Here is a 53,551-nt window from a genome sequence, read left to right on the forward strand (position 1 = left end):
TCTGCTTACAGCGTTTTGCCTTTCGAAGGGCGAATAGTCAAGGAGCATACTGTCCCAGGCAGCCAGGCTGGTTTCAATGACAGTTCGTATTTTAGCGACGCAGGCAAGGGCTATGTTCCCGGCTCGTTGCATGTGTATAACCCGTTTGGAACGCTCAATGAAGATCGTGATCCACCAGACCTGGCGGGTGAAATGCCGGGCTCCTACTTTTCAAAGAAAACCAATGCGCTTGCTCAGGCAGCGGGGCGTTTCGCCGGGCAGGTTTATGAGGACCTCAAGCTCAAGGCCGCAGGGGTGACAGAGGTTGAGAAAGGACGTGCGATTGATGAAAACCTCAAGGGTTTCTTCCTGAGCCTCGTGCCTTTTTATGATGGTGTTCAAGATGCGATCAAGGGGGATGTCAAAGGGGCAGTGTTTAATATCGGCTTCGATATTCTTGGTTTTGCCCTTCCTGCGGCCAATGCCGGTCGCAAAGCCTCCAAGGCAGGTAAAGGCATGCTGACTATTCTTAAACGCGGAGTATTTGCCGGCGTCGGCGCATCGGTGGGGTATACCGACACCGTAGATATTGCCAAAAACCTGAATAAGGGGGCACAGGCCGGATATCGGGATATCAAATACCTCGCAGGTAAAGGCGATGAGGTGCTGTCAAGACTGAGGGGCCATTATAAAAGTTATGATGTCTCCAAAGTCTATAAGGAGGGCGATATCGTAAAAGGGTTTTTCAAATCGGCGGACGACAACTTGTGGCGACCCACGGTGGCGATCCTGAAGAATGGGGCTTGGTACGCTTATAATGTGATCACCAAGACGCCATTTGGTGTTCAGGCTGCACAATTCGGTGTTATCAGCGCTCTGGAAAGTTAGTGCTTAGTTGGCGTAGGTGGTATGTATTTCTCGCGTTGCCAGTCGTTATGCTTCTGTATTTTAACAAGGGTGGAGTGGAACTTTTAGGCGTGGTTTGTCACTTATCAAGTGAAGGTAATGGATGGCTTTCTAATAATTATTAATCATCAGGTAACTCATTATGATACTTTCAAATTCAACACACACCCACCAGCGTATAAAGTGTTCAAGAATAGGCGGAATTCTAGAGAGCCTAACGGGTGGATCGCGAGTCGACATTCCAAATCGTACGTTAGAAGCCCCAAAAGCCGGCGACGTGCCTGCCAGCAGCTGGGCGGGGGCCACCGATGGAAAATTTGATCAAGCGTTCGTTGATTCCAAGGTCAGCGACTTCGCCGGGCCAGGGCCTGCGAGCGGTGCCCGGCTACCGGGAGAGGCGAGTCGGGGAGATGTTCATCAATCGCCCGGGGTGGATGAATACAAAGCCAAGCATCAAAAAGAATGGCAAGCCCGCAAAGATGCTGAAGCCCGCGACAAGTTGTTTGCACAGCCCACGGCAGGACGAGTCGATGGGCAGGAGGTAGAACCTTTTTCTTCGTCCAAGCTTGAGAAGAATGCCGATGAACTGGTGAAAGCCAAAGAGACAGCGCTTCCGCCCACGACCAAGACGCTCCTCAAGACCGCAGCCATCACCACAGCAATCAGCGCGCCCTTTAGTACGATGGGGTTGCTTATTGCCGGAAGCGTTAATGAAGCGCTCAAACCAATCATCAATCCGCAACCCGTCAATGCCACTGTACAAAGTGTGGAAGAAGGACGGATCGTCGATCATATTCAAAGCAGCGTATTTAAGATCGTCAATACCTTGGGCGAACTGCGTAATGAGGAGCCTGTGTCCATATCGCTGAAATGGCTGATGCTGGATAACGATACGCGTCTGGATGCGCTCGAAGCCATGCTTGATTTTGCCGAGGGCGAGTTCGCTAAAGAAGCACGCAAGCATAATATTTCGTTTCAGCCCGCTGTCACGGATGCTGACGAAGATGATATCAAGCCCCGCGCAATCGCCATGGAGGCACGGATGGCTACCCTTTCTGCATTGATGGGCTCGCTGAAATCGAAAATTGAAGCTAACCCCGGCTAAGGTCTGTCATGCCAGCAAAGCCCATCGAATCTATCGGTGGGCTTTTTTGTGTGCGCTAGGCAAGGGGGTCGCAGGTGACTGCGAATCTGAAGGAAGCCTGGGGCCATAAGATGGCTAACGTCATTGAGTGGATAAATCCCATGCTGCTGTGTCGGGAAGTTACTTCAGGCTAGAGCAAGCGAACTCTTGAGGAACTGGACGGCCGGGTGCGGCACAACTTCATACGGAACCCTGCCTCCGGTGGCTTGAGAGGACAGCGGGGACAATCCGCCTCCTACTCGATACTCAGTTAAAAAATGTGGTCAATAGCCGGCCAGCTGGGTAAAGCAGAATTGCGTAAGGAACTATTTCTTATTTGGAAACCACGTAGGGAAAAGAAGCCTTAGGGCGTCGTGATGAAAATTATATCTGTTATTTGTGAGGTGAATAATATGGCAATTACTCCTAAACCCCCCGTTATACATCCTGTTACGGTACACCATGGCTCTGGGGGGGCGAATGGCACCTCCGGTGCGGCGAAGTTACCTCATTATGCGCCGGCGGGAAGTTATTATAATAGTCAAAATAAGCTAGTGAACCAACATGGGCAGCTTATCAACACTCAAGGGCATGCGGTCAATAACAAAGGTCAATTGATAAATGCTCAAAATCACCCCATTAATCATCTGGGACAAAAAATAAATACCAAAGGCCAAGCAGTAAATGATAAAGGGCAGTTGATCAATACCCATGGCAAGCCGATTAATGACAAAGGACACCTTATCGATTCCGAGAACCGCCTCGTGAATCCTCAGGGTCGCTTGGTCAACGCTGAAGGGCATTTGATCGATAGGGACGGCAAAAGGGTCGATAAAGAAGGCTTTCTAGTTGATAAGATCGGAAGGCCTCTCGATAAAAACGGCAAGGTTGCAAGGGATAAAGCCAGTGCCGCGAAAGGTAACAATGAAGCTCATAAGGACGTGCATACGCCGACAGCCAACCCGCACGTAAGCAATTGGCTAAACAAGGCTCCGACTCCCCCCAGCCAACCAAAAATGACCGTTGCGGATGCGGTAATCCGTTTGCAAGACGCGACAAGTCTGGTAAAGAATGGGGTCATTTCTTCTTCGCCGTCTGCGGCCGCTACGGCGCGCGAAGCTGCGATCAGCGCCGGGATCACAGGGCTGGTTTCCGCACCTATTAATATCGCTTCGTATGCGGGTTCCACTGCGGCCGGTGAACAGATCAAGGCTTCCTATTTACCTCAGCCGATGGTGCCACCCACTCCCATTGCGAAGTCATCGGTAGACCGGCCTTCGGGTTCAACAGAGCCTGATCTGGGGAACCTTTACCCTAGAATGAACGACATTCAGGTTACTGGATTCGCGGTGGCCAATGGCGCGGCAGGGCTCCGATATGGGGATATCGAGATGGGCCTTCTTCCTAATGAGGAATGGCCGAAAGACCCGCTTGAGCGCATGAATCGACTTGAGCATTTATTGGATTATGCCGAAGAGCACACTGCGCCCGTTGCTGAACAATGGAAGGTCTTTTTTAAACCCCATCTCGCGGATAAACCGGCTGCTTCAGGAATGGAAGGATTGAAACAACGCATAGAAACGGCCGAGGCGAGAATAGCAGAGTTGGATCGGGCACAAAAAGAGGTAATGGATAAAATGAATAAAGCCGCGCCCAAGGCTGAAGCTGAACCATCGGAATAAGCGTACTCGTTATTGAGAACCCGAACTGCTGGGTGTATTGCTTATAGCGTTGCTGTACTTGTAAATTTTGCCAAAGGTGTTTTGTTGTCGTTTATCAGTGCCGGCCCTGACATGCACTGGATTGGCCATGGAAGGGCCATACTTATTTCACCGCGCCTGTCTCGCACAGGATTTTGGAACGTGAATATATGATTTCAAGCTTCAGCTCATTGGGGCTGGCGTCAAGCCGGATGGAGCTCTTTCAGCGAGACCAGATAGCAAAAAATAATGCTGCGGATGATACTGCCACGACAGACATATCAAATGCTCATGCGCCTTCGCGATCCCGACGTAGCACCGCATCCTCCTCCCCCTCTACTGCCACAGTTGATTATGGCGGGCTATTAACTAAAGACGCTCCGCTTACTGCTGACGCTCAAGATGAGTTACGAAAGGTCATTGCCACGTGGAAAGCGCGTCAGCAGCAGTCGGCTTCTGGCTCTGGCCACGATGCACCGAGTCTTATTGAACTTCTGCTTCGCACGATTCCTGAGGCGCAACGATCTGCCAAGGATGAGCCTGCCAAAATGCTCGATGCAATTCTCAACTCCCCAGAAGGTCAAGCCTTGGGCAAGTTGCTTCAGGACAGTATCGATGCGTTTGCGGGCGCAACCAGTGTCAGGGACGTTCTGCTGAGCGCTTTAGCACTGGATGTGGATCCTGCTGGAGGTCTTAATCGCAACGAGCTTGCTGGGTATCCGTTGCGTCAACAAGGTAACTGGGGCTACCACCCTGCTGAAATCGTGAAGCGGTTCGAAGCTTATTTGGCTACCCGGTTCGGCGAGGCATACGCCAAGGTCATAGCCTTTCAGTTGCTGTCGATTTCGGCCCCCGAGTTTTTGGTCAAGGGAATACCTTCGACGATGGTATATGGCAGCCATCAATGGGCAGCGTTCAGTGCCGCTGTAGCTCGGATAGAGGCAAAGCAGCCCGGTAGCACGGCAGGCATGACGTATCAGGAGATCATGACGCTCGATGAGACTACCCCCGTCTCCGAGGTAGAAAAGCGCGAGCAGCAATTCGCGCAGTTGGCAGCCATTATCGACTGGGCGATTGCCAATGGCGTCATTGTTCAAAAGAACGACGATGCATACTCTCCCGAAGAGATAGAGCTCGCCGTAAATGCTATGAAGGCACAACAGAAGGCTCTGGCGGATTCCGTGGAGGCATTGACTAAGCCGATGCCTACCCGGCGAGAGCTGGCGCTCACCCATTTGCGGCGAGTGTATGGTGCCGAGAACGAAAAATTTTTTGAACAGCCGCTGCTTGCGCAGGAAGCTCCAGGTTCTCCCGACCGTAAGCCTTACTCATTGCTGGATATATATATGTCAGGCGATTTGGATAAGCAGCCTTGGATATCCAGTGACCCGGTCTTCACAACAGCTATCGTTAGTCAGGGAGTACCTAAGCTGCCGAAGATAAAAGAACTATTTGATGATAAGTTTGATGCCTATGCCCAAGGCCTGAAAGACGCAGCCACACAGCAATTCAAATATCAGCTTTCGTTGTTGCCGCTCGAAGATCGTAAAATGATCGAGTACGGCAAGGTCACAACCTTCAACTTGACGACACCCGAAGCCAATCAAGGGCAGGTAAGCCCCGATCATAAAATTCACCCGTATATAAACAGCGGCGCAATCCTCATCCGCGCCGAACTGAATGGGAAGACTGTCCATTATCTTTACTCCCCGTCCCAAGGACGCATCATTAAGGATGCCGATCCCACAAGGCCAGGCCTGCAGTTCCCAGGCTCACGTTTGTACTTCTCCATGCCCCGGCCTGACTCGCCAGAAGGCAAAGAGCCAGCAGTGACGATTTTGTGGCAGACAGTGGGCAGTTCATCGCCGAAACAGGACCCTGTGGATTTTTTGGCTTTTTCTATTTATCCCAATAAATCGCTGGAAAAAGAGAAGCGGGGCGAGCATCCCGATATACCTGCGACCTTTTCATCAGCGAGAACCGAAGAGCTGGCGGGCTCTGTCAGTGCTTATTACACGCGGGGTATGGATGAGGCAAAAACTGAGGCCAATGGCAACACGCAGCAAGAACAGGAGGAACAACGTACAAAGTCGATCCACGCGTTTTTTTTGAGTTTGATCCCTTTCTATAACGCGGCAGAGAGCTTTGTTAATGGCAAGCCTGTCGAGGGAATGTTTCATCTGGCTCTGGATCTGTTTGGGTTTTTTATTCCCGCTTTAAAAGGCGGTATTCAAGGTGTCAAGTTTGGAGTCAAAACCGGGATGGGGGCGGCTTTAGACTTCATTAAGGGAGGGGGGACTGCGGCATTGAAGGCGGTTAATCCTCTTCAGGCTGTTTATGATGCGGGTCGTGGTGTGTTTAAACTTGGTAAAGCAGGGTTCAAGAAACTACGCGGTTTGGGCAGGCGCAGCGGCCATTTCGAACTTCCTCTTGCGGGGGGCAAAGACGATATCGCCAACGGCATCTACCGGCCACTCGGCGCCAATAGTGATGCAGTTCCTGTCAGCGCTGTAGAGCGCAACGGAAAGTGGTACGCATTTGATAGCGCCACTGGGACACCTTATGGCGCCCCGCTGCGAGGCTTTGTCCGTAGCCCTAGTTCCGCCGTTATTGACGTTACCACAAACATTGTTACTGACGTTCTGACTACCATCATTACCGACTTGGTGCAGATAAAGCTTAATGCGCATTTTGAACGCCCCGATGTCCGCGTGCCAGGCTGGAATTCTGGCGACGCGCAGGATCCGACGCAAGAGCCTGTCGAACCCGCTTTACGAGCTCAGCTTGAGACTTCCATGAAGGATGCGAAGAAGGTTTCGCAATCGTTGCGGGAATTGTGGCCGGACCTGGAAATAGATGATGTTACATGGTCCGACCAACCTCAGGGAATGATAGGCCAGCTGGAAGACGAGTTGCTTATCCTGGAAAATCACACCAGCGAACTCGCTGACAGTTTCGGCGTTTTCTACAAAATATGGAACCCGGAAGAAGAACCTGACCAGCCTAACAAAGGGCTTGCGGAACGAGCAGCCTTGGTTAAAAAAAGGATAGCTGCCATGAACGACGCGTTGGCGCAGATGCAGGCGAAGCTGGGGCGCGCGGGGGTATAGAGGTAAGGCAGTCACCTAAAGAGTGCGATTTCGCCGTCCCTGCGCTAACCTGCCGCGATGTTTACGAGGTCAACTATGCACATTCATATTCTCGGTATTTGCGGCACTTTCATGGGTTCGATGGCGGTCCTGGCCAAAGAACTGGGCCATCACGTAACCGGCTCTGATTCCAATGTCTACCCGCCCATGAGCACGCAACTTGAAGCGCAGGGTATCGCGTTGACCCAAGGTTATGACCCGGCGCAGTTCGACCCCGTCCCGGACCTGGTGGTGATCGGCAACGCCATGTCCCGCGGCAACCCGGCGGTCGAGTATGTACTGAACAAGGGCTTGCCTTATGTCTCGGGGCCTCAGTGGCTGGCCGACCATGTGTTGCAGGGCCGTTGGGTACTTGCAGTGGCCGGCACCCATGGCAAGACCACCACCAGCAGCATGCTGGCCTGGGTGTTGGAACATGCGGGCATGAGCCCAGGTTTCCTGATCGGCGGTGTGCCGCAGAATTTTTCGGTCTCGGCGCGGCTGGGCGATACGCCGTTTTTCGTGATCGAAGCTGATGAATACGACAGCGCCTTTTTTGATAAGCGCTCCAAGTTCGTGCATTACCGCCCGCGCACAGCGATCCTGAATAACCTCGAGTTCGATCACGCCGATATCTTTCCCGACCTGCCGGCCATTGAGCGGCAGTTCCATCACTTGGTGCGTACCATCCCGAGTGAAGGCCTGGTTATCCATCCGACTACCGAGCCGGCCTTGCAGCGTGTGATCGACATGGGCTGCTGGACCCCGGTACAGACCACCGGTACAGGCGGGCAGTGGCAGGCCAGGTTGCTCAGCGAAGATGGTTCGCGGTTTGAAGTGCTGTTCGAAGGCGAAGCTCAAGGCATCGTCGATTGGGGCATGACCGGCCAGCATAATGTGGCCAACGCCTTGGTGACCCTGGCCGCAGCTCGGCATGTAGGCGTGGTGCCAGCCATGGGCATTGCGGCATTGAGCGCATTCAAAAGCGTGAAACGCCGCATGGAGAAAGTGGCGGACGTGAATGGGATTACCATCTACGACGACTTTGCCCATCACCCAACCGCGATTGCCACCACCCTGGATGGCCTGCGCAAGCGCGTCGGCGACGCCCAGATCATTGCGATCGTTGAGCCCCGTTCCAACTCAATGAAGCTCGGCGCGCACCGCGATGGCCTGCCGGAAAGCGTCAACGATGCCGACCAGGTGGTGTGGTACGCACCGGCCAACCTGGGCTGGGACCTGCCGGCAATTGCCGCACTGTGCACCGTGCCGTCGACGGTGTGCGATTCCCTGGAATCCATCATTGAACAGGTCAAACATCACGCCAAGCCGGGCACCCACGTAGTGATCATGAGCAACGGCGGCTTCGGCGGCCTGCATGGCAAATTGGCCGAGGCGCTGAAATGAGCGGCCCGGAACGCGTCACCTTGGCGATGACCGGCGCGTCCGGCGCGCCCTATGGCTTGCGCCTGCTGGATTGCCTGGTGCGCGAGGACCGGGAGGTGCACTTCCTGATCTCCAAGGCGGCGCAGTTGGTAATGGCTACCGAGACCGATGTCGCACTGCCAGCCAAGGTGCAGACGATGCAGGCGTTCCTCACCGAGTACACCGGCGCAGCGGCAGGGCAGATCAAGGTCTACGGCAAGGAAGACTGGATGTCGCCCGTAGCTTCCGGTTCCGGTGCGCCTGCGGCGATGGTGGTGGTGCCGTGCTCCACCGGTACCCTGTCGGCAATTGCCACGGGGGCTTGCAACAACCTGATCGAACGGGCGGCGGACGTGACCTTGAAGGAGCGCCGCCAATTGATCCTGGTGCCCCGCGAAGCGCCGTATTCAAGCATTCACCTGGAACACATGCTCAAGTTGTCGAACATGGGCGTGACCATTTTGCCGGCGTCGCCGGGCTTCTATCACCAGCCGCAGACCATCGATGATCTGGTGGACTTCGTGGTGGCACGCATCCTGAACCTGCTGAACATCCCCCAGGACATGCTGCCGCGCTGGGGCGAGCACCATTTGGGCGGCGATGAATAAAACGCTGCTGCTATTACTGGCGCTGCAACTGACGGGCTGCGCCACGGCGCGCACCCTGGACGCCGCGCAACCTGGCGCGCCGGTGGTGTATGCCGGCACGCGCCTGGATTTGTATGCGATCAATGGCGGTTGCTGTGCCAAGGACCGCTTTGGTACCGAGGCGCCGAGCTATCCCCATGTTGACCTGCCGGCCAGTGCGTTGCTCGATACCCTGTTGTTGCCATTGTCGATATTGACGGTGCTGGGCGTCGGCTTCAACGCCACCGGCGGTTTGTAACGCAAAATCCACCAGCAACACAAAACAATGTGGGAGGGGGCTTGCCCCCGATAGCGGTAGTCCAGTCAACTATTTGGTGACTGACATACCGTAATCGGTGGCAAACCCCCTCCCACATTGGTTGTGTGTTTACATTTACTTGCCGAGCTTGCGCAGCTCATCTGACTCGACCACTCGCACCCCATCCTGCTCTTCCAGCGCCAGGCGCCACATGGCGCGGGCCAGTTCGCAGACTTCGATGCCGTGATACTTGCCTGGAATCAAACGCGACAACGGCCCGGCCAGTTGCTCGGCCAGGCGTGGTTCCAAGCGTTCGCCCAATAGCAGCGAAGGCCGCACGATGGTCAGTTGCGGCCAGTCCTGGGCCTTCAATGCCTGTTCCATTTCGCCCTTGACCCGGTTGTAGAAGATCGAGGATTTCGGGTCGGCGCCAATAGCGCTGATCACGATCAGGTGCCGCGCCCCCAGCTCCCGTGCGCGCTTGGCGAAGGCCACGACCAGATCCAGGTCGACAGCGCGGAAGGCCGCTTCGGTGCCCGCCTGCTTGATGGTAGTGCCCAGGCAGCAGAAGGCGATATCCACCTGGCCGCTCAGTTGCGGCAGGAATACGGCGGGGTCGCCTACGGGGTTTTCCAGGTGCGGGTGCTCAGCCAGCGGCTTGCGACTCGGTGCCAGTACGCGGGTTACGGTAGGTTCGTTGAGCAGGCGGTCGAGCAGGTGCTCGCCAGTCAGCCCGGAGGCCCCGGCCAGCAAGATGTGCTGAGGTGTCAGGTACATGGTGTTTCCCCCTTGTTACACGTTACAGCTTAGTTGCCTTTGGCTTCCTTGCTATTCATTGAGACGCTTTCGAGCGCCTTTCGTGCCTGCTGTTTGCGTAATAATTGCCAGCGGGCGATCACGCCTTTGGGGGCCCAGATCTGCGGTTCGGAGGCTTCGAAATTGTCCGCCTGTTCGCGTTCGGCCACGTGCAGTTGTGCCAGTTTGAAGGCGTGTTGCAAATCATCCGTCTGGTTAAAAGCTTGTGCGAAAAGGGCATCACCGAAGTAGGTGAAGTCCGCTTCTTCCGAGCAGCCAAACGACACGCGGTCTGCACGGGAGGCGGTCATGATCAGGGTGCGTTCATCCTTGAGTGCCGGTATGAAGCCTCCGGAATAGCATGCTGAGATCACGATAATCTTGTCGCGGTTTTTCAGCGGTGCAAGCACCGCGGCCAGCTCATCGGCTGGCAGGTCGGCCAGTTCCATGCGCGGTTGGTCGAGCACCAGTTCGTGTTCGTGTGTGCCATGGCTGGTCATGTAGATGAAGATCAGGTCTTCCGGCCCGGTACGTTCGGCCAAGGTTTGCACGGCGCGTCGCAGGCTTTCGCGGGTGGCCAGCGGGCGGTCGGTAATATGGTCGCGGTGGTTGACCAGGCGCACCTGCCCGCGCGCGCCGAAGCGGGTGGCGAGCATGTTGCTGACGTAATCGGCTTCGCGCAGGAACACGCTTTGCTTGCCGTCGCCCGCCAATGCCAAGGTGTAGAGCTCCACGGCGGAGGTCGATGGTGGCACGGCGGCCAAGACGTCATCGAGCAAGCGGCCTTGGGCCAGCACGCCGGTTTCCAGTGGGTCGGGCAGCAGCTTGCCATCGGCATCGCGCACGCGCAGGCCGTTGACCCAGGTGCCGCCCTGCACGGTGCCGTCGGCGAGGACGAGGGTGCCGCGGCCCTGGTAGTTGTCGCTGTCGAAGCCGCCGATGTAGAAACTGCCATCGGTGAGATTCAGCCGGCCTTCGCCAGTAAAGCGCCAATCGCTGAACTGCCCGACATAGTGGCTGCCATCCACTCCGATCAACTCACCCTGGCCGCTGAGGGCGCCTTCCTTGAACTGGCCGATCCACACGTCGCCGTCGGCGTTTTCGTAGCGGCCTTTGCCGTTGAGCTGGTTCTGCTTGAATTGGCCGACATAGATATCCCCCTCGGCGCTGTTGAAGGTGCCATTGCCTTCCAACTGGCCATCGACGAAGCGGCCACTGAACTGATTGCCGCTGTCGTCATTGCGCTGGCCTTCGCCATTGGGCTTGCCGTGGGCGAACTGGCCCTGGTATTGGCTGCCATCGGCCAGCTCGAGGCGGCCAAGGCCTGCGTACTGGTCGTCCTTGAATTCACCCCGATAGGTCATCTGCCCCTCTTTGAGGGTGCCTTCGCCGTTGCGTCGACCCTTTTTGAACCCCCCGACGTAACTGCTGCCCGCGGTGGTCAGGCTGCCCTGGCCATCAAACAGACCCTGCTGGAACTCGCCTTTATAGACTTCGCCATTACTACCGTGCCATTCGCCCTTGCCGTGCCACTGCCCTTTGTCGAACTGGCCGGCGTACCAACTGCCATTGGGGTAGTCCACGCGGCCCTGGCCTTGCAACAGGCCGTTGACCACGTCACCCCGGTAGCGACCGCCATCGGGCAGGCGCGCATCGGGCGGCAACAGCGATTCGCCGTCTCCGCAAGCGGTGAGCAACAGGGCAAAGGCGAGGGGAACGAGTGGGCGCATAGCGGGATCCGGATAATTGAGCGCCGAGTATGCCGCAGCCGCAGGATTCATACATAAATTTACATACACTGTGGCAAGGTTTATCGCCTCACCACAGTCCGGGCCTTATACGAAGCAGAGCGACAACGACTCGGCAATGTAGGCGGGCTTCTCCTGGCCTTCGATTTCCAGGGTGGCGGTGGCCTTGAACAGCCATTGGCCCGGTTTTTTCTCGGTGACATCGGTGAGGGTGACGTTCAGGCGCACCTTGGAATCAACCTTCACCGGCTGGATAAAACGCACGCTGTCCAGGCCGTAGTTGACTGCCATCTTCAGGCCTTCGGGCATGATCAGGATGTCTTCCATCAGCTTGGGCATCAGCGACAGCGACAGGAAACCATGGGCGATGGTGCTGCCGAATGGGGTCTCGGCGGCCCTGACCGGGTCGACGTGGATGAACTGATGATCGCCGGTGGCTTCTGCGAACAGGTTGATACGCGCCTGGTCGATGGTGAGCCATTCGGAACGTCCCAGTTCCTTGCCGACATAATCTTTGAGCTGCGCTACAGGTACATAGGGCATTGCATCTCTCCTGGGTTCATCGTTTTTATCCGCCCGAGAATGGGGGCTTTTTATGGGTTACAGAGAACCAATGTAGATCATCATGGGCACCCCGCCTGGTCAACCCACCATGCTTTTGGCGAATGCCGGGGCATAGAGTGGGCATGCTTATAATGCGGGCGAGCTTTGAAGGGGAGAGAGCGAATGCTGTTACGTGGCCTGACCTGGCTGGTGCTGTTCCAATTGATCGGCACAGCGATCAATCATTTACTGTTGCCGGTGCTGCCGGGGCCGATTGTGGGCCTGTTGCTGATGCTGGGTTTCCTGGTCTGGCGCGGTGAAGTCGGCGAGCCCCTGAGCCTGGCGGCCAGCAGCCTGTTGCGTTATCTGCCGCTGCTGCTGGTGCCCCCGGCCGTGGGCGTGATGGTATACGCCAAGGACATCGCCGCCGACTTCTGGGCCATCGTCGGTGCGCTGGTATTGTCGCTGGTGATCGCCATGGGCTTTATCGGCGTATTGATGCAGCAAATGGTCAAGCGCAAGGAGCGGGGGCAGTGATCTTTGACTGGCAGGGTGCCTGGACGGCCGTCATTCACCACCCGCTGTTCGGCATCGGCATCACCCTGGGCGCCTATCAACTGGTGCTGGCGGGGTTCGAGAATACCCGTTGGGTCTTCCTGCAGCCGGTGCTGGTGTCCATGCTGCTGGTGATCGGCGTGCTGCTCACCTGTGGCCTGAGCTATGCCGAATACCGCAAGAGCACCGAGATCATGGGCATCCTGCTCGGGCCTGCAACAGTGGCCCTGGCGGTGCCGCTTTATCTCAACCTGCGACGGATTCGCCAATTGTTCTGGCCGATTTTTACTACGCTGGTGATAGGTGGGGTGTTGGCCACTGGTTTGTGTGTGTGGCTGGGGTGGTGGTTCGGAGCCGAACATATGGTGCTGATGACCATGGCGCCCAAGTCGGTGACGTCGCCGATCGCCATGCTGGTCGCCGAGCAGATTGGTGGCGTTGCGGCCTTGGCGGCGGTGTTTGTGCTGATCACTGGGGTGGTCGGTGCGATGATCGGCCCGGCGTACCTGACACGCCTGGGCGTACACAGCCCCGAAGCGCGCGGCATGGCGCTGGGTATGACTGCCCACGCCGTCGGCACCTCGGTGGCTCTGCAGGAAAGCGAAGAGTGTGGCGCCTTCGCGGCGCTGGCGATGAGCCTGATGGGCGTGGCCACGGCAGTGTTCCTGCCGCTGGCAGTATCGGTAATTGTTTAATCCAGGTTTAAGGAAACCTTTATGAGTCTGGCGCTGTTCCCGCTCAACACTGTGCTGTTCCCTGGCTGCACCCTCGATTTGCAACTGTTCGAGGCTCGCTACCTGGACATGATCAGCCGCTGCATGAAAAAGGGCGAAAGCTTCGGCGTGGTGTGCATCCTCGACGGCAAGGAAGTCGGCATGGCGCCGGAGGGCTACGCGTTGATTGGCTGTGAGGCGCTGATTCGCGACTTCAAGCAACAGGAAAACGGCCTGCTGGGGATTCGTGTCGAAGGCGGTCGGCGTTTCCGTGTGCGTGATGCCAGCGTGCAGAAAGACCAACTGCTGGTGGCCGACGTGCAATGGATGGAAGAGCTGCCGGACCGGCCGCTTGAAGAGGAGGACGCCGACTTGCTTGCGTTGCTCCAGGCCCTGGCCGAGCACCCGATGGTCGCCTCTCTGGACATGGGCGGCCACGCAGAGGGGCAGCAAGCTCTGGGCAATCAGCTGGCTTATCTATTGCCGTTCACCGAGGCCGACAAGGTCGACCTGCTGCAATTCGACGACCCGCAGCAACGCCTGGATGCGATTCAAATGTTGCTGGATGAGCTGCAGGGCGAACTGTTCACCTGATTCAGATTTATCTGACGGAGCTTTCAGAGTTTGCTCGGCCATCTCAGCTGCGCCGCCTGCAATATTTTCCGATCACACTAATTGATCGGGGATGACCATGATTCGTCTGACACCATCGGAGCAAGTTGCCTGGGACGCGTACTTTGTCAGCGTGACCACACAATTGCTCCAGCAGGATGCAACGCGGGGCCCGGAGTACATCGCCGAGCGCGCCGCTGAAATTGCCGATGAAATGCTACTGGAGCGGCGCGAACGTTGTGTTGAGCGCCGCAGCGCTTCGGTGGACTGGATCGGCCCGGCCAAGGGTCAATAGGCGTACCTGAGCAGTGCGTGGGGCGTGCCGGTAAAAGCGATAAAGCCGAGTACGGCCACCACGGCCGGCAACACCAGCCACCAGGCTTTTTGCGACATCGCAGGCAATGGGCTGCGGTGTTCGCTGACGGTGAGGCTGAACGCGCACACGGTCATCGCCAGCAACGTGCCGGCCAGGATATCCGTGGGCCAATGGGCGCCCAGGTAAACCCGCGACAGGGCAATGAAGGCCGCGGGAATACAACCCAGCAACATCCAGGTCAGGCGTAGACGTGTGGGTTGGCCACGGCCGGCCAGCACCGCAAGCGCCAGGAAGAATGCAAAGGCGCCGGAGGCATGGCCGCTGGGCATGCTGAAGCTGGTCAACGGGTCTGTGAGGATTTCCGGGCGCCCACGGGCGAAAAACAGCTTGGTGCCGGTGTTGATCACCGCCGCGCCGGCGAGCGTGGCGCCGACAAACAGAGCGTGGCGCCATTGCCGTGCCAGTAGCAGCAAGCCGGTGAACACTGCGCTTGCGACAAACATCTTCCTGAACTCACCCAGTTGGGTGACCCGCACCATGACCTCGTCCAGCCAAGGGCTGCGATGCTCCTGCACCAGTGCGCTCAGGCCCTGATCGAAGTCGTTGAGGTGGGGGTAGCCGATAAACAGCGCAATCAACAAGACCAGGCTGGCGCAACCGATCCACAAGGTGGCGCGACGATGGCCGCGCCAGCTGCTGTTCAAGCTCAGCCCCAGCAGGACCGCCAGGCAGGCTGTGATAACTGCCGCCTCCGGCCAGAAACCCTCCGGCAGCGGCAGGCGGAACGCGGCGCCGGCGGCCCAGCCCGGCATCAGGTAAGCCACCGACCAGCCCGCTGCGGCAATAATGCTCACGGCGGCGAAGCGCGGGAAGGGCATGTCGCACATGCCAGCGACCATTGGCAGCATGGGGCGCAGCGGGCCGATGAACCGTCCGACCAATAGGCTGGCGATACCGTATTTGTGAAAGTAGGTTTCCGCGCCATTCATCCACTCAGGATGGTGACGAAGGCCAGGCAGGCGCCGGATGTTCTGATGGAAATGTCGGCCGAGGTAGTAGGAAACCCCATCGCCCAATAAACCGCCGAGGAAGCCCAGCAAAAGCGTTTCACTTAAGGACAGCGCGCCGCTGCCGGCCAGCGCGGCAATCGCGAACAGCAATACCGTGCCCGGCACGATCAGCCCGGCGATGGCCAGGCATTCCACGCACGCCACGATAAACACCGCCGCTGCCAGCCATTGCGGGTTCAGGGTCAGCCAGCCGGTAATGCTATCGAGCCATTGGCCCATACAATCCACTCCATCTCTGTAATGCATATGCTGAAACGCTGATGATCAACTGTGGGAGGGAGCAAGCCCCCTCCCACATTGGATGTGTTGCGTGGGTCCACCTGTTCAAATCAAGAAATAATCGCGGCCTTCGACCTGCCCCCGGCGCAGCGGGTTCCGCGTGCAATAAAGCGCATAACCAGCATCTACGAAGCGGTACATCAGGTGTTCATCGCGCCCGCTGGGGATGCCCAGCCGCGTGGTCTGGATAATCTGCGTAGGTACCTGGCCAACGTCCTCGACATACAGCAGCTCCTGGTCAAAGCGCTTGGCGTCCCACATCGGCACCTTCAGGCCCAGCGCCTTGCACAGCAAGGTCTGGCCGGCACAGAGTTTTTGCGTCGGGCGAGGGCTGCCATCGGCGTTCGGGTTGTTCAGCAGCATCTGGGCCAGGCTGGCCGGGCCGGAGATTTCATCGACCCATGGGTAGGCCGATTTGATCAATACGGCATTGCCCGGGCCATGGGCACTGAAGTTCAATGAATCGCCGCCACGGGCGTAGTACATATAGATATGGCCACCGTCCAGAAACAAAGCCTTACGCTTTTCTGTGTAGCCGAGGGAGGCGTGGCTGCCTTTTTCGGCCACGTAATAGGCTTCGGTTTCAATAATTCGCGCCGAGAGCCAGATATCACCGACGCGATGGCGAATGACTTTGCCGAGTAATTCTCGCGCAAGCAGTTGCGCATCGCGGTCGAAGAAGCAGTCGGGCAGGGCGCTGGCGGGGAGCAGAGGGGTAAAACCGGACATGGCGTTCAGGGTTATTACGGCTAAATGTGACCGAATAATAACAACTCCCAGCTTAATTACGCCTGAACCGCAGGTTTTTACAGTTCATTTCGACCATCCGCCCCTCACCGCTGTCAGTCGTGCTGCGTCACAGCTATAATCTGCCGCTTTCCTCTTTGCCAAGACTCCCTGACCATGACTGAGTCCGTTCTTGACTACATGACCCGCCTGGGTCGCGCTGCCCGTCAGGCTTCGCGGTTGATCGCCCGTGCGAGCACCGCGCAGAAGAACCGTGCGCTGCTGGCGGCTGCCGATGCTCTGGATGCCTCGCGCTCCGAGTTGACCGCCGCCAACGAGCTGGACCTGGCCAACGGCCGTGCCAATGGCCTGGAACCGGCTCTGCTGGATCGCCTGGCGCTGACCCCGGCACGTATCGACGACATGATCGAAGGCCTGCGTCAGGTGGCCAAGCTGCCTGACCCCATCGGTGAAATCCGCGATATGCGCTACCTGCCATCCGGTATCCAGGTCGGCAAGATGCGCGTGCCTCTGGGCGTGATCGGCATCATCTATGAGTCGCGTCCGAACGTGACCATCGACGCCGCGAGCCTGTGCCTCAAGTCCGGCAACGCTACCATCCTGCGTGGCGGTTCCGAGGCGATCAATTCCAACCGCGCCATCGCCGCCTGCATCCAGCAAGGCCTGGCCGTGGCCGAATTGCCGGCCGAAGTGGTGCAAGTGGTGGAAACCACCGACCGCGCCGCCGTTGGTGCGTTGATCACCATGCCGGAGTTCGTCGACGTGATCGTTCCCCGGGGTGGCAAGAGCCTGATCGAGCGCGTCAGCCGCGATGCCAAGGTGCCGGTGATCAAGCATCTGGACGGTGTGTGCCACGTCTATATCGACATCGCCGCTGACCTCGACAAGGCGATTCGCATCGCCGACAACGCCAAGACCCACCGCTATGCCCCGTGCAACACCATGGAAACCCTGCTGGTGCACGCCGGCATTGCCGAGCGCGTGCTGCCGCCGCTGGCTGCCATCTACCGCGACAAGGGCGTGGAGCTGCGCGGTTGCGAGCGTACCCGGGCGTTGCTCGGCGCGGGCGTGATCGAGGCGAGCGAGCAGGACTGGTACACCGAGTACACGGCGCCGATCCTGTCGATCCGTATCGTCGATGACCTGGACCAGGCCATCGAACACATCAACAAGTACGGCTCCAAGCACACCGACGCTATCGTTTCCGAGCATTTCAGCGATGCCCGGCGTTTCCTCAACGAAGTGGATTCCGCTTCGGTGATGGTCAACGCCTCGACGCGGTTTGCCGACGGTTTCGAGTACGGCCTGGGGGCGGAGATCGGTATCTCCACCGACAAGCTCCACGCGCGCGGCCCGGTTGGCCTCGAAGGCTTGACCAGCGAGAAGTACGTGGTGTTCGGTGACGGTCACGTGCGCAGTTGATGGCTAAACGCATTGGGCTGCTCGGTGGTACTTTCGACCCCGTGCACATCGGCCACCTGCGCAGTGCCCTGGAAGTCGCGGATGCCCTTGCGCTGGACGAGGTGCGGCTGCTGCCCAATTTCCGGCCGCCGCATCGTGATACGCCGCAAGTGTCGGCGCAACAGCGCTTGGAAATGGTGCGCCTTGCGGTAGAGGGCATAGCGCCGCTGGTGGTGGACGATCGCGAACTCAAGCGCGATAAACCGTCCTACACTGTCGACACCCTGGAATTGATGCGCGCCGAGTTGGCCGCGGATGACCAGTTATTTCTGCTTTTGGGCTGGGACGCATTTTGCGGCCTGCCCTCTTGGCACCGCTGGGAGGAACTCCTCCAGCATTGCCACATCCTGGTTTTGCAACGCCCGGATGCCGACAGCGAACCGCCGGATGCTTTGCGCAACCTGCTGGCCGCGCGGTCGGTAAGTGACCCCTTGGCCCTGACCGGGCCGAACGGGAATATTGCATTCGTCTGGCAGACCCCGCTTGCGGTGTCCGCCACCCAGATCCGTCAACTGCTGGCCAGCGGGAAGTCGGTACGTTTCCTGGTGCCTGACGCGGTCCTGGCCTACATCGATGCGCACGGGCTTTACCGTGCGTCGAACTGAAAAGGCGCGCTTGAACGCACGAGTTGTGCAGCAAGCGCCCGAACATACGAGCAAAACGAGTTTTATATGACGAACAAAGACGTAAGCAAAGTTAAGCGCAAAGGCACCTTCAAAAGCGCGCCGCTGCCGGTTGAAGCCCACGTTGGCCCGGAACTGGCTGGCGAAGAGCTGGTGAAAGTCGCCGTGGCCGCCCTGGAAGACGTTAAAGCCCAGGACATCCAGGTGCTCGACGTACGCGACAAGCAAAGCATCACCGACTTCATGATCATCGCTACCGGTACTTCCAACCGCCAGATCGGCGCGATGCTGGACAAGGTTCGCGAAGCCGTCAAAGCCCAAGGCGTCAAGCCACTGGGTGAAGAAGGCAAGGGCGACAGCGACTGGGTGCTGCTGGACATGGACGACGTGATCGTTCATATGATGACCTCCAACGCCCGCCAGTTCTACGACCTGGAGCGTCTGTGGAAAGGCGCTGAGCAGAGCCGTGCCGCCGATGGCAAGCACCACAGCCCGGAAGTGGGCCACGCGCACTTCGACAAGCTCAACAAAGATCAGGAATAAGGAACGGCTGTGCGCCTGCGTCTGATCGCTGTCGGTTCACGCATGCCCAAGTGGGTGGAAGAAGGCTGGCACGAGTATGCCAAGCGTCTGCCCGCTGAGCTGTCGCTTGAGCTGGTGGAAATACCGCTCAATACCCGGGGCAAGAATGCCGACGTGGCGCGCTTTATCCGTCAGGAAGGCGAAGCCATGCTGGCCAAGGTCGGCCCCAACGAGCGCATCGTCACCCTCGAGGTGCACGGCAAGCCTTGGAGCACCGAGCAGTTGGCGGTGGAATTGGACCGCTGGCGCCTGGATTCGCGTACGGTCAATTTCATGGTGGGTGGCCCGGAAGGTCTGGCGCCGGAAGTCTGCGCCCGCGCTGATCAGCGTTGGTCGCTGTCGGCCCTGACATTGCCGCACCCGTTGGTAAGGATCCTGATCGGTGAACAGCTGTATCGCGCCTGGACAGTCCTGTCCGGGCACCCTTATCACAAATAGTCTGCGCCGCCCCCGATGACCCAGCCGATCCGCATCAAGGACCACGAGAAAGACGCACGTCTGGTACGCGCGCGGGTGGTGTTCGGTGCCATCCTGGTGGTGGCGTTGATGGGCGTGCTGATTGCGCGGCTGTATTTCCTCCAGGTGATCCAGTACGACTATCACTCCACGCTGTCGGAAAACAACCGTGTGCATGTGCAGCCGATTCCACCGACCCGCGGGCTGATCTTCGACCGCAATGGCGTGGTGGTCGCGGATAACCGCCCCAGCTTCAGCCTGAGCATGACCCGCGAGCGTTCAGGCGACTGGCAGCAGGTGCTCGATGTGATCGTCGAGGTACTGCAACTGACGCCGGAAGACCGGGTGATCTTCGAGAAACGCATGAAGCAGGGGCGCCGGCCGTTCGAGCCGGTGCCGATCCTGTTCGAGCTGACCGAAGAGCAGATCGCCCGCATTGCGGTGAACCAGTTCCGCCTGCCTGGTGTGGAAGTGGTGGCACAGTTGGTGCGCCACTATCCACAAGGCCCGCACTTTGCCCACTCGGTCGGCTACATGGGGCGGATCAACGAGAAAGAGCTCAAAACCCTCGATCCGGTCAATTACAGCGGCACCCATCATATCGGCAAGACCGGCATCGAGCGTTTCTACGAGCCCGAACTGCACGGCCAGGTGGGTTACGAAGAAGTCGAGACCAATGCCCGTGGCCGTGTATTGCGCGTGCTCAAGCGCACCGACCCGATCCCGGGCAAGGACATCGTGCTGAGCCTGGACATCAAGCTGCAGGAAGCGGCCGAGATGGCCCTGGGTGGCCGGCGTGGTGCGGTCGTGGCCCTGGACCCGAAGACCGGCGAAGTATTGGCGATGGTCAGCCAGCCGAGTTTCGACCCTAACCTGTTCGTCACCGGGATCAGTTTCAAGGCCTATGCCGAGCTGCGCGATTCCATTGACCGGCCGCTGTTCAACCGGGTACTGCGCGGCCTGTATCCGCCAGGTTCGACCATCAAGCCGGCGGTGGCGATTGCCGGCCTGGATTCCGGCGTGGTCACGGCCTCCAGCCGCGTCTATGACCCCGGCTACTACATGCTGCCCAACTACGACCACAAATACCGTAACTGGAACCGCTCCGGTGACGGCTATGTCGACCTGGACACCGCGATCATGCGCTCCAACGACACCTACTTCTACGACCTGGCCCATAAGCTTGGGATTGATCGCCTGTCTGCCTACATGGGCAAGTTCGGCCTCGGTCAGAAAGTCTCCCTGGACATGTTCGAAGAATCTCCCGGCCTGATGCCGTCGCGTGAGTGGAAGCGTGCGACCCGCCGCCAGGCATGGTTCCCGGGTGAAACCCTGATCCTCGGGATCGGCCAGGGCTATATGCAGGCTACGCCGCTGCAACTGGCCCAGGCCACGGCACTGGTGGCGAACAAGGGCATCTGGAACCGTCCGCACCTGGCCAAAACCATCGAAGGCGAAAAGCCAGTGGATGAAGACCCGATCCCCGACATTGTGCTGCGCGACCCGTCCGACTGGGCCAAGGTCAACCATGGTATGCAGCAAGTGATGCACGGCGCCCGTGGCACCGCACGCAAGGCGGCGGCCGGCGCGCAATACCGCATCGCCGGCAAGAGTGGTACGGCCCAGGTGGTCGCGATCAAGCAGGGCGAGAAATATGACCGCTCCAAGGTTCAGGAGCGCCACCGCGACCACGCTTTGTTTGTCGGCTTTGCCCCGGCCGAGGACCCGAAGATCGTGGTGGCGGTGATGGTCGAAAACGGTGAGTCCGGCTCCGGCGTCGCCGCACCTGTGGTGCGCCAGATCATGGACGCCTGGCTGCTGGCCGCCGATGGCAAGCTCAAGCCCGAATATGGCGGCCCCCCTTCAAGTCCCGAGGTTACGGCCCGTGAAGAGTAATTTTGACCGCATCCTCTCCAGCGAGGACGTGATGCGTCGCCGTGCGACGTTGCTGCAACGCATGCACATTGATGGGCCGTTGCTGATCCTCCTGCTGACCCTGGCGGCCGGTAGCCTGTTCGTGTTGTATTCGGCCAGTGGCAAGAACTGGGACCTGCTGATCAAGCAAGCGTCCTCGTTCGGCCTGGGCCTGTTGTCGATGGTGGTGATCGCCCAGCTTGAGCCGCGCTTCATGGCACGCTGGGTGCCCCTGGGTTATGTCGCCGGCGTGCTGCTGCTGGTGGTGGTGGATGTCATGGGCCACAACGCCATGGGCGCGACGCGCTGGATCAACGTCCCGGGGGTGATCCGCTTCCAGCCGTCGGAATTCATGAAGATCCTGATGCCGGCCACCATTGCCTGGTACCTGTCCAAGCGCACCTTGCCGCCACAGCTCAAGCATGTGGGCATCAGCCTGATCCTGATCGGCGTGCCCTTCATTCTTATCGTGCGCCAGCCGGACCTCGGCACCTCGTTGCTGATTCTCGCCGGCGGCGCATTCGTGCTGTTCATGGGCGGCTTGCGCTGGCGCTGGATCCTCAGCGTGCTGGCCGCGGCCATCCCCGTGGCCGTGGCCATGTGGTTCTTCTTTATGCACGACTACCAGAAACAACGGATCCTGACTTTCCTTGACCCGGAGAGCGACCCGTTGGGCACCGGCTGGAACATCATCCAGTCCAAGGCGGCCATCGGTTCCGGCGGAGTATTTGGTAAGGGCTGGTTACTGGGCACCCAGTCCCACCTGGACTTCTTGCCCGAGAGCCACACCGACTTCATCATTGCGGTGATGGGCGAAGAGTTCGGCCTGGTAGGCATTTGCGCATTGTTGCTGATCTATCTGCTGTTGATTGGTCGTGGCCTGGTGATCACTGCCCAGGCACAGACGCTGTTCGGCAAATTGCTTGCCGGCAGCCTGACCATGACTTTTTTTGTTTACGTTTTCGTCAACATCGGTATGGTCAGTGGCCTGCTGCCGGTGGTTGGGGTGCCGTTGCCATTCATTAGCTACGGCGGAACTTCGCTGGTGACATTGATGTCAGCGTTTGGGGTTTTGATGTCGATTCATACGCATCGCAAATGGATCGCACAGGTTTGAATAAGGTGAAGATGTCAATGCAAGTAATGCGCGGCTGGGCGACTCGGCATGCGACCTGTGTGGGCCTGATTGGGCTCCTGGGCGCAACGCAAGAGGCGCAGGCCGGTGACTACGATGGTTCACCCCAGGTCGCCGAATTTGTCGGTGAGTTGACCCGCGACTACGGTTTTGCCGGTGAGCAACTGATGGGCGTGTTCCGCGAAGCCCAGAAGAAGCAGGCGATTCTCGACGCCATTTCCCGCCCCGCCGAGCGCGTGAAGCAGTGGAAGGAATATCGCCCGATGTTCCTCACCGACGCCCGCGTAGCCCGGGGCGTCGACTTCTGGCGCCAGCACGAGGCGGTGCTGGCCCGCGCCGAGCAGGAATACGGTGTACCGGCCCAGGTCATCGTCTCGATCATCGGCATCGAAACCTTCTACGGGCGCAATACCGGCAGTTACCGGGTGATCGACGCCTTATCGACCCTGGGCTTCGATTACCCGCCCCGCGCCGAATTCTTCCGCAAGGAACTGCGTGAATTCCTGTTGCTGGCCCGCGAAGAGCAGGTCGACCCGCTGACCCTCAAGGGCTCCTACGCGGGTGCGATGGGTTTGCCGCAGTTCATGCCGAGCAGCTTTCGCGCCTATGCGGTGGATTTCGACGGTGACGGGCATATCAACATCTGGAGCAACCCCGACGATGCCATTGGCAGCGTAGCCAGCTACTTCAAGCACCACGGCTGGGTAGCCGGTGAGCCGGTGGTAATTCGCGCCGATGTCAGCGGTGAGCGCGCCGATGAGGGCCTGACCCAGGGTATCGAGCCGGTCAAGACCGTCGGGGAGTTGCGAGCGCTGGGCTGGTCGAGTCAGAATGCGCCACGCGATGACATGCCGGTGACGGCATTCCGCCTGGAAGGCGCAAACGGCCCGGAATACTGGATGGGCCTGAAGAATTTCTACGCAATCACGCGTTATAACCGCAGTGTGATGTACGCCATGGCCGTACATCAGCTGTCAGACGAGCTGGTCAAAGCACGGGGCAACAAGTAATGCGGGTATCGCCGTTCAAAAAACCGCTCAAGCTGGTGGCGTTCACCGCGTTGTGCCTGCTGGTCGCCAGTTGCTCAACCAGCCCTAACCGTGCGCCTGCCAAGAAGGCCGGCGGTGCGGTGGTCCGCGCCCAACCGGGCCTGGACATCAACCGCGCGCACAAAGACGGCGCGCCGTGGTGGGATGTGGATGTGTCGAAAATCCCGGATGCCACGCCGACCCTGCACACCGGCCCCTACAAGGCCAACCCCTATACCGTGCTGGGCAAGAATTACTTCCCGCTGCAGGAATCCAAGACCTACGTGCAATCGGGTACCGCGTCCTGGTACGGCACCAAGTTCCATGGGCAGAACACCGCCAATGGCGAAGTGTATGACCTGTATGGCATGAGCGCGGCCCACAAGACCTTGCCGCTGCCCAGCTATGTGCGTGTAACCAACCTGGACAACAACCGCACGGTGATCCTGCGGGTCAACGACCGTGGGCCGTTCTATTCGGACCGGATTATCGATTTGTCCTACGCTGCGGCCAAGAAGCTTGGCTACGCCGAAACCGGCACTGCGCGGGTGAAAGTCGAGGGCATCGACCCGGCGCAGTATTGGGCCCAGCGTGGCAAGCCGGCGCCGTTGATGCTTAACGAACCGGCAACCCCCCAACCGCAAGTGACGGCATCGACCGGCAAGATCGAGCAGTGGACGCCGCCGCCGGCGCAACATGCTCCGGATACCGTCGTCGTCCCTCACGCAGCACCGGGCGCCTCGATGGCGGGCGGGCAATACCTGCAGGTCGGCGCTTTCGCCAACCCGGATGCGGCAGAACTGTTAAGGTCCAAGCTCAGCGGCATGGTCAGCGCGCCAGTCTTTATCAGCTCCATCGTGCGTAACCAGCAAACCTTGCACCGTGTACGCATGGGCCCGATCGGCTCGCCGAGCGAGGTAGCCCAAGTGCAGAACAGCGTACGCCTGGCTAACCTGGGGCAACCCAGCGTGGTCACCGCAGAATAAGCAGTATTGGTTTGATGGCTCAGGCGCGCATGCGCGCTCGAGCCCAGGTTGTTGGCTCGTGAACAATAAAAACCCAGGGGCAAGGGGTGAGCGGGCAACCGAATACGTGACAGCCTGGAAGCGGGCTGTCTGAATAGTTTTGCCCGCGAGGGCAAGTTTCCATAAGCAATTTCGAGAGACGGATGAACATCACCACCTTAGCCAAACGCACGTGCCTGCTTATCTCGCTGATCATCACCCCGGCCGCCTGGGCGGTTGAAATGGTGCCGGCCTCCCCGCAACTGGCCGCCAAGTCCTGGGTCCTCATGGATGCCGCCAGTGGCAACGTGCTGGTCGAGAGCAATGGTGACCAGCGCCTGCCGCCGGCGAGCCTGACCAAGCTGATGACTGCCTACATCGCGACCCTGGAAATCCGTCGCGGCCAGATCGGCGAAAACGATCCGGTCACCGTCAGCGAAAACGCCTGGCGCACCGGCGGTTCGCGGATGTTCATCAAGGTGGGTTCGCAAGTCACCGTGAGCGACCTGCTGCACGGCATCATCATCCAGTCCGGTAACGACGCCAGTGTCGCCCTGGCCGAGCATATCGCCGGCAGCGAAGACGCCTTTGCCGACATGATGAACAAGACGGCCGGCGACCTGGGCATGACCAACAGCCACTTCATGAACCCGACTGGCCTGCCGAACCCTGAGCACTACTCGTCGGCTCACGACATGGCGCTGCTGGCGCGCGCAATCATCCGTGTCGACCCGGTGCACTATGCGATCTACTCCCAGAAGGAATTCTTCTGGAACAACATCAAGCAGCCTAACCGCAACCTGTTGCTGTGGCGCGACAAGACCGTCGACGGTCTGAAAACCGGCCATACCGACGAAGCCGGCTACTGCATGGTGTCGTCCGCCGTACGTGATGGCCAGCGCCTGATCGCCGTGGTATTCGGCACCAACAGCGAGCAGGCCCGTGCGGCCGAGACGCAGAAACTGCTGACCTACGGCTTCCGCTTCTTCGAAACCCAGACCTTCTATCAGAAGGGTGCCGAGCTTGCGACCGCGCCGGTATGGAAAGGCGCCACCTCCCAAGTCAAGGCCGGCCTGGCCGACGACCTGACCCTGACCATGCCTAAGGGCCAGCTGAAAAAGCTCGCTGCCAGCATGACCCTGAACCCGCAATTGGTTGCGCCAATCGCCAAGGGCGATGTGATCGGTAAAGTCGAAGTCAAGCTGGAAGACAAGGTGGTGCACAGCGCCGACCTGATCGCACTGGACGCGGTCGACGAAGGTGGTATCTTCCGCCGCGTATGGGATAGCATCCGTCTATTCTTCTACGGCTTGTTCAACTGATTGTGTGCACCTGCAAAGCCCCGCGTTGATCCAGCGCGGGGCTTTGCCCGTCGCCACGGCTTAGCGCTTACGAGGCTGTTCTGCCATGACCGATAAAGACGTAGAAGTAAAGGCGCCAAAGATCGAATTCCCGGTGACGGATTATCCCGTCAAGGTGATCAGCGATACCGGCGTGGGCCGCAAGGACAAGATTCTCGAGATCGTCAGGAAGCATGCGACGATCAACGACAACCGCGTGGACGAGCGTCAAAGCTCCACCGGCAAGTACACCACGATCCAGTTGCACATCGTTGCCACCGATCAAGACCAGCTCTACAACATCAACAGCGAACTTCGGGCCACCGGCTTCGTGCACATGGTGCTGTGATGTCAGAAGTCCTGGGCTTTCGCGAGCTCGGCCGGATGGCCTACGAGCCGGTCTGGCATGCCATGCAGCGCTTTACCAACGAGCGCGGCACCTCGGCCCCGGATGAAATCTGGCTGGTGGAACATCCACCCGTATTCACCCAGGGCCAGGCCGGCAAGGCAGAGCATCTGCTACTTCCGGGTGATATTCCGGTGGTGCAGGTCGACCGAGGGGGTCAAGTGACTTACCATGGGCCCGGTCAGCTTGTCGCTTATCTATTGCTGGACGTGCGCAAGCTGGGGTTTGGCGTGCGCGACCTGGTCAGCCGCATGGAGGCTTGCCTGATTGAGCTGTTGGCCAGTTATGGCGTGAGCGCCGCAGCCAAGCCCGATGCCCCCGGTGTGTATGTGGATGGCGCGAAGATCGCCTCCCTGGGCTTGCGGATTCGCCATGGTTGTTCCTTTCATGGCCTGGCCCTGAACGTGGACATGGACCTGGCGCCGTTCCAGCGCATCAACCCGTGCGGTTACGCCGGGCTGGCGATGACACAGCTGAGTGACCACGCCACACCGATTAAATTTGCCGAGGTTAGTGCCCGGCTGCGTGCGCAGCTCGTCAAACACCTCGACTATGCTGAGCAGACGACCCTCACGGGCGGAATCGACTGATTATGACTACTGATGCAGTGCAAACCATGATCCCGACGCTGGACATCACCGAGCGTCCAGCCCCGGCCCCGCGTGCCAAGGTGGAAGCCGGCGTCAAGCTGCGCGGCGCCGAGAAGGTTGCACGCATCCCGGTCAAGATCATCCCGACCACCGAACTGCCGAAGAAACCCGACTGGATCCGCGTGCGCATCCCGGTATCGCCGGAAGTCGACCGTATCAAGGCGCTGCTGCGCAAGCACAAGCTGCACAGCGTGTGCGAAGAAGCGTCCTGCCCGAACCTGGGCGAATGCTTCTCCGGCGGCACCGCCACCTTCATGATCATGGGCGACATCTGCACCCGTCGTTGCCCGTTCTGCGACGTCGGCCACGGCCGTCCGAAGCCTCTGGACGTCAACGAACCGGAAAGCCTGGCCATCGCCATCGCTGACCTGAAACTCAAGTATGTGGTGATCACCTCGGTTGACCGTGACGACCTGCGTGACGGCGGTGCCCAGCACTTTGCCGACTGCATCCGCGAAATCCGCAAGTTGTCGCCGAATGTGATGCTCGAAACCCTGGTGCCGGACTACCGTGGGCGTATGGACGTCGCGCTGGAAATCACCGCCGCCGAGCCGCCGGATGTGTTCAACCACAACCTGGAAACCGTGCCGCGCCTGTACAAGGCTGCGCGTCCGGGTTCGGACTACCAGTGGTCGCTGACCCTGCTGCAGAAATTCAAGCAGATGATGCCGCACATTCCGACCAAGTCCGGCTTGATGCTCGGCCTGGGCGAAACCGACGAAGAAGTCATCGAAGTCATGAAGCGCATGCGCGAGCATGACATCGACATGCTTACCCTTGGCCAGTACCTGCAACCGTCCCGCAGCCACTTGCCAGTGCAGCGTTTCGTGCACCCGGACACCTTCGCCTGGTTCGCCGAGGAAGGTTACAAGATGGGCTTCAAGAACGTGGCGTCCGGCCCGTTGGTGCGTTCTTCGTACCATGCCGATGAGCAGGCCAAGCTGGTCAAGGCGAGCCTGGTTTCCTGATAGAGGCCTTTGCAACACCGCAAGTCCAATGTGGGAGGGGGCTTGCCCCCGATAGCGGTGTATCAGTTCTTCATGAATTGACTGTCACACCGCCATCGGGGGCAAGCCCCCTCCCACATTTCGTTCCGCGTTGACTAGGGAGAGTTGTATATGACGCCAGCCGTTCCAGCCCTTCGTTCTGAAGGCACCATCGCCCTGATCGCCCCCGCCGGCCCTGCTGCACTGGACGTTGAAAAAGCCGGGCAATGGATGCGTGCCCGTGGCTACGACCTGCGCATTTATCCCGGTGTATACGAACGCGACGGCTACCTGGCCGGCAGCGATGCAGTGCGCCTGCGCGACCTGCACGCCGCCTTCGCCAACCCCGACATCGATGCCATCCTTTGCCTGCGCGGCGGCTACGGCACGCCGCGCTTGCTCGACGCGCTGGACTTCGACCTGCTGCGCGCCAACCCCAAGCCATTCGTGGGCTACAGCGATATCACCGCCTTGCACCTGGCAATCAACCGTTATGCCGGTTTTGTAACGTTCCACGGGCCGATGCTCAATGCCGACCTGCTTGGCGGCAAGCAACAACCCACCGAATCCTCATTGCTCAGCCTGCTGCGTGGTCAACTGGGCGCCGGCAGCGTGCTTGCGCACCCTGCGGCCTATCCATTGACCACGATCGAACCAGGCATTGCCTGTGGGCGCTTGCTGGGCGGTAATCTGTCGATGATTGCCGCAATAATGGGCACGCCGTATGAGATAGACGCCGAAGGCATCATCCTGTTTATCGAGGACGTCAACGAGCCGCTTTATCGTATCGACCGCCTGCTGACTCACCTGCGCCTGGCGGGCAAGCTGGCTCAGGTTGCCGGTGTGCTGGTAGGGGACGTGGCGGGTGTGGATAACGTCGCGCTGGAGCGGTTGCTCAAGCAGACCTTCGAACCGCTGTGCATTCCGGTGCTGGCAGGCTGGCGCAGTGGTCATTGCGACCCGAACCTGACGTTGCCGATGGGCGCTTTGGTGCGCCTGGATGCGGGGGAGCAGCAGTTGGTGCTGGAGCAGGGCGTAGTGTTCAACCACTGAGTTTTTTACAGTCTGCTAAACCGCAATCGGGGGCAAGCCCCCCCACATTTTTGGAATGCATTCCAGGTGTGGGAGGGGGCTTGCCCCCGATTACGGTAGTCGCCATAAGTCAATCTACCGGCCTTGCAGGGATTCCAGCAACTTCACCGTCGGATACCCATCCGCCGGCCAGCCCAATGCCTGCTGCGCCGCACGAATCGCCTTGCGCGTATTGGCGCCGATAATCCCGTCCGGGTTGCCCGCGTCATAACCCTTGGCGCTGAGGGCCGTCTGCAGATCCATACGCTGGGAACGACTCAGCGGCAGTTCATCCTTTGGCCAACTGCCACGAATCACACCGCCGCCGCCAAATCGCTCCGACAACAGGCCAACCGCCAGCGCATAGGATGACGAATTGTTGTACTTGAGGATCGCGCGGAAGTTATCCAGTACCAGGAATGCCGGGCCGCGGTAACCGGCTGGCAGCAGCAACGCGGCGGACAACTGATCGACATTGGCCGGCAGGCTCACGCCTGGCGGCAGTTGGATCCCCAGTTGCAGCCATTGCGCAACAGTTTTGCGTATGCCCCCATCGGCCAGGCTGTAGTCGAAGCCCGACGGCAGTGGCTGCACCTCAACCCCCCAAGGCTGGCCTTTCTGCCAGCCGGAGCTCTGCAGGTAATGCGCAGTGGAGGCGAGGGCGTCGGACGGGCTGTTCCAGATATCACGGCGACCGTCACCGTCGAAGTCCACGGCGTGGGTGTTATAGGTGGTCGGGATAAACTGGGTTTGGCCCATTGCACCGGCCCACGAGCCTTTCATCTGGTCGGCCTGAATATCGCCATGCTGGATGATCTGCAGTGCTGCCAGCAGTTGCGCCTGGGCAAAGGCAGGGCGACGGCCTTCGTAGGCCAGGGTGGCGAGGGAGCGGATCACCGAGTTGTTGCCCTGGAACGCGCCGAAGTTGCTCTCCATGCCCCACACCGAGACCAGCGCCTGGCGGTCGACACCATAGCGCTGCTCAATGCTTTGCAGGATATCGGCGTACTTGACCAACAGCGCTTGGCCATTACGCACGCGCACCGGTGACAGGGCGCCGTCGAGGTATTCCCACACTGGGCGGGAAAACTCCGGCTGGCTGCGATCGGCGCGGATCACCGCCATATCGGGCGTGACGCCGGCAAAGGCGTTATCGAAAACGTCGGCTGTGATCCCGGCCTGCAGGGCTTGCGCACGAAAGCCTGCCTGCCATTCGGCGAAGGTCTGGGTCGGTTGGATGTCGAGGTTGTCCACTGCCAGCGGGGCAACCACGGCTGGCGCGATGGCCGGTGCGGTCTGGAGCTTGGGCAGGGGTTGCGCATCCGCGGCGGTAGGTTTTTCCGCGCAGGCGACGAGCAGAATGAGGCTGGAGGCAGCGATCAATTGGCGAAGGTGCCAACGACGAGAAAGACTAGAGGGCATGCACAGGTCCAGGGGGTTACAAATCAGGTATAGACCTTATCATGCCAGAGGGGCGCTTGCCTTCAGGCAGCCAGAAAGTAAGAAGCCTCCCAGCTATTAGACTGGAAGGCTTCGCGGCGGTAGCTGCCTTTGCCCTTGCCGGCGCGTTCCTGGCGGCTGCGGAACAAGGGCTGGGCGATGATGGATTTGGCCTTGTTGGGGCCATGCTTGGATGGCTTTTTGCTCATGATGGTTCTCTGGCTAGGGTGTGGAATGGAGCGGTGCAAATCATCTGCCGAAGTTGCCCGGCTGTAAAGCCTGACGACATGTAGGAAAGGTACGCGGTCAAATGTGGGAGGGGGCTTGCTCCCGATCGCGGTGTGTCAGCCACTGAAAATGTCGACTGATGCACTGCAATCGGGAGCAAGCCCCCTCCCACAATTGGATCGGTGGGTTATTCAGCGGGCAGGGTGAGGCGCTGGCCGGCCATCAACAGCGACAAACGGCTCAGGCTCATCCACGGTGAGCCGGCGGCCTGGCCCTTGATCTGGGCGTCGATGCGCTGGGCTTCCAGCAACAGTTGTGCCCAGCGTTGCGCCGAGTGCCGTTGCAGGGCTTTGCTCATCAGCGGTTTGCGCTTGTCCCACACCGGAGGCCTGGCCTGGCTGAAACATTTGTCCAGGGGGGTGCCCTGGCTGTATTGCAGGGCGATGTTCGCCAGTACCCGTAACTCCCGAGCCAGGGCCCAGAGAATCACGGGCGGTTCCACCCCTTCGCCACGCAGGCCTTCGAGCATACGCAGGGCGTGGGCGGGCTCGCCGTTGAGAATCGCATCCACCAGGCCGAACACATCGAAGCGAGCGCTATCGGCGACCGCGCCTTGTACGGTTTCGACAGTGATCTGCCCATCTTCGGCCATCAGCTTGAGCTTTTCGATCTCCTGGGCGGCGGCAAGCAGGTTGCCCTCGACCCGGGCGGCGATCAACTCCACGGCATCTTGTGTCGCCGCCAGACCCGACTGTGACAGGCGCTGACGAATCCACTGCGGCAACTGGTTGCTGTCCACTGGCCAGATCTGGACGAACTGGGTTTGCGGACCTTCTACCAGCGCCTTGCCCCACTTGGTCTTCTGGGCGCTGCCGTCAAGCTTGGGCAGGCTGACCAGCAAGATCGTGTCTTCGGCAGGGCGCGAGCAGTATTCCATCAATGCCGCCGCGCCTTTGTCGCCCGGCTTGCCCGAAGGCAGGCGCAGTTCCAGCAGGCGTTTTTCGGCAAACAACGACATGCTGGCGCCGGCCTGCAGCAATGTACCCCAGTCGAAACTGGCGTCGGCGCTGAAGACCTGGCGTTCGTCGAAGCCTTGCTGACGTGCGGCGGCGCGGATCGCGTCGGCCGCTTCCTGGCACAGCAGCGGGTCATCGCCGCTGACGATATAGACAGGCGCGAGGCCACCTTGCAGGTGCTTGGCGAGTTGGGCAGGGGCAAGTTTCATAGGCGGGTCGAACGGGGCGCCAGGGGCGCCCCGCCTGGCTTACTCGACTGGGACTTCAACAGGCGATTGTTTCGGCGTGTTGTCTTCATACTCTTGCGCGGCTTTCAGGGCATCGGCATCAGCCTTGGCCTTGTTGTCGGCGGTTTGCTGCAGGGCGGCGAGCTTTTCCGGGGTCAGCATTTGCAGGCGCGTCATCATGCGCTGGATCAGCTCGCGACGCATTTCCTTGCGCACCTGGAGGGTCTCGGAGTCTGAACCCACCAGGTTGTTGCCGTCGTGGCTGACAACCTTCTGCACCTGGATCTTGTCACCCATCAGCGGCAAGTTATCGCGGCCTTGTACTTCGAAGTAGAGCGCAGTGTTCAACTCGACGTCGGATGCACGGCCGGCACTGGCGTAGCTGATATTGCGCTGGGTTTCTTTTTCATCCGTCAGGATCAGTTTGTAGGTCGCGCCGTTATACACGTGCACACCGCTGTTTTCCAGGGTCTGGCGCAGCTGGGTCACGGTGTCGCCATAGGCGTTGCGGGCGCTGACGTCGAGTTCCTTGAGCGACAGCTCATTGGTACCGGTGCCACGCAGCTGGAAGCCGCAAGCGCTCAATAGCACGGCAAGGCCCATAACCAGCAGATTGCGTTTGATCATTTTGTTGCTCCCCTTGAAACCATGTGGGCCGTATCGAGGCCCTAAAGGTTTAGTTCGGCGCAGGGCCCAAGCCCCGCGCCCGATCCGATTTAGCTGGCGACGATGTTGACCAGTTTACCGGGCACCACGATCACTTTGCGGATCGTCAGGCCTTCGGTAAAGCGCAGCACGTTTTCGTTGATGCGTGCGGCGGCTTCCACGTCCTCACGACTGGCGCTGGCCGGCATGTCGATCTGGCCGCGCAGTTTACCGTTGACCTGGATGACCAGTTGCAACGTGTCCTGTACCAGGGCGCTGTCATCCTGCACTGGCCAGGCGGCATCGATTACGGCGCCGCTGTGGCCCAGACGGCTCCACAGTTCATGGCTGATGTGCGGCGTGATCGGCGCGAGCAACAGAGTAACTGTTTCCAGACCTTCCTGGATCAGCGCGCGGTCAAGTTCTGTAGCCTGCGGGGCTTTTTCCAGCACGTTCATCAGCGTCATCACCTGGGCGATGGCGGTGTTGAACTTGTGGTTCTGCCCTACGTCCTGGCTGGCCTGGCGGATGGCCAGGTGCGTGCTGCGACGAATGGCTTTCTGCTCGTCGTTCAAGGCTGCGACGTCCAGCTTGCCCGGCAAGCCCTGGCTGACATGGGCGTGGGCCAGGCGCCAGACGCGCTTGAGGAAACGGTGCGAACCTTCGACGCCGGAGTCGGACCATTCGGCGCTCATGTCAGGCGGCGAGGCGAACATCATGAACAGGCGGCAGGTGTCGGCGCCGAACTGGTCGATCATCGACTGCGGGTCGACACCGTTGTTCTTCGACTTGGCCATCTTCTCGGTGCCACCGATTTCCACCGGCAGACCGTCGGATTTCAGCTTGGCACTGATCACTTTGGCCTTGCTGTCACGCTCGAGCTCGACATCCGCCGGGTTGAACCAGGTGTAGGCACCATTGGCTTCACGGCGGTAGTAGGTCTCGGCGATCACCATGCCTTGGGTCAGCAGGTTCTTGAACGGCTCATTGGAGCTCACCAAGCCTTCGTCGCGCATCAGCTTGTGGAAGAAGCGCGCATAGAGCAGGTGGAGAATGGCGTGTTCGATGCCGCCGATGTACTGGTCCACTGGCAACCAATGGTCGGCTGCGGATTTTTCCACCAGGCCGCCTTCATAGTGCGGCGAGGCGTAGCGGGCGTAGTACCACGAGGACTCGACGAAGGTGTCCATGGTGTCGGTTTCACGCTTGGCCGGCGCGCCGCATTTCGGGCAGCTGCACTCGTAGAACTCCGGCATGCGCGCCAACGGCGAGCCGGCGCCATCTGGCACGACATCTTCCGGCAGCACAACCGGCAGCTGGTTCTCCGGTACGGGCACGTCACCACAGCTCTCGCAGTGGATGATCGGGATCGGGCAGCCCCAGTAGCGCTGGCGGCTGATGCCCCAGTCGCGCAGGCGGAACTGGGTGCGCGAGGCGCCGAGATTCTTCTTGATCAGCGCGACTTCGATGGCGTCGAAGGCGCCTTGGAAATCCAGGCCGTCGAACTCGCCGGAATTGATCAGGGTGCCGTGCTCGCCGTAGGCGTCCTGCCATGGTGCAGGGTTGGTGTCGCCCGAGCTGGTGCGCACCACGGACTTGATCGGCAGGTTGTACTTGGTGGCGAATTCGAAATCGCGCTCATCGTGGGCCGGCACCGCCATGACGGCGCCGTCGCCGTAGTGCATCAGCACGTAGTTGGCGACCCAGACCGGCAGTTTGTCGCCCGTCAGCGGGTGCTCGACGAACAATCCGGTCGGCAGGCCTTTTTTCTCCTGGGTGGCGACGTCTGCTTCGGCCACGCTGCCGCCTTTGCATTCGGCGATGAACGCCTGCAGCTCGGGGTTGTTCTGTGCTGCCTGGGTGGCCAGCGGGTGTTCGGCGGCCACTGCGACGTAGGTCGCGCCCATCAGGGTATCCGGACGAGTTGTGAAGACCTTGAGTGCACCGGCTTCGCCGATGGAATCGACGTTGTACGGGAACTGTACTTCCATGCCCTTGGATTTGCCGATCCAGTTGCGTTGCATGGTCTTGACCTGTTCAGGCCAGCCCGGCAAGTCATCGAGGCTCGACAAGAGTTCATCGGCGTAGGCGGTGATCTTGAAGTAGTACATCGGGATTTCGCGCTTTTCGATCAGCGCGCCGGAGCGCCAGCCGCGACCGTCTATGACCTGCTCGTTGGCCAGTACGGTCTGGTCGATCGGGTCCCAGTTCACGGTGCCGCTCTTTTTGTAGATCACGCCTTTTTCGAACAGGCGAGTGAATAGCCATTGTTCCCAGCGGTAGTAGTCCGGCTTGCAGGTGGTCACTTCGCGGGACCAGTCCACCGCCAGGCCCAGGCTGCGCAGCTGGGTCTTCATGTAGGCGATGTTTTCGTAGGTCCACTTGGCGGGGGCCACGTTGTTTTTCATCGCGGCGTTTTCCGCCGGCATGCCGAAGGCGTCCCAACCCATGGGTTGCAGGACGTTCTTGCCGAGCATGCGCTGGTAGCGGGAAATCACGTCGCCGATGGTGTAGTTACGCACGTGCCCCATGTGTAGCTTGCCGCTGGGGTAAGGGAACATCGACAGGCAGTAGTAAGTCTCCTTGCCTGGCTGTTCACTGACTTCAAAGGACTTCTGCTCGTCCCAGAACGTTTGGGCGGCATTTTCTATTTCACGGGGCTGATATTGTTCGTGCATGGCTACTTTTGAACTGGATAGGGGTGGCCTAATCCTCTTCGGTGCACTGTCCGGGTTGTTCGACACCAAGAAGCGGCGCGTCCGTGCCCAAACCCTGCGGGAAGTGGAGTTACAGGAAGCGCCGTAGCATACATGACCCCACTCTATCGAGGGAAACCCTGATTGCGCGGCAAGGGCCGTCTGTCGCGGCAGCGGGCAGGTGCAGCAACGGGGGCTACGCTGTTTAGTGGGGAGCAAGTATTTCTTCAATGAGGTGAGGGGATGGTTGAATCGCAGCGAACTTTAACGAAACCGCAGTTGTATGAGGGATTGATCGACCGTTTGGGTCGGGCATTGGATGCCGCAAGAACCGCAGGCCGATTGCGTGATGAACGGCCTCTGGAGCTGGAGTTGCGAGGCTTGAGCCAGGCTGAACTTGAACTGATCAAGAACTACCTGGAGTTGAATCACCACCGCGCCTCTCATGGACAGGCCTCCCCGCCTATCCAAGAGCCTCCTCGTTCGGCCAAGGTTGTCTGGCTGAAGGATCTGGCGGCCGGTCGCGGGCCGGAAAAAACCCGGTCCGTGCGGCGCAAGTGAAGCACAGCGTCATGCGTTAACTTTCTCGAAACAGGCTGGTAAAGATTGTCGCTCAACCCCGTTGCATTTAGGCTTCGGGCATCTTAGGAGATGCCCGATGCCTTTTCGTTATTTCATTAAACAATTGTTGTTGCCGCCCGGTATTTTTTTACTGCTGTTGGCCTGTGCCTGGTGGTTTCGCCGTAGCCGCCCACGCCTGGCTGGCTTGTGTTTTGCCTTGGGGCTGGGTGGGATGTGGTTGATCAGCCTGCCGGTGATGGTGCAATGGGGCGCCCGTGCCCTCGAGACTGAACCGCCTTTGGCTCGCGAAGACTGGGCCACCCTGGCCCAGCGTGCCGATGCAATTGTGGTGCTGGGCTCGGGACGTGAACGTGGGGATATTGCCTGGGGCAGCGACCAGCCCACCGGCATTGGCTTGGAGCGTGAGCGTTATGCGGCGCGATTGGCGAAAGCGTCCGGGTTGCCAGTGCTGACCAGTGGCGGTTTGCACTACGGCACGCCACCCAGTGAAGCTGAACTGATGGCCGTGTCGATGCAGGATGACTTCGGTGTCAGCGTGCGCTGGAAGGAAGAGCGCAGTCGTACCACTTGGGAAAACGCCCAGATGAGCGCTGAGATTCTATTACCGCAAGGTATCAAGCGTGTGGTGGTGGTGACTCAAGCCTGGCACATGCCGCGTTCGGTGTGGAGCTTTGAGAAGGCCGGTTTCACTGTGGTGCCCGGGCCGGTGGGCTTTCTGGGCGTAGACCACGGCCGGCCGCTCGGCGGCTGGATGCCGGAGGTCAAGGCGGTGTGGCAGAGCGGGCAGTTGATCAATGAGGCGGTGGGGCAGGTGGGATACCGGGTGTTTTATCAGTAACACCGTAGGATAAAAATGTGGGAGGGGGCTTGCTCCCGATAGCAGTGTGTCAGTCAGTACATTTGATACTGACACTCTGCTATCGGGAGCAAGCCCCCTCCCACATTTGTTTGGTGTTTGTCCGGTTAAACGGTTTTGGACATCCGGCCAGCCAACAGCGCCCAGCCAAACAACCCCAGGCACACAATAATCAACGGCCACGAACGCCATTGCAGGTACGGCGTGAGGTTGTGCATCGGCACCACTTCACCGTAAAGAATGCCACGCTCGAATTGCGGGATCTGTGCGGTGATCTGCCCGAACGGGTTGATCAGCCCGGTCACGCCATTGTTGGTGGCGCGGATCATCCAGCGGCCCGCTTCCAGCGCACGCATCTGTGCCATTTGCAGGTGCTGCAACGGGCCGATAGAGCGCCCGAACCAGGTGTCGTTGCTGATGGTCAGCAGCAGGTCGCTCTGGGCCGACAGGCCGGCAGCGAATTCCGGGTACACCACTTCATAGCAAATGAACGGCGCTATCTGATAACCCTTGGCCTGGAGCATGGCTTGGTCCGATGGGCCGCGGGCAAAGTCCGACATAGGAAGGTCGAAGAAGGCAATCAGCCCGCGCAGCATGTCCTGCAGCGGTACGTACTCGCCAAACGGCACCAGTTTTTGCTTCAGGTACGTGCCGTCGCCTTCACCGACTACGGTGATGCCATTGTAGTAGCGCTTCTGGTGGTGCACTTCCTGGCGAATCGGCACGCCGGTGATCAACGCGGTATTCCGATCGGCGGCAAACTTGCCCATCATGCCCAGGTAGCCCTCGACGGACTCCTTGAGTACAGGTACTGCGGTTTCCGGCCATACCAGCAGGTCGACCCGCTTGGAGCTCAGGCTCATGTCGCGGTACAGCGCCAGTTGGGCATTGAGCTGCTCGGGGTCCCACTTCATGCTTTGTTCGACGTTGCCCTGGATCGCGGCCACGCTCAACGGGGCGCCCGAAGGCGAGGTCCAGGCGTGATGCTTGAGGGCCAGGCCGATGGCCCAGGGTGCTACCAGCAACACCAGACCCGCGCCGATGAAGGCATTGCGCTTGCTCGCCAACAGGCGCGGCAGGTTACACAGCAGCGCGGCAGTCAGTGCCAGGGCGAAGGAAATCAGCCACATCCCGCCCAGCGGCGCCAGGCCGGTCAACGGGCCGTCGAGTTGACTGTAGCCGGAGTACAACCAAGGGAAACCGGTGAGGAACCAGCCTCGAAACGCTTCCTGGCCGACCCACAGTGCTGCGAACGTCAGTGCATCCGCCAATGGCGCCTCATTGCGGCGCAGCCAGCGCGCCCATAGCCAGGCGGGCAGGGCGAAGAACCAGGCAATGGCGGCGGTGAACAACAGCATCAGGAACCCCGCCAGCAGCACCGAAGCGCCGCCGAAGTGGTGGATGCTGTAGTAGATCCAACTGGTGCCGGCACCAAACAGGCCGAAACCGAAACACCAGCCACGGCCCAGGGCCTGGCGGGGCGTCAGTTCGCGCAGGCCGATATAGAACAAACCGACCGCTACCAGCGCCAGCGGCCAGATATCGAACGGCGCCAGCGCCAGGGTAGTGATGGCGCCGGCCACCACGGCCAGCAGGTTACCGGGCCAGCCGGGGCGGTTCAGGCGCTGCATGTCATTCCTTAGCGGGCAATAGGTGTCAAACGGATCAGATGGATACGACGACTATCGGCATTCAAAATGCGGAAGCGATAGGCGCCAATCTCGGTGGTTTCGTTACGCTTGGGCAGATGCCCGAACGCACTCATCACCAGGCCGCCGACCGTGTCGAACTCGTCGTCGGAGAATTCGCTGTCGAAAAACTCGTTGAAGTTCTCGATCGGCGTCAGCGCCTTGACCAGGAAGTCACCGCTGGGCAGCGGCTTGATGTAGCTGTCTTCTTCGACGTCGTGCTCGTCTTCGATGTCGCCGACGATCTGTTCCAGTACGTCCTCGATGGTCACCAGGCCCGCCACGCCGCCGTATTCGTCGATCACAATGGCCATGTGATTGTGATTGGCGCGGAATTCACGCAGCAGCACATTCAGGCGCTTGGATTCAGGCACGAATGTGGCCGGACGCAGCAGGTCCTTGATGTTGAAGCTGTCGCCGTTTTCCTTGAGGATCAGCGGCAGCAGGTCCTTGGCTAACAGCACACCCATGACGTCGTCATGGCTTTCACCGATCACCGGGTAGCGCGAGTGCGCCGAGTCGATCACGGCCGGGAGGAATTCCCGTGGGGTCTGGGTCGCCTTGATGCTGATCATCTGCGAACGCGGGACCATGATGTCCCGTACTTGCAGGTCAGCCACCTGGATGGCGCCTTCGACGATGGCCAGCGCTTCGCTGTCCAGCAACTTGTTCTGGTGGGCCTCGCGCAGCAACTCCAGCAGCTCCTGGCGGTTTTTCGGCTCGTGGGCAAAAGCCTGGGTCAGTTTACCCAGCCATGACTTCTGCCCGTTGCTCGATCGGTCTTCGCTCATAGCGATTACTCTAAATCCTTTGATATGACAGTTGAGTGTTGATCAGCTTTCGTCGTCTGCGTACGGGTCGCGATGACCCAGTTCGGCAAGCAACGTTCGTTCCAGTGCTTCCATTTCCTCGGCTTCGTCATCGTCTATATGGTCGTAGCCCAAGAGATGCAAGCAGCCGTGGATGACTAGATGGGCCCAATGGGCCTCAAGTTCCTTGCGTTGTTCCTTCGCCTCGCGCTCGACCACTTCGACGCAGATCACCAGGTCGCCCAGCAACGGGATATCCAGCAGCTCGTCGGGTACGTCGGCAGGAAAGGACAGCACGTTGGTCGCGTAGTCTTTCTGGCGCCAGGTATGGTTCAGCTCGCGGCCTTCGGGCTCGTCCACCAGGCGAATGGTCAGTTCCGAGTCGGCGCTGCGCTGTCGCAGGGCCAGGGCGCACCACTGGCGGAACTGGGCTTCGCTGGGGGCGGGCGCTTCGGTGGCCAGCTGCAGGTCAAGCTCAAGCATCGCGGCGAACGTCCTTGGCCGGTGCGTCGTCCTTGTGGTCGAAACGCTCATAGGCTTCGACAATGCGCTGCACCAGAGGATGGCGCACCACGTCCTTGGGCATGAAGTGCGTAAAGCTGATGCCCGGCACGTCCTTGAGCACCTCGATCACCTGCGCCAGCCCGGACTTGGTGCCCTTGGGCAGGTCGACCTGGGTGACGTCACCAGTGATCACGGCGGTGGAACCGAAACCGATGCGGGTGAGGAACATTTTCATCTGCTCGACCGTGGTGTTCTGGCTTTCGTCGAGGATGATGAAGCTGTTGTTCAGCGTCCGCCCACGCATGTAGGCCAGCGGGGCGATCTCGATAACCTGGCGCTCGATCAGCTTGGCGACGTATTCAAAGCCGAGCATCTCGTAGAGTGCGTCGTAGAGCGGGCGCAGGTAAGGGTCGATTTTCTGGGCCAGGTCGCCGGGCAGGAAGCCAAGCTTTTCGCCGGCCTCGACCGCCGGGCGCACCAGCAGGATGCGTCGCACCTGCTCGCGCTCCAGGGCATCGACCGCACAGGCCACGGCCAGGTAGGTCTTGCCGGTACCGGCTGGGCCGATGCCGAAGTTGATGTCGTTGCCGAGGATTTCCTTGACGTACTTCTGCTGATTCAAGCCGCGTGGGCGAATCATGCCTTTTTTGGTACGCAGGGCCACGCTGGCTTCGGCCACCGGGTTGTTGGCCAGGTCTTCCACGGCGGACTCCTGCAGGTACAGGTGCACCGTTTCCGGCGACAGCTCACTGCCCTTGGTCTCGCGGTAGAGGCGACGCAGCAGGTTTTCTGCAGACGTGGTGTGTTGGGGTTCACCAATGAGTTCGAACTGATTGCCGCGGTTGCGGATCTCGATGCTCAGGCGTTGTTCGATCAGGCGCAGGTGCTCGTCGAACTGTCCGCACAGGTTGGCGAAACGGCGAGCCTCAAAAGGCTCGAGGAGAAAACGATGGGGTTCTGCTATGGGTGCGTTCAAGGTTGCTTTTAGCCGCCCTTTGGCTGATGAGGTGAGAGAGAGAATAACGCCAGTGGCGCGGGTACGAAAGCACTTACGTCATCGGAATGTTGCATTAGGCCCCTCCCACATTTTGATCTGCAAATTATTACACCAGAGACCCGCGCAGCGAGTGCGGTTGCGCCGCATCGATGTGCACATTGGCAAACTGGCCGATCAGGGTGGGGTCATCGCAACGGAAGTTGACGATGCGGTTGTTCTCGGTACGGCCCTGCAATTCACCCGGGTCCTTTTTCGAGTAATCCGTAACCAAGATGCGCTGGATCGAACCGACCATTTGTCGGCTGATCTCGAAACCCTGTTGGTTGAGGCGATGTTGCAGCGCGTTCAAACGCTCTTTTTTCAGCGCTTCCGGGGTTTCATCCGCCAAGTCCGCAGCCGGCGTGCCTGGGCGCTGGCTGTAGACAAACGAGTAGGAGAAGTCGAAACCGACGTCCTCGATCAACTTCATGGTCTGTTGGAAATCTTTTTCGGTTTCGCCCGGGAAGCCGACGATAAAGTCCGAACTGATGCAAATGCCCGGTACAGCGGCGCGCAACTTGCGCAGCTTGGATTTGTATTCCAGCGCCGTGTGGTTGCGCTTCATCGCCGACAGGATGCGGTCCGAGCCCGATTGCACCGGCAAGTGCAGGTGCTTGACCAACTCCGGCACTTCGGCGTGGGCCTGGATCAGGCTGTCGGAAAACTCCAGCGGGTGCGAGGTGGTGTAGCGAATGCGCTCGATGCCGTCGACGGCGGCGACCACGCGGATCAGCTCCGCCAGGTCGGCCAGGCGCCCGTCGTGGGTCAGGCCACGGTAGCCGTTGACGTTCTGGCCCAGCAGGGTCACTTCACGCACGCCGTTTTCAGCCAGGTGGATGATTTCCGATAGTACGTCGTCAAACGGCCGGCTGACTTCTTCACCGCGGGTGTAGGGCACCACACAGAAGGTGCAGTACTTGCTGCAGCCTTCCATCACCGACACGTAGGCGCTCGGCCCGTCGATGCGCGGTTCGGGCAGGTGGTCGAATTTCTCGATCTCCGGGAACGACACGTCCACCTGGGGCAGCTTGGTGATGCGTGCGGCGTCGATCATGTCAGGCAGGCGGTGCAGGGTTTGCGGGCCGAAGACCACGTCGACATAGGGCGCACGATCACGGATCGCAGCGCCTTCCTGGCTGGCCACGCACCCGCCGACGGCGATCACCATGTCCGGGTTGGCCAGTTTCAATTCGCGCCAGCGGCCCAGCTGGGAGTACACACGGTCCTGGGCCCGCTCGCGGATCGAGCAGGTATTGAGCAGGATCACGTCGGCATCTTCGGCGCGGGCGGTGACTTCCAGGGCCTGGTGTTCGCCCAGCAGGTCGACCATGCGCGAGCTGTCGTACTCGTTCATCTGGCAACCGTGGGTTTCGATATAAAGCTTCTTGGCCATGGGAATCGTCAACTGGTGGTAAAGAACCGCGCATTATAGGGGGCATGCCCATCGGTTCCTAGCGCTGCGCATCGGGTGCCATGCTATAGTTCGCGCCCTCTTTTATATCCCCATGTGTTCTGCGCCCACCATGACCAAACGTGAAGCTCCAATCTACAAGGTGATTTTCCTCAACCAGGGCCAGGTGTTCGAAATGTACGCCAAGCAGATCTATCAAAGTGATCTGTGGGGCTTCCTGGAAGTGGAAGAATTCGTCTTTGGCGAGCGCACCCAGTTGGTCGTCGACCCGGGCGAAGAAAAGCTCAAGGCCCAGTTCGAAGGCGTGGTGCGCAGTTTTGTGCCGATGCATTCGATCGTACGCATCGATGAAGTCGAGCGCCTGGGCACGCCGAAGATCAGCGAGGCGCGGGGCACTAGCAATGTCATGCCGTTTCCGATGCCGATGCCTGAGAAGTAGGGCGTTAGACCGATGGCAATAGAAGAAGGGGCTAGCCGAAATCAGGGCAGGGGTGAGAAGGGCGAGCGCCCATCGGCACTCTGCAGTTCCTGCAGGTAATTGCGGAAAATCTGCCCCAGCACCTGGGTAGCCACTTCCAGCTCATCGCGCTGCATGTGCTCGGCGACTTCGTCGGCAGTATCCAGTGCGTCTTCGGCGCCGTTGACCGCGGCCATTTTCAGCACGATGTACGCCTGCACGTTATTGGCCGGCACGCCTTCGCCGCGGAAGAACATGTTACCCAGTTGGAACTGCGCCTGGGCATGACCCTGCAACGAGGCTTTCTCGAAGTAGCTCAACGCTTTGTTGAGGTCGACGGCCGGGTTCTTGCTGTCGTGGTAGTACTCGCCCAACTCGTATTGCGCCTGCGCATCCCCGTCATCGGCCTGTTTCTGGCACGCGCTCAGCGCTTCGGCCTGGCTGTCTGGCTGGGTATTGAGGGTGCAACGACCCATCGCTGGGATTAACAACGAGTTGCCGCCTGCCTGGGCATGTGCCAGCAGTGGCTGAAGGAGCAACAGGCAGCCCAGAACCAGGGTGCGGCCGGTGCGTTTCATGGGAATCGACTTACCTCTGACGGGGCACGCGGACTCTCGGGGGAGTCCAATCAGCGCGCATTATGAAATAAGCAGGCCCCTGCTTACAAAGTCTTTACTCGTTTTTCTGCTGCTTGGGCAAGTTATCTGCCGGTTTGCAGGATAATTCTCGAAAAATGCAGGGAATATCTGTAGGCAAAGTAGCAAATCTGACGCTGCCCGGGGCAACGTCAGAGAATGCCGTTACTTATTTCAGGGCGGCGAAGGCGCGTTCGGCAGCATCGAGGGTCAGTTTCAGCTCGGCTTCGCCATGGGCGATCGAGGTGAACCCGGCTTCGAAGGCACTCGGCGCTAGGTACACGCCGCCTTCCAGCATCAGGTGGAAGAAGCGCTTGAACAGGTCGGCATCGCTGCCCATTACGTCATCAAAGGTGACGATATCGTCGGCGCCGCTGAAATACAGGCCGAACATGCCGCCAGCCTGGGTGGTGACAAACGGGATACCGGCGGCATCGGCGCGTTGTTGCAGGCCGTCGAGCAGGCGGGTGGTGTAGTCGGTCAGCTCGGCGTGGAAGCCCGGGCGGCTGATCAGGCGCAGGGTGGTCAGGCCGGCGGCCATTGCCAGCGGGTTACCCGACAAGGTGCCGGCCTGGTACACCGGGCCCAGAGGGGCGATGTGCTGCATGATTTCGCGCTTGCCGCCGAAGCAGCCCACCGGCATGCCGCCGCCGATGATCTTGCCGAAGGTGCTCAGGTCCGGCGTAACGCCGTAGTGCGCCTGGGCGCCGCCGAGGGCGACACGGAAACCGGTCATCACTTCGTCGAAGATCAGTACCACGCCGTGTTTGTCGCACTGCTCGCGCAGACCCTCAAGGAAACCCGGGGCCGGCGGTACGCAGTTCATATTGCCGGCAACCGGCTCGACGATAATGCACGCCACGTCCTGGCCGACTTCGCTGAGCATCTGCTCGACGGCGGCGATGTCGTTGAACGGCAGGGTCAGGGTGTGCTTGGCAAAGGCTGCCGGCACACCGGCAGAGTTCGGCACGCCCTGGGTCAGCGCGCCGGAGCCGGCTTTCACCAGCAGGCTGTCGGAATGGCCGTGGTAGCAGCCTTCGAACTTGATGATGTTGTCGCGGCCGGTGAAACCACGGGCCAGGCGGATGGCGCTCATGGTGGCCTCGGTGCCGGAGCTGACCATGCGCACCATTTCCATCGACGGCACGATCGAGCAGACCAGGTCGGCCATCTCGGTTTCCATGGCGGTCGGTGCGCCGTAGGACAAGCCGTGTTGCAGCTGCTGGCGCACTGCGTCCAGTACGTCCGGGTGGCTGTGGCCGAGGATCATCGGGCCCCAGGAGCCGACGTAGTCGACATAGCGCTTGTCATCTTCGTCGGTGACATAGGCGCCTTCGGCATGTTTGAAGAACAACGGCGTGCCGCCCACGCTCTTGAACGCACGCACGGGGGAGTTCACACCGCCGGGGATGTGCTTCTGGGCATTGGCAAACAGGGTTTCGGAACGGGACATGATCGGGCTCTCTAAGCTGAATATTTAAGAAGGTCGTTGAAGGCGCGGGCGCGGCGCGTGACGTCCTGGGTGCTGTCGGCACCGAACAGGCCGTGCACCACCGCCAGCAGGTCGGCACCGTGGGCCACCAGCGGTTCGGCGTTGTCCAGGGTGACGCCGCCGATCACGCAGATCGGCAGCTGCAAGCGCCTGCGGGCCTGGGCCAGCATTTCAACGGTGGCGGCAGGCGCGCCGGGTTTGGTCGTGGAATTGAAGAAGCGACCGAAGGCGACATAACTGGCGCCTTCCTTGGCGGCCTGTTCGGCCAGTTCGATCTGGCCGTGGCAAGTGGCGCCGATGATCGCCTTGGAGCCCAGCAGTGCACGGGCCGGGGTCAATGGGCCGTCGGTCTGGCCCAAGTGCACGCCAACGCCCAGGCGTGCAGCCAGCTCGGCGTCGTCGTTGATGATCAATTGGGTTTTATAGCGTGAACACAGTTCGTGCAGTTTTTCCGCTTCACGCAGGCGCCGCGCGTCGTCGCCTCTTTTGTCACGGTACTGCAACAAGGTCACGCCACCTTCCAGTGCTGCCTCGACGTAGGCGAGGAACTTGCCGGCCAAGAGCTGGCTGTCGGTAATGGCGTAAAGGCCACGTAGTTTCATCGGGCAAGCCCCTTGCTGTGACAAGCGATAAGTTACGAGCAGAAATCCAGCGGCAACCGACGCGGCACGTACTGGCCCTGGCCGAGTTGCTCGGCGTCACGCAGGGTGCGCCAGGTATAGTTGAGGGCCGATTGCACGGCGCTGGCCAAGCCTTCGCCCTGTGCGATGCGCCCGGCCAATGCACTGGCCAAGGTGCAGCCCGAACCGTGATAGCTGCCTGGCAAGCGCTGGCAGGTAAAGGTGCGGCGCGTGCCGTCGCGGCTGTACAGGCGGTTGTGCACTTCATGCTCGTCGCCATGGCCACCAGTGATCAGCAGGTGCTTGATGTACGGCAACAGCTTCTCGGCGCACTCGTCCGCGCTGCCGTCGGGCAACTCGGCGAGGATGCGGGCTTCCGGCAGGTTGGGCGTGGCGATCAACGACAGTGGCAACAGCCGTTCGCGCATCGCGTAGCCGACTTCGTCCTTGCCCAGGCTACCGCCGCCGCCGGCGCGCAGCACCGGGTCGCAGACCACCGGCAGATGCGGGTGCGCCTGCAGCAGTTCGACCACGGTATCGACCATCGCGGTGGAGCCGAGCATGCCCAGCTTGACTGCCGCCACTTCGGAGTCACTGAGCACGGCATTGGCCTGGGCCATGACCCACTCGCGGTCAAGCACGCGGAAGTCACTGACATTGACCGTATTCTGCACGGTCAGGGCGGTGACGGCCGCAGCGGCGTGGCAGCCCTGGGCGAGCAGGGCTTCGATATCTGCCTGCAGGCCGGCGCCACCACTGGGGTCGTGGCCGGAGAGACAGAGGACAACGGGGCGAGAGCTGTAGATATTCATGGTGCGCGAGCTTACCACCAAACGCTTTTGGCGTGGCCGTCTGGCGATGGTTGAAGTCTGCCCGCAGTTACGACGTTTTTCTGCGGCTCGAACCTGCGGTTTAAATGCTGAAAGCCTCGATCCAGAGCCTTTCAAAAAAATATTTCAATGCTGTCCAATGGCCTTTAATGGCTATGCTAAAGTGCATCCAAACAACTTACTGTATCGCCGGTGTACGTCTTCTCAAAAGGAATGGGGGGCTTTTGACACAGCCGGACAGGCCACGCTGGGGCTTTATGCGCTATTTGCTGATCTTTATCTTGTGCGGGCTGCCGATGCTTGCCGGCGCCGTCGAGTTCAACCCGGACACGCGAAGCCTGCCGCTTGGCCAGGTCATGCAAGTGCTCGAAGATCCCACCGATACCCTCACCATCGCCGATGTCAGCTCCCCCGCCTACGCCGCACAGTTCAAGACCCATGACAAAGCCACCCTCAACGCCGGCTATTCGCGCTCGGTGTTCTGGCTCAAGCTCAACCTGCATTACACTGCCAAGGATCCCCGTGCACCACGCGCCTGGTTTCTGGAGCTGGCCTACCCGCCGCTCAATCGCCTGGACCTCTACCAGAGCGACAGCGCCGGTTACTACCGGCTGACCGCCCGCACCGGCAGCGCCTTGCCGTTTTCCAGCCGTGAGGTGAGCCAGAGCAACTACTTGTTCAAGCTCAACTTCCTGCCCGACCAGCAACAGACCCTCTACTTGCGCCTGCAAAGCCAGGGCTCGATCCAGGCGCCGTTGACGTTATGGGCGGGTACGGCATACCTGGAAGAACAGCCGCTGCGCTTGTATGTGCTTGGGGCGATCTATGGTGTGTTACTGGGCATGTTGATCTACAACCTGTTCATCTATCTGAGCGTGCGCGACACCAGCTACCTTTATTACATCCTCTATATCGCATCGTTCGGTTTGTACCAGCTCTCGGTCAACGGCGTCGCGGTGCAGTACTTCTGGCCCAACAACCCGTGGTGGGCGAACGCGGCGGTGCCGTTCCTGATCGGTTCGGCGGCGTTGTTCGGCAGCCTGTTCGCCCGCAGCTTCCTGCATACCGCGCAGCACAGTCGCTGGATCAACCGGATGCTGCTGGCGCTGGCGGCCTGTGGTGGGTTGGTGATGGCGCTGGCGCTGCTGACCAGCTACGCCGTGGCCCTGCGCCTGGCCACGGGCCTGGCGCTGGTATTTACCGTGACCATTTTTGTCGCCGCCATCAAGGCCTGGTACTGCGGGCAGCGTATGGCGCGCTACTTCATCATCGCCTGGTCGGCGTTCCTGCTTGGCGGGGTGGTCAACACCCTGATGGTGCTGGGTTACCTGCCTAACGTGTTCCTGACCATGTATGCCAGCCAGATCGGCTCGGCTATTGAAGTGGCGCTGCTGTCCCTGGCCCTGGCCGACCGCATCAACGGCATGCGTGAGCAGCAGGCGCAAATCCTCCTCGACGCCAGCCAGAAGCTGGAGGCGCTCAACCAGCAACTGGCCCGCAGTAATCGCCTCAAAGATGAATTCCTCGCCACCCTGACCCACGAACTGCGCACGCCGATGAACGGTGTGATCGGTTCTCTGGAGCTGATGCAGACCGTCCCCCTGACCGATGACCTGGCGCAGTACCAACAAACCGCCGCCGGCTCGGCGCGGGACATGATGCGCATGGTCAACGGCATCCTCACCCTGACCGAATTGCAGGCCGGCCGCCTGGTGGCACAGCCCCAAGTGTTCAGCCTGCGTGGGGCGCTTGATACTGCGCGCCAGCAGTTCACCGCCAGTGCCCAAGCCAAGGGCCTGGAGTTTTCCATCGACGTCGCGGATGAACTGCCGGACCGGGTCATCGGCGATGCGGGCAAGCTGCTCCAATGCCTGGATTGCCTGTTGGACAATGCGTTCAAATTTACCCACATCGGCGTTGTGCGCTTGCGTGTGGTCGGTGTGCCTCAAGCGGATGGCGGATTGCACCTGAGCTTTATCGTGAGCGACACCGGTATCGGTTTTGCCTTTCTCGACGAGGCCACGCTGTATCAGCGCTTCTTCCAACTCGACGGCTCGACGACCCGCGAATACGGGGGCCTGGGCATTGGCTTGGCGATTTGCCGGCAGTTGATTGAACTGCAGGGCGGGCGTTTGACCCATCATTCGGAGCCGCGCAAAGGCAGCCGCTTCCAGTTGGAAGTGGACGTCGGCCTTGCGCCTGCGCAACCCAAGCAGCGCGCGCCGGGGCCCCACGCCCAACGTTTGCCCCATGAATGCAAGGTGCTGCTGGTGGACGACAACAGCGTGGGCCAGTTGGCGGTGCGTGGCATGCTGCTCAAACTGGGCTACCAGGTCAAAACCGTGGATAACGGCCCGGCCGCACTGGCAGAACTGCAAGGTGAGCGTTTTGATGCAGTACTGCTGGACGTACCTGAAGGTGGTTTCTCGTTGTGCTGTCAGATTCGTGCTTTGCCCGGCTGCGGTGAGTTGCCGGTGATCGCCCTGACTACCTCGCCCGATGGGCCGGAACGTGAGCGTTGCCACGGTATCGGCATGACTGATCGCCTGGCCAAACCCCTGCGTTTCGACGCCTTGCAGGCCGTGCTGGAGCGCCATGTGCTGTGCACGACAGAGGGCGAAAGCGCCGAACATTCGGCGGGTATGCCACTTTTTTGAGCGTGAGGTCGGTGCTTAACTGAAATAACCGGCCTCAATCGAACGGTGCCTTGTGTAGGCGCGAGCAAGCTTGCTCCTACAGACAGCCTGAAATCGATGTGGCCTTATCTCCAAGAGGCCCGTCATGAACCTGCATCAGTTTGCTGAAACCCACGACGTCATCAACCAGCCACCGTCCCTGGACGGCACCAACCTTTACCGCATCGATCTGCCCCTGCAAGAATGGTCGCGCCGCTTTGGCGCTGGCTGGGCGCAATCGCGTATCGATGCCTACGGTGCACTGGCCGGTGGGCCGTTGATGGAAGCCGGGTTCCTGGCGAACCAGAACAAACCGGTGTTCAGCAGTCATGACCGTTATGGTCATCGCATCGACCTGGTGGAATTTCACCCGGCCTATCACGAGCTGATGCGCACCGCCGTCGAGCATGGCCTACCGTCGTTGCCCTGGGCTGATCCGCAATCCGGCGCCCATGTGGCGCGTGCGGCGATGACCTACCTGCACAGCCAGGCCGAAGCCGGTACCGGTTGTCCGTTGACCATGACCTTCGCCTGCGTCCCGGCCCTGCGTTTGCAACCGGAGCTGGCGGACCTCTGGTTGCCGAAGATCCTCAATACCCAATACGACCCGCGCAATGTCGGTATCGCCCACAAGGCCGGCGCCACCATCGGCATGGCCATGACCGAGAAGCAGGGCGGCACCGACGTGCGCGCCAACACCACTCGCGCTTACCCCGTGGGCGCGGGCGGCCCCGGCCAGGCCTACGAACTGGTGGGCCACAAGTGGTTCTGCTCGGCGCCGATGTGCGATGCCTTCCTGACCCTGGCCCAGACCGACAAGGGCCTGACCTGTTTCCTGCTGCCCCGGCACCGCCCGGATGACACGCGCAACGAGTTCTATATCCAGCGTTTGAAGAACAAACTCGGCAACTGCTCCAATGCCTCCAGCGAAGTGGAGTTTCGCGGCGCCCTGGCCTGGATGGTCGGCGAAGAAGGCCGAGGCGTACCGACCATCATCGAAATGGTCGCCATGACCCGCTTCGATTGCATGGTCGGCTCCAGCGCCTTGATGCGCCAGGCGCTGACCCAGGCCAGCCATCACTGTGCCCACCGTTTAGTCGGTGGCCGCGTACTCGGCGAACAACCACTGATGCAAAACGTCTTGGCCGACCTGGCCCTGGAAAGCGAAGCGGCCCTGGCCTTGAGCCTTCGCATGGGCCGCGCGCTGGATCATCTTGATAATGAGCAGGAAGCCAAGTTCGCCCGGCTGGTCACGGCGGTGGGCAAGTATTGGATCTGCAAGCGTGCGCCCGCGATGATCAACGAAGCCGCCGAATGCATGGGCGGTGCCGGGTATGTGGAGGACAGCATCCTGCCGCGCCTGTACCGTGAGGCACCAGTGAATTCAACGTGGGAAGGCTCAGGTAACGTGCAGTGCCTGGACGTGTTGCGCGCATTGTCGAAAGAGCCGGGCGTGCTGGAGGCGCTGTTTGTCGAACTGGGCGATGGGCATGGCGACCAGCTGTTGACGCGGCATATCGAGCAACTGAAGTCGGCTTTTATGGACACCCAGGACATTCAGTACCGCGCACGGCAGCTGACTGAGGATATCGCCGTGGCGTTGCAGGCCAAGTTGTTGTTGGAGGCCGGGAATGCGGCGGTCAGCGATGGGTTTATCGCCAGCCGGTTGGGCGAATCGTCGGGGCGTGTGTACGGTACCTTGCCGCGAGGGGTGGATGTAGACGCCATAGTCGCGCGCTCAACCCCGCCATCCCCCTGAATAAACACGGTCAACTGTAGGAGCGAGCTTGCTCGCGAAAAACGTCAACGATAACGCGTACTTTCTGAATAAACGCGGCGCCTATGGGTTTCTCGCGAGCAAGCTCGCTCCTACATGGTATTAGGGCTTGTCACCTTCACATTTTAAAATGCATTCCAATCCTGGTGTTTCGGTGAAGCCTGGATACAGGCAAGATAAAGGTCTGCAAGTCCAGAACACAGGATGCTTACCGTGACCGAAGCTTTTGTTGTCGTTAAAACCGCCGAAGAGGCCGTGGACCGGCTGGCGGCCCTGCATGAGCGTGCTACCAGTGCGCTCAATCAAGCCCTCAAGCAATACCTCAAGGATCGCATCGAGCCCGACGCCGCACAACGCGCGCTGTTTCGCTACCCGGAACTACGCCTGACCTACCACTGCCATGGCGAAGTCCCACAGACTACCCGGGCATATGCCAAGGTCCAGTTACCCGGCACCTACAGCGTCACCGTGACCCACCCGGCCGCGTTCCGTAAGTACTTGCTCGAACAATTGGTGCCGCTGATGCACGATTTCACCGTGACGGTGGAAGTGGGCGTCAGCCAGCAGAACATCCCTTACCCCTACGTGGTCGAGCAGGGCGACGAACTGGCCGGTTCCGGCGTAACTGCCGCGACCCTGGCCCGGGTCTTCCCCAGTACCGACCTGTCCGCCGCCACCGATGGCATCGCCGACGGTCTCTACGACTGGGAAAACACCGACCCGCTGCCCTTGGCGCTGTTCGATGCGGCCCGCGTGGATTTTTCCCTGCGTCGTCTGGTGCACTACACCGGCAGCGACTGGCGCCATGTACAGCCGTGGATCCTGCTGACCAACTACCATCGCTACGTTGACCAGTTCATCCTGCACGGCCTGGAGCAACTGCGCAGCGACCCACGGTTTATCCGCATGGTGTTGCCGGGCAACGTGGTGATCGACAAGAGCATGGACCACGGCGAGGCCTCGGCGATTGCCGCAGGCGTGGTCTGGCACCGCTACCAGATGCCGGCCTACCATCTGCAAGCCAGCGATGGCCACGGCGTGACGCTGGTGAATATCGGCGTCGGCCCATCCAACGCCAAGAACATCACCGACCACCTGGCGGTGCTGCGCCCGCATTGCTGGCTGATGATCGGCCACTGCGGCGGCCTGCGCCAATCCCAGACCATCGGTGACTACGTACTGGCTCACGCCTATATGCGTCGTGACGGCATTCTTGATCGTGTGGTGCCGCCGAACATCCCGATCCCGGCCCTGGCCGAGGTGCAGTTGGCCCTTCAGCAAGCCGCGGCGAATGTTACTGGCGAAAAAGGTGAAGAACTGAAAAAACGCCTGCGCACCGGCACCGTGCTGACCTACGACGATCGCAACTGGGAACTGCGCTGGGCCCAGGAACGTCCGTTGATCAACCTGTCCCGTGCCGTGGCCGTGGACATGGAAAGTGGCACCATCGCTGCCCAGGGTTACCGTCTGCGCGTGCCCTATGGCACCTTGTTATGCGTATCGGACAAACCCCTGCACAGCGAGATCAAGCTGCCGGGTTCGGCCAACGCGTTTTATGAACGTGCGGTCAGCCAGCACCTGAAAATCGGCATCGAGGCGGTCGATCTGTTGCGCACCGAACTGAACTCGTTGCACTCGCGTAAATTGCGCAGCTTCGACGAGCCGCCGTTCCGCTAAGCGGTTGGGATGGTCATTTGGCGGTCAGGCCACTAGCATTGTCGGTCCTGACCGCTGGATTTTCCTTTTGCCATGCCCCGTCCTACCCGACCTGATTCACGCCGCCCTGGCGTGAAACCTCCACATGCCGCTGCCCGTCGTGTCGCCAAGGCGCCACCGTCCGAGCCGAAGCTGATCCTGTTCAATAAACCGTTCGACGTGCTGACCCAGTTCAGCGACGAAAGTGGGCGTGCGACCCTCAAGGACTTTATCGACATTCCCGGCATTTACCCGGCGGGGCGCCTGGACCGTGACAGCGAAGGCCTGCTGTTGCTGACCAATGACGGTCAGTTGCAGGCACGTATTGCCGACCCCAAGCACAAGCTGGCGAAAACCTATTGGGTGCAGGTGGAAGGCGAGCCGACGCAAGAACAGCTGCAACGCCTGCGCGATGGCGTGGAACTCAATGACGGCATGACCTTGCCTGCCGAGGCGCGGCTACTGGATGAACCCGCGTTATGGCCGCGCAACCCGCCGGTACGCTTTCGCAAAAGTGTGCCGACCCATTGGCTGGAGCTGGTCATTCGCGAAGGGCGTAACCGCCAGGTCCGGCGCATGACCGCGGCGGTGGGCCTGCCGACGTTAAGACTGGTGCGCGTGCGCATTGGTGATTGGTCTATCGATGGCCTGGATCAGGGCCAATGGAAGGCAGTACCGGCGCGTTTATAGAGCGCCGGACTCGATCAGGCCGATCACCACGCTCTTGATGATGAACGCGGCCACGCCCAGGCCCAGCACGAAGAACAGGATGAACGAACCAAAGCGCCCTGCCTTGGATTTCTTTGCCAGGTCCCAGACGATGAAGCCCATGAAAATAATGAGGATGGTGACCAGGCCGGTCATCATCCATTCTTCAAACAGGGCGGGGTCGATGTTGTTCATGGGACTCTTCCAGCAAGACAAGCGAGCAGTATACGGCAGCGTCACAGACGCAACATTGACTTGAGTCGTACGCGGTCAAAATGTGGGAGGGGGCTTGCTCCGCCTTCTGTAGGAGCGAGCAAGCTCGCTCCTACAGAAGGCGGAGCAAG

At 60.1% G+C, this 53,551-nt stretch carries 51 protein-coding genes (1 of these 51 cut by a window edge); 31 read left to right on the top strand and 20 right to left on the bottom strand.

Going from position 1 to position 53,551, the window contains the following annotated elements:
* The 7 genes from ASD70_RS10330 to ASD70_RS10365 form a co-directional block, all read left to right on the top strand.
* On the top strand, positions 1-867 hold the 3' portion of the coding sequence (locus ASD70_RS10330) for a hypothetical protein (RefSeq protein ID WP_056846363.1). The gene continues 2,364 nt to the left of window position 1, outside the view; 867 of the gene's 3,231 nt are visible here — the last part of the coding sequence; its start codon lies off the left edge, out of view; its stop codon occupies positions 865-867.
* A gap of 295 nt (positions 868-1,162) precedes the next feature.
* Positions 1,163-1,990, top strand: a complete 828-nt coding sequence (locus ASD70_RS10335) for a hypothetical protein (RefSeq protein ID WP_145916440.1) — start codon at positions 1,163-1,165, stop codon at positions 1,988-1,990.
* A 395-nt stretch (positions 1,991-2,385) separates the two neighbouring features.
* Complete coding sequence (locus tag ASD70_RS10345; protein ID WP_152973739.1) at positions 2,386-3,690, top strand: hypothetical protein; 1,305 nt, start codon at positions 2,386-2,388, stop codon at positions 3,688-3,690.
* Positions 3,691-3,863: 173 nt separating this feature from the next.
* Positions 3,864-6,818: a hypothetical protein gene (locus ASD70_RS10350; RefSeq protein WP_156382916.1), complete on the top strand. Its 2,955-nt coding sequence runs from the start codon at positions 3,864-3,866 to the stop codon at positions 6,816-6,818.
* Positions 6,819-6,893: 75 nt separating this feature from the next.
* Positions 6,894-8,243, top strand: a complete 1,350-nt coding sequence (gene mpl / locus ASD70_RS10355; protein WP_056846368.1) for a UDP-N-acetylmuramate:L-alanyl-gamma-D-glutamyl-meso-diaminopimelate ligase — start codon at positions 6,894-6,896, stop codon at positions 8,241-8,243.
* Positions 8,240-8,869: a flavin prenyltransferase UbiX gene (gene ubiX / locus ASD70_RS10360; RefSeq protein WP_043048003.1), complete on the top strand. Its 630-nt coding sequence runs from the start codon at positions 8,240-8,242 to the stop codon at positions 8,867-8,869. The genes mpl and ubiX overlap by 4 nt, the downstream gene beginning before the upstream one ends.
* A complete protein-coding gene (locus tag ASD70_RS10365; protein WP_056846369.1) occupies positions 8,862-9,146 on the top strand; it encodes a YceK/YidQ family lipoprotein in 285 nt (94 codons plus the stop codon). Before ubiX ends, ASD70_RS10365 begins: the two co-directional genes overlap by 8 nt.
* A gap of 135 nt (positions 9,147-9,281) precedes the next feature.
* Here the strand turns inward: ASD70_RS10365 and ASD70_RS10370 are convergent, their stop codons facing one another.
* The 3 genes from ASD70_RS10370 to ASD70_RS10380 all read right to left on the bottom strand — a co-directional run bounded on the left by ASD70_RS10370 (position 9,282) and on the right by ASD70_RS10380 (position 12,232).
* Complete coding sequence (locus tag ASD70_RS10370; RefSeq protein WP_056846370.1) at positions 9,282-9,923, bottom strand: oxidoreductase; 642 nt, start codon at positions 9,921-9,923, stop codon at positions 9,282-9,284.
* Positions 9,924-9,952: 29 nt separating this feature from the next.
* Positions 9,953-11,671: a C13 family peptidase gene (locus ASD70_RS10375; RefSeq protein ID WP_056846371.1), complete on the bottom strand. Its 1,719-nt coding sequence runs from the start codon at positions 11,669-11,671 to the stop codon at positions 9,953-9,955.
* 105 nt (positions 11,672-11,776) lie between these two features.
* The gene (locus tag ASD70_RS10380; protein ID WP_046069695.1) at positions 11,777-12,232 is read right to left on the bottom strand and encodes a MaoC family dehydratase; all 456 of its coding nucleotides are present in this window, start codon (positions 12,230-12,232) and stop codon (positions 11,777-11,779) included.
* A gap of 183 nt (positions 12,233-12,415) precedes the next feature.
* Between ASD70_RS10380 and ASD70_RS10385 the strand changes: the two genes are divergently transcribed.
* The 4 genes from ASD70_RS10385 to ASD70_RS10400 all read left to right on the top strand — a co-directional run bounded on the left by ASD70_RS10385 (position 12,416) and on the right by ASD70_RS10400 (position 14,407).
* Positions 12,416-12,769, top strand: a complete 354-nt coding sequence (locus ASD70_RS10385; RefSeq protein ID WP_046069694.1) for a CidA/LrgA family protein — start codon at positions 12,416-12,418, stop codon at positions 12,767-12,769.
* Positions 12,766-13,482, top strand: coding sequence for an LrgB family protein (locus ASD70_RS10390; protein ID WP_056846372.1), 717 nt, complete (start codon positions 12,766-12,768; stop codon positions 13,480-13,482). The genes ASD70_RS10385 and ASD70_RS10390 overlap by 4 nt, the downstream gene beginning before the upstream one ends.
* 21 nt (positions 13,483-13,503) lie before the next feature.
* Complete coding sequence (locus ASD70_RS10395; RefSeq protein ID WP_056846373.1) at positions 13,504-14,094, top strand: LON peptidase substrate-binding domain-containing protein; 591 nt, start codon at positions 13,504-13,506, stop codon at positions 14,092-14,094.
* Between the two features lie 97 nt (positions 14,095-14,191).
* The gene (locus ASD70_RS10400; protein ID WP_046072587.1) at positions 14,192-14,407 is read left to right on the top strand and encodes a hypothetical protein; all 216 of its coding nucleotides are present in this window, start codon (positions 14,192-14,194) and stop codon (positions 14,405-14,407) included.
* Here the strand turns inward: ASD70_RS10400 and ASD70_RS10405 are convergent.
* Positions 14,401-15,717 carry a bifunctional DedA family/phosphatase PAP2 family protein gene (locus tag ASD70_RS10405; RefSeq protein ID WP_046069691.1) on the bottom strand — a complete coding sequence of 439 codons (1,317 nt, stop codon included), beginning with the start codon at positions 15,715-15,717 and terminating at the stop codon, positions 14,401-14,403. The genes ASD70_RS10400 and ASD70_RS10405 overlap by 7 nt on opposite strands.
* A gap of 105 nt (positions 15,718-15,822) precedes the next feature.
* Complete coding sequence (locus ASD70_RS10410) at positions 15,823-16,506, bottom strand: DNA-3-methyladenine glycosylase (RefSeq protein WP_056846374.1); 684 nt, start codon at positions 16,504-16,506, stop codon at positions 15,823-15,825.
* A 174-nt stretch (positions 16,507-16,680) separates the two neighbouring features.
* Here ASD70_RS10410 and ASD70_RS10415 point away from each other — a divergent pair, with 174 nt between their 5' ends.
* From ASD70_RS10415 to ASD70_RS10475, 13 genes are all read left to right on the top strand, one after another.
* Positions 16,681-17,946: a glutamate-5-semialdehyde dehydrogenase gene (locus ASD70_RS10415; RefSeq protein WP_046069689.1), complete on the top strand. Its 1,266-nt coding sequence runs from the start codon at positions 16,681-16,683 to the stop codon at positions 17,944-17,946.
* Complete coding sequence (nadD, locus tag ASD70_RS10420; RefSeq protein ID WP_043047989.1) at positions 17,946-18,590, top strand: nicotinate-nucleotide adenylyltransferase; 645 nt, start codon at positions 17,946-17,948, stop codon at positions 18,588-18,590. The genes ASD70_RS10415 and nadD overlap by 1 nt, the downstream gene beginning before the upstream one ends.
* Before the next feature lie 66 nt (positions 18,591-18,656).
* Positions 18,657-19,151, top strand: a complete 495-nt coding sequence (gene rsfS, locus ASD70_RS10425) for a ribosome silencing factor (RefSeq protein ID WP_003176298.1) — start codon at positions 18,657-18,659, stop codon at positions 19,149-19,151.
* A 9-nt stretch (positions 19,152-19,160) separates the two neighbouring features.
* Positions 19,161-19,628 (top strand): 23S rRNA (pseudouridine(1915)-N(3))-methyltransferase RlmH, encoded by a 468-nt coding sequence (gene rlmH / locus ASD70_RS10430; RefSeq protein ID WP_003176297.1) that lies wholly within the window; start codon positions 19,161-19,163, stop codon positions 19,626-19,628.
* 15 nt (positions 19,629-19,643) lie between these two features.
* On the top strand, positions 19,644-21,542 hold the full coding sequence (gene mrdA / locus ASD70_RS10435; RefSeq protein WP_056846375.1) for a penicillin-binding protein 2: 1,899 nt from the start codon (positions 19,644-19,646) through the stop codon (positions 21,540-21,542).
* Positions 21,543-21,573: 31 nt separating this feature from the next.
* A complete protein-coding gene (gene rodA, locus ASD70_RS10440; RefSeq protein ID WP_046072586.1) occupies positions 21,574-22,677 on the top strand; it encodes a rod shape-determining protein RodA in 1,104 nt (367 codons plus the stop codon).
* A 17-nt stretch (positions 22,678-22,694) separates the two neighbouring features.
* Positions 22,695-23,705, top strand: coding sequence for a lytic murein transglycosylase B (gene mltB, locus ASD70_RS10445; protein WP_046072585.1), 1,011 nt, complete (start codon positions 22,695-22,697; stop codon positions 23,703-23,705).
* Positions 23,705-24,709 (top strand): septal ring lytic transglycosylase RlpA family protein, encoded by a 1,005-nt coding sequence (locus ASD70_RS10450; protein ID WP_056846376.1) that lies wholly within the window; start codon positions 23,705-23,707, stop codon positions 24,707-24,709. Before mltB ends, ASD70_RS10450 begins: the two co-directional genes overlap by 1 nt.
* A gap of 182 nt (positions 24,710-24,891) precedes the next feature.
* Complete coding sequence (locus ASD70_RS10455) at positions 24,892-26,049, top strand: D-alanyl-D-alanine carboxypeptidase family protein (protein ID WP_046069686.1); 1,158 nt, start codon at positions 24,892-24,894, stop codon at positions 26,047-26,049.
* 85 nt (positions 26,050-26,134) lie between these two features.
* On the top strand, positions 26,135-26,416 hold the full coding sequence (locus tag ASD70_RS10460) for a DUF493 domain-containing protein (RefSeq protein WP_005791752.1): 282 nt from the start codon (positions 26,135-26,137) through the stop codon (positions 26,414-26,416).
* Positions 26,416-27,063, top strand: a complete 648-nt coding sequence (lipB, locus tag ASD70_RS10465) for a lipoyl(octanoyl) transferase LipB (protein WP_046069685.1) — start codon at positions 26,416-26,418, stop codon at positions 27,061-27,063. The genes ASD70_RS10460 and lipB overlap by 1 nt, the downstream gene beginning before the upstream one ends.
* A 26-nt stretch (positions 27,064-27,089) precedes the next feature.
* The gene (lipA, locus tag ASD70_RS10470) at positions 27,090-28,091 is read left to right on the top strand and encodes a lipoyl synthase (protein ID WP_057444888.1); all 1,002 of its coding nucleotides are present in this window, start codon (positions 27,090-27,092) and stop codon (positions 28,089-28,091) included.
* 150 nt (positions 28,092-28,241) lie between these two features.
* Entirely contained in the window at positions 28,242-29,162 is a 921-nt protein-coding gene (locus tag ASD70_RS10475; RefSeq protein WP_056846377.1) for a S66 peptidase family protein, read from the top strand.
* A gap of 114 nt (positions 29,163-29,276) precedes the next feature.
* Here the strand turns inward: ASD70_RS10475 and ASD70_RS10480 are convergent, their stop codons facing one another.
* The 5 genes from ASD70_RS10480 to leuS form a co-directional block, all read right to left on the bottom strand.
* Positions 29,277-30,602 (bottom strand): lytic murein transglycosylase, encoded by a 1,326-nt coding sequence (locus ASD70_RS10480; protein WP_046069683.1) that lies wholly within the window; start codon positions 30,600-30,602, stop codon positions 29,277-29,279.
* 62 nt (positions 30,603-30,664) lie between these two features.
* Positions 30,665-30,829, bottom strand: coding sequence for an alternative ribosome rescue factor ArfA (arfA, locus tag ASD70_RS10485; protein ID WP_003176285.1), 165 nt, complete (start codon positions 30,827-30,829; stop codon positions 30,665-30,667).
* A 206-nt stretch (positions 30,830-31,035) separates the two neighbouring features.
* Entirely contained in the window at positions 31,036-32,073 is a 1,038-nt protein-coding gene (gene holA / locus ASD70_RS10490; protein ID WP_056846378.1) for a DNA polymerase III subunit delta, read from the bottom strand.
* A gap of 39 nt (positions 32,074-32,112) precedes the next feature.
* Positions 32,113-32,718: an LPS-assembly lipoprotein LptE gene (locus ASD70_RS10495; RefSeq protein WP_046069680.1), complete on the bottom strand. Its 606-nt coding sequence runs from the start codon at positions 32,716-32,718 to the stop codon at positions 32,113-32,115.
* A gap of 89 nt (positions 32,719-32,807) precedes the next feature.
* The gene (gene leuS, locus ASD70_RS10500) at positions 32,808-35,414 is read right to left on the bottom strand and encodes a leucine--tRNA ligase (protein ID WP_056846379.1); all 2,607 of its coding nucleotides are present in this window, start codon (positions 35,412-35,414) and stop codon (positions 32,808-32,810) included.
* A 261-nt stretch (positions 35,415-35,675) separates the two neighbouring features.
* Here leuS and ASD70_RS10505 point away from each other — a divergent pair, with 261 nt between their 5' ends.
* Positions 35,676-35,993 carry a hypothetical protein gene (locus ASD70_RS10505; protein WP_056846380.1) on the top strand — a complete coding sequence of 106 codons (318 nt, stop codon included), beginning with the start codon at positions 35,676-35,678 and terminating at the stop codon, positions 35,991-35,993.
* 97 nt (positions 35,994-36,090) lie between these two features.
* Entirely contained in the window at positions 36,091-36,852 is a 762-nt protein-coding gene (locus tag ASD70_RS10510) for a YdcF family protein (RefSeq protein ID WP_056846381.1), read from the top strand.
* Between the two features lie 125 nt (positions 36,853-36,977).
* Here the strand turns inward: ASD70_RS10510 and lnt are convergent, their stop codons facing one another.
* The 5 genes from lnt to miaB all read right to left on the bottom strand — a co-directional run bounded on the left by lnt (position 36,978) and on the right by miaB (position 42,300).
* Positions 36,978-38,501 (bottom strand): apolipoprotein N-acyltransferase, encoded by a 1,524-nt coding sequence (lnt, locus tag ASD70_RS10515; protein WP_056846382.1) that lies wholly within the window; start codon positions 38,499-38,501, stop codon positions 36,978-36,980.
* 8 nt (positions 38,502-38,509) lie between these two features.
* The gene (locus tag ASD70_RS10520) at positions 38,510-39,349 is read right to left on the bottom strand and encodes an HlyC/CorC family transporter (protein WP_005791724.1); all 840 of its coding nucleotides are present in this window, start codon (positions 39,347-39,349) and stop codon (positions 38,510-38,512) included.
* Positions 39,350-39,391: 42 nt separating this feature from the next.
* A complete protein-coding gene (gene ybeY, locus ASD70_RS10525) occupies positions 39,392-39,850 on the bottom strand; it encodes an rRNA maturation RNase YbeY (protein ID WP_056846383.1) in 459 nt (152 codons plus the stop codon).
* Positions 39,843-40,847 carry a PhoH family protein gene (locus ASD70_RS10530; RefSeq protein ID WP_046069674.1) on the bottom strand — a complete coding sequence of 335 codons (1,005 nt, stop codon included), beginning with the start codon at positions 40,845-40,847 and terminating at the stop codon, positions 39,843-39,845. The genes ybeY and ASD70_RS10530 overlap by 8 nt, the downstream gene beginning before the upstream one ends.
* A 127-nt stretch (positions 40,848-40,974) precedes the next feature.
* Positions 40,975-42,300 (bottom strand): tRNA (N6-isopentenyl adenosine(37)-C2)-methylthiotransferase MiaB, encoded by a 1,326-nt coding sequence (gene miaB / locus ASD70_RS10535; protein ID WP_056846384.1) that lies wholly within the window; start codon positions 42,298-42,300, stop codon positions 40,975-40,977.
* 130 nt (positions 42,301-42,430) lie between these two features.
* Here miaB and ASD70_RS10540 point away from each other — a divergent pair, with 130 nt between their 5' ends.
* Entirely contained in the window at positions 42,431-42,757 is a 327-nt protein-coding gene (locus ASD70_RS10540) for a DUF1820 family protein (protein WP_003194436.1), read from the top strand.
* A 41-nt stretch (positions 42,758-42,798) separates the two neighbouring features.
* Here the strand turns inward: ASD70_RS10540 and ASD70_RS10545 are convergent, their stop codons facing one another.
* The 4 genes from ASD70_RS10545 to ASD70_RS10560 form a co-directional block, all read right to left on the bottom strand.
* Positions 42,799-43,353 (bottom strand): tetratricopeptide repeat protein, encoded by a 555-nt coding sequence (locus tag ASD70_RS10545; RefSeq protein ID WP_046069672.1) that lies wholly within the window; start codon positions 43,351-43,353, stop codon positions 42,799-42,801.
* A gap of 226 nt (positions 43,354-43,579) precedes the next feature.
* On the bottom strand, positions 43,580-44,863 hold the full coding sequence (gene hemL, locus ASD70_RS10550) for a glutamate-1-semialdehyde 2,1-aminomutase (RefSeq protein WP_005791703.1): 1,284 nt from the start codon (positions 44,861-44,863) through the stop codon (positions 43,580-43,582).
* Between the two features lie 11 nt (positions 44,864-44,874).
* Positions 44,875-45,504, bottom strand: coding sequence for a thiamine phosphate synthase (thiE, locus tag ASD70_RS10555; RefSeq protein WP_056846385.1), 630 nt, complete (start codon positions 45,502-45,504; stop codon positions 44,875-44,877).
* A 32-nt stretch (positions 45,505-45,536) separates the two neighbouring features.
* Positions 45,537-46,334 (bottom strand): hydroxymethylpyrimidine/phosphomethylpyrimidine kinase, encoded by a 798-nt coding sequence (locus tag ASD70_RS10560; RefSeq protein WP_043047956.1) that lies wholly within the window; start codon positions 46,332-46,334, stop codon positions 45,537-45,539.
* Positions 46,335-46,609: 275 nt separating this feature from the next.
* Here ASD70_RS10560 and ASD70_RS10565 point away from each other — a divergent pair, with 275 nt between their 5' ends.
* The 4 genes from ASD70_RS10565 (at position 46,610) to ASD70_RS10580 (ending at position 53,189) form a co-directional block, all read left to right on the top strand.
* The gene (locus tag ASD70_RS10565) at positions 46,610-49,009 is read left to right on the top strand and encodes a hybrid sensor histidine kinase/response regulator (RefSeq protein ID WP_056846387.1); all 2,400 of its coding nucleotides are present in this window, start codon (positions 46,610-46,612) and stop codon (positions 49,007-49,009) included.
* Between the two features lie 124 nt (positions 49,010-49,133).
* Complete coding sequence (locus ASD70_RS10570) at positions 49,134-50,786, top strand: acyl-CoA dehydrogenase family protein (RefSeq protein ID WP_056846386.1); 1,653 nt, start codon at positions 49,134-49,136, stop codon at positions 50,784-50,786.
* Positions 50,787-51,008: 222 nt separating this feature from the next.
* A complete protein-coding gene (gene amn, locus ASD70_RS10575) occupies positions 51,009-52,481 on the top strand; it encodes an AMP nucleosidase (protein WP_162252751.1) in 1,473 nt (490 codons plus the stop codon).
* A 72-nt stretch (positions 52,482-52,553) separates the two neighbouring features.
* The gene (locus tag ASD70_RS10580) at positions 52,554-53,189 is read left to right on the top strand and encodes a pseudouridine synthase (RefSeq protein WP_046069667.1); all 636 of its coding nucleotides are present in this window, start codon (positions 52,554-52,556) and stop codon (positions 53,187-53,189) included.
* Here the strand turns inward: ASD70_RS10580 and ASD70_RS10585 are convergent.
* On the bottom strand, positions 53,184-53,393 hold the full coding sequence (locus ASD70_RS10585; protein WP_025999909.1) for a DUF2788 domain-containing protein: 210 nt from the start codon (positions 53,391-53,393) through the stop codon (positions 53,184-53,186). The genes ASD70_RS10580 and ASD70_RS10585 overlap by 6 nt on opposite strands.
* Between the last annotated feature and the right edge of the window lie 158 nt (positions 53,394-53,551).

Source organism: Pseudomonas sp. Root569, assembly GCF_001427465.1.
Classification (GTDB): Bacteria; Pseudomonadota; Gammaproteobacteria; order Pseudomonadales; family Pseudomonadaceae; genus Aquipseudomonas; species Aquipseudomonas synxantha.

Excerpts from the sequence above, each read along its gene's own strand:
- ASD70_RS10540 (WP_003194436.1), top strand. The coding sequence starts at position 42,431 with ATGACCAAACGTGAAGCTCCAATCTACAAGGTGATTTTCCTCAACCAG.
- mrdA (WP_056846375.1), top strand. The coding sequence starts at position 19,644 with ATGACCCAGCCGATCCGCATCAAGGACCACGAGAAAGACGCACGTCTG.
- lnt (WP_056846382.1), bottom strand. The coding sequence starts at position 38,501 with ATGCAGCGCCTGAACCGCCCCGGCTGGCCCGGTAACCTGCTGGCCGTG.
- ASD70_RS10510 (WP_056846381.1), top strand. The coding sequence starts at position 36,091 with ATGCCTTTTCGTTATTTCATTAAACAATTGTTGTTGCCGCCCGGTATT.
- ASD70_RS10400 (WP_046072587.1), top strand. The coding sequence starts at position 14,192 with ATGATTCGTCTGACACCATCGGAGCAAGTTGCCTGGGACGCGTACTTT.
- mltB (WP_046072585.1), top strand. The coding sequence starts at position 22,695 with ATGCAAGTAATGCGCGGCTGGGCGACTCGGCATGCGACCTGTGTGGGC.
- ASD70_RS10570 (WP_056846386.1), top strand. The coding sequence starts at position 49,134 with ATGAACCTGCATCAGTTTGCTGAAACCCACGACGTCATCAACCAGCCA.
- lipB (WP_046069685.1), top strand. The coding sequence starts at position 26,416 with ATGTCAGAAGTCCTGGGCTTTCGCGAGCTCGGCCGGATGGCCTACGAG.
- ubiX (WP_043048003.1), top strand. The coding sequence starts at position 8,240 with ATGAGCGGCCCGGAACGCGTCACCTTGGCGATGACCGGCGCGTCCGGC.
- ASD70_RS10505 (WP_056846380.1), top strand. The coding sequence starts at position 35,676 with ATGGTTGAATCGCAGCGAACTTTAACGAAACCGCAGTTGTATGAGGGA.
- nadD (WP_043047989.1), top strand. The coding sequence starts at position 17,946 with ATGGCTAAACGCATTGGGCTGCTCGGTGGTACTTTCGACCCCGTGCAC.
- leuS (WP_056846379.1), bottom strand. The coding sequence starts at position 35,414 with ATGCACGAACAATATCAGCCCCGTGAAATAGAAAATGCCGCCCAAACG.
- miaB (WP_056846384.1), bottom strand. The coding sequence starts at position 42,300 with ATGGCCAAGAAGCTTTATATCGAAACCCACGGTTGCCAGATGAACGAG.
- ASD70_RS10370 (WP_056846370.1), bottom strand. The coding sequence starts at position 9,923 with ATGTACCTGACACCTCAGCACATCTTGCTGGCCGGGGCCTCCGGGCTG.
- ASD70_RS10460 (WP_005791752.1), top strand. The coding sequence starts at position 26,135 with ATGACCGATAAAGACGTAGAAGTAAAGGCGCCAAAGATCGAATTCCCG.
- ASD70_RS10380 (WP_046069695.1), bottom strand. The coding sequence starts at position 12,232 with ATGCCCTATGTACCTGTAGCGCAGCTCAAAGATTATGTCGGCAAGGAA.
- ASD70_RS10480 (WP_046069683.1), bottom strand. The coding sequence starts at position 30,602 with ATGCCCTCTAGTCTTTCTCGTCGTTGGCACCTTCGCCAATTGATCGCT.
- ASD70_RS10475 (WP_056846377.1), top strand. The coding sequence starts at position 28,242 with ATGACGCCAGCCGTTCCAGCCCTTCGTTCTGAAGGCACCATCGCCCTG.
- ASD70_RS10560 (WP_043047956.1), bottom strand. The coding sequence starts at position 46,334 with ATGAATATCTACAGCTCTCGCCCCGTTGTCCTCTGTCTCTCCGGCCAC.
- mpl (WP_056846368.1), top strand. The coding sequence starts at position 6,894 with ATGCACATTCATATTCTCGGTATTTGCGGCACTTTCATGGGTTCGATG.
- ASD70_RS10580 (WP_046069667.1), top strand. The coding sequence starts at position 52,554 with ATGCCCCGTCCTACCCGACCTGATTCACGCCGCCCTGGCGTGAAACCT.
- thiE (WP_056846385.1), bottom strand. The coding sequence starts at position 45,504 with ATGAAACTACGTGGCCTTTACGCCATTACCGACAGCCAGCTCTTGGCC.
- ASD70_RS10385 (WP_046069694.1), top strand. The coding sequence starts at position 12,416 with ATGCTGTTACGTGGCCTGACCTGGCTGGTGCTGTTCCAATTGATCGGC.
- ASD70_RS10455 (WP_046069686.1), top strand. The coding sequence starts at position 24,892 with ATGAACATCACCACCTTAGCCAAACGCACGTGCCTGCTTATCTCGCTG.
- lipA (WP_057444888.1), top strand. The coding sequence starts at position 27,090 with ATGATCCCGACGCTGGACATCACCGAGCGTCCAGCCCCGGCCCCGCGT.
- ASD70_RS10405 (WP_046069691.1), bottom strand. The coding sequence starts at position 15,717 with ATGGGCCAATGGCTCGATAGCATTACCGGCTGGCTGACCCTGAACCCG.
- ASD70_RS10565 (WP_056846387.1), top strand. The coding sequence starts at position 46,610 with ATGCGCTATTTGCTGATCTTTATCTTGTGCGGGCTGCCGATGCTTGCC.
- ASD70_RS10365 (WP_056846369.1), top strand. The coding sequence starts at position 8,862 with ATGAATAAAACGCTGCTGCTATTACTGGCGCTGCAACTGACGGGCTGC.
- ASD70_RS10345 (WP_152973739.1), top strand. The coding sequence starts at position 2,386 with ATGAAAATTATATCTGTTATTTGTGAGGTGAATAATATGGCAATTACT.
- rodA (WP_046072586.1), top strand. The coding sequence starts at position 21,574 with ATGCGTCGCCGTGCGACGTTGCTGCAACGCATGCACATTGATGGGCCG.
- ASD70_RS10520 (WP_005791724.1), bottom strand. The coding sequence starts at position 39,349 with ATGAGCGAAGACCGATCGAGCAACGGGCAGAAGTCATGGCTGGGTAAA.
- ybeY (WP_056846383.1), bottom strand. The coding sequence starts at position 39,850 with ATGCTTGAGCTTGACCTGCAGCTGGCCACCGAAGCGCCCGCCCCCAGC.
- ASD70_RS10415 (WP_046069689.1), top strand. The coding sequence starts at position 16,681 with ATGACTGAGTCCGTTCTTGACTACATGACCCGCCTGGGTCGCGCTGCC.
- ASD70_RS10410 (WP_056846374.1), bottom strand. The coding sequence starts at position 16,506 with ATGTCCGGTTTTACCCCTCTGCTCCCCGCCAGCGCCCTGCCCGACTGC.
- amn (WP_162252751.1), top strand. The coding sequence starts at position 51,009 with ATGCTTACCGTGACCGAAGCTTTTGTTGTCGTTAAAACCGCCGAAGAG.
- ASD70_RS10375 (WP_056846371.1), bottom strand. The coding sequence starts at position 11,671 with ATGCGCCCACTCGTTCCCCTCGCCTTTGCCCTGTTGCTCACCGCTTGC.
- ASD70_RS10545 (WP_046069672.1), bottom strand. The coding sequence starts at position 43,353 with ATGAAACGCACCGGCCGCACCCTGGTTCTGGGCTGCCTGTTGCTCCTT.
- rsfS (WP_003176298.1), top strand. The coding sequence starts at position 18,657 with ATGACGAACAAAGACGTAAGCAAAGTTAAGCGCAAAGGCACCTTCAAA.
- ASD70_RS10450 (WP_056846376.1), top strand. The coding sequence starts at position 23,705 with ATGCGGGTATCGCCGTTCAAAAAACCGCTCAAGCTGGTGGCGTTCACC.
- ASD70_RS10395 (WP_056846373.1), top strand. The coding sequence starts at position 13,504 with ATGAGTCTGGCGCTGTTCCCGCTCAACACTGTGCTGTTCCCTGGCTGC.
- arfA (WP_003176285.1), bottom strand. The coding sequence starts at position 30,829 with ATGAGCAAAAAGCCATCCAAGCATGGCCCCAACAAGGCCAAATCCATC.
- holA (WP_056846378.1), bottom strand. The coding sequence starts at position 32,073 with ATGAAACTTGCCCCTGCCCAACTCGCCAAGCACCTGCAAGGTGGCCTC.
- ASD70_RS10495 (WP_046069680.1), bottom strand. The coding sequence starts at position 32,718 with ATGATCAAACGCAATCTGCTGGTTATGGGCCTTGCCGTGCTATTGAGC.
- hemL (WP_005791703.1), bottom strand. The coding sequence starts at position 44,863 with ATGTCCCGTTCCGAAACCCTGTTTGCCAATGCCCAGAAGCACATCCCC.